Below are 50,522 nucleotides of genomic sequence, written 5' to 3' on the forward strand. Positions count from 1 at the left end.
AGTCTTCATGGGCATGTTCCGAAGGGTGCGCGACGCGCGCAATCTCTGCTCGCATCACCGCGAGGTGAAGGACCGCGCGGGTATTCTCAGCAATATCGAGCAGCTCGTCGATCTCGTGAACGTACACCTCGAAATGGCGTTGGCCGCCGTCCACACGGCCGCCGTCAGGCCATATCCGTTCCAGGTGCTGGCAGTCGAAAAACATTCGATAGGCCTGCCGGAGCGCCAGATCTTCGAGACTGTCTTTACGATCGACACCGTCATCAGGACGTCGGATCTGAAGGCGTTCTCGCTCGGCGAGGCGCTGATCATGGCGCTTGAGCCGCTGTCGGCAGACGACAGGCTGAAACTGACCAGCATCTCGGTCCGGGCGAAGTGACGCTCACCGCGCCATGAATGACCCGGCTCCCGGCGGAGATTTATTCGCCGGGAGCCGGGCCACTTTCAGCCGGGCTATGGCGAGGGGAGGATCAGCAGGCGTTCGCCGCATCCGGCTGGACCGAATTCGTCGAAGGGGTCGGCGCCGGGTTGCCTGTGCCGCTGTTGGTCGTGCGCTGGCAGTCGTTCGGGTCGCCGCCCGAAGAGCCGGAATTGGTGGTGTTGCTGGAGGGATTGCCGGCGTTGTTGGTCGAGCCGGTCGTGCTCTTGTCCGTCGCGCCGCCGTTGGTGCCGCTGCCGTTCATGTTGCTGCCGGTGCCGTTGCTGTTGCCATTGGTGCCGGAGGTGCTGCTGCCGCTGCCGGATGTGCCGCCCGAGGTGCCGCCTGAACTGCCGGAAGACTGTGCCATGACCGGGGCCGCCAGGGTGAGGGCGAGGGCGGAAGTTGCAAGGATTCTCAGAAACATCGGTATTGCCTCTTCAATTGGAGCTTTGTGACAGAGGCTCAACCTGACGCGGCTCTCAATGTTCCGTCTTTTGCAGCCCGGACGGGGAAAGGGTGCGTTGCCGTACCAAGGAGCAGGGCTGAGGGAACTTTGGCCGCTCCAGTTCGTTCTATTCCGCTTCCGAACTGCAATCCGAAAAGGCCGATATGTCCAACCGAGACGGCACGCGTGTGCTTTTCGACCGCATCTGGTCCGCCGGCGTCCAGGCGGCGCGGGAGGGGCGGCACAGGGAACTCGACTATCTCGTCCACATGCGCCCCAGCCTCGAGGAGTATCAGGCCGGCCGGGGGCTGCGAATGACGCATATGATCAAGGTCGTGCAGCTCGGCATGTCGAGACTGCGGGCAGCCGGCGACCTGCCGGGAGAGTGACCTGCTGACTGAGGCGAGGACGGGGCCTCGCCGTCGATCACCACGAGTTGAGGCCGAGATCGCGCTTGCCGTTCATGACACGCACGGAGTTCGGGCCGGCCTTGTTCCAGGTCTCGCAGATTTCCTTTCCGGCGTCCCGGCCGCCCTTCCAGGTTCGGCAAAACTTGTTGCCGGCAATGTGCCATTTGCCTTCGATCAGGATCACGTCGCCGTTGTCGAGCTTGACCTGACCCTTGGCGGTCCCGTCCTTCGATATGGACAGCATGCCGGCATACCCCTCCTTCGGTCCGCCCAGAGTGAGTTCCTTGCCGTTTGACAACAGGGCCGTCAGTTCCTTGCCCGTCATCGCCGTCGCGGCGATTGCGGGGAATGCGCCGAAGACAAGGACCACTGCCAAAGCTGCGATGCGCTTCATGTTTCCGTCCTCCACCTGGATGCCGATGATCTCCCGCCGGTCTTCCCAACCAGCCGGCGAAATGATGCACCAGGGATCGCGATAACAACAATTAGCCATTGCGGATTATCCCGTCAGAGATCATTGGTGCCCGGGAAATGTTCTAACAGATGTTGCGCTACCTCGAGTTGCGCAGCCCTGTGAATCCCGCGAGGGTATAGGCCGTTTCAAGACGAGATCGCGCCGAGAGCGATGAGGCTGACGAAGACGCTCAGCGGCGGAAGGTGCTGCATGTCCCGGTGGCGCAGAACAGTCACGATCGCGGCTGCGATGATGACCGTGGCGAGCACCAGGCCGAAGCTTCGACTGGCTGGAAACGCAATCAGGGCAGCCGCCGATATCTCAAGTCCGCCTGTCAGGATGCCCCACCAGCGCGGATAGCCCCAGCGGGCAAAATCGCTTCGTGTCCCTGACGTGCCGATGGCGTTGACGAGGCCGGCGCCCGATAATGCGGCACAGAGGAACCAGAGTGAGAGAACATGAACCATCTCAGTGCGCACCTGCAATCATGGGAACGGCCGCCAGGATCATGATCGCGGCCGTCAGGCCATGAATGCCGAAGGCGCTTTTCGTGGAGCCTTTCGCCGCGATAATGACCAGCATGTCGCCGAGAGGGATGATGGCCTCGATCAAGAGCACGATGCCGATCTCGCGCTGGACGCCCCACACCATGAAGGCAAGGACCAGGAATCCGGCCACGATATCGCGAACGCCCTTGAGGCGGAGCCACGCGGGGATGTTGGGGGCATCACCCGGCAGCGGCAAGCCGAAGCTGCGCACCATGGTCGTCGGGCTCGCAATATAGCCGGTGCCGATCGCGATAATTGCAAGGGCCACAAGCAGCCCGATCCCATTCAGAAGCCAATCCATCACGCCATCCTTCTAGCGGTTTGAAATAATCTAGCAGTGCTAACATTTATGCTAGCGTTGCTAGATATTCAAGCCGTGATATGATCTCTTCATACAGGCGGCAGGGCATGGAGGTTGGGAATGGGTATCGCAGAGCGAAAAAGCCGGGAGCGCGCCGATCGCGAAGATCGTATTGTCGCGGCAGCCCGTGGCATCGCGGAGAGCGAGGGATGGGAGGCCGTCACGATCCGCCGCCTGGCCAAGGAGATCGAATACAGCCAGCCGGTCCTCTATTCGCATTTCGAGAACAGGGATGCGATCGTGGCAGCCGTCGCAATCGAGGGATTCAGTGAGCTTGCGGCCGCTCTTTGCGCAGCTGCGGAAAGGGCGAAGGGCAGGCGGGAGGCCCTGACCGATCTTTCCGTGGCCTATTTCGACTTCGCGCAAAGCCGCCCGTCGCTCTACGAGGCCATGTTTGTCCTCCCGACCCAGCTGCGCTTCGCCGACGCCGAGACGCGGCCGGAGCTTCGGGCCGGTTTCGAGGCATTGGCCGCGGCGGTATCTCCGTTCTGCGCCGATGCGGAGATCGTGACCGAGACCTTCTGGGCAGCCCTTCACGGGCTTGTCGCGCTCGAGCGGGCAGGGCGCATCAGGCCCGGCATGCGGGACGAGCGCGTCGCGCTGGTCGTTCGGGCGATCGTGGATGCGGGAGGTCATTCGCGCAGCCGTGGCTGACATTGCCCGGTCGACGATTGCCCGTTCGATCTCCGGGCAGTTGCTGCCCACCACCATCGAACGAGGACGAGCAATGTGTTAATCGTCCTGGAAGGCACGGGATTAGAACGGACGCATCAATGGCCGGGTCGGGCGGTGAACGCCTATCTCTCAAGCTCGCCGCGCATCCGGCCAAACTCCGCTGAGGCCGGCAGGCTGTCAAATGGAACTGCACAAAAATCGAGAATACTCACCGGGGGATGAGCCAATGGACGAAGATCATACGAAACGCATGATCCTTGAATTCCTGAGGAGGCACACCCTGGCGGTCATTGCGACCTGCCATGGTAATGGAACGCCGGAGGCTGCTACGATCGACCTCTCGGTGCGCGACAATCTTGAGATCGTGTTCAGCACTTTCACGCACACGCGAAAGTTCGACAATCTCGCCGAGCGTCCCGGCGTCGCGTTCGTTGTCGGATGGGACGACAATATCACGGTTCAATACGAGGGTGAGGCGACAAGAGTTCCTGCCGCGGATATCGAACAATACCAGGACGCTTATCTCAACAGCCTTCCGGCCGCCAGGGAGTTCATCGAGAGAGGGGCCGTGTTGTTCAAAGCGGTGCCGCGGTGGATTCGATATTCCGATTTCAACAAGGAGCCTCCCGAGCTGATCGTGGTTCAATTCTGAGAGGCGCAACGGTTTCGGGTCGCCGTCGGGGGCGTCCGACCCCTGCAGCCCGGCAAGGCAGAGGGGGTGCCCCAAGGCGCGCCATCACGCTCCCGCCCGCAATTCCCCTTTCAGATGGTCCGCCAGCCTGAGCGCCAGCGCCACTGCCGGCAAGGTCGGGTTGGCCTGTCCTGACACCGGAAACACCGAGCTGCCGGCGACATAGAGGTTTTCGAGGTCGTGGCAGCGGCAGTTGCCGTCCACCACGCTCGAGCGGGGCGAGGCGCCCATGCGGGTCAGGCCGATCTGGTGGTAGCCGTCGAGCGCCTGGCGGCGGACGGCGGTTTGCAGGCCGTCTTCGGGGTGAAGCCATTCGAAGGTGCCGATCTGCCTTGTGCCGATCCATTCCGCCAGCGCATGGTGGCACCTGATCAGCGAGGCGAGATCCTCTTCGTCGAAATCGAAACTGACGGCGAGCCGCTTCAGGCCGGTTTCATCGACCTCGGAGCTCAGCCGTACGCGGTTGGACGCGACCGGCCGCTGTTCGCCGTGGTAGGCGAGCCAGTAGAGATGCTCGCCGTTCTTGACGAAGAAATTCGGCTGCCGTTCGGATTTGAGCGCTGATGTCGTCAGCTGCAGGGCGGCGTTGAAGCTTTGCACCGGGTTTGTGACGAGATCGGACAGCGAGGCAGTGTCGGATACTTTCGACTTGAAGGACATGCGGCGCATCTTGCGCCTTCCGGTGATCGCCTTGAACAGGTTCAGCGTCGCACGCGCGCCTGCCGTTGCGTAGACCTCTTCCAGCGGTGGACTGCGCAGCCAGAAGACGCTGTTCAGGAGGTCGCGCTCGTTCTGCAGGGCGATGCTCGGTATCAGCCGCGCGCGGAACCAGGCGCCGGTGCCGTTGCGGCGGAAGAACATCTTTTCCATGAAGCTGCGATCGGTAAAGCGGATGCGGGCGAGCTCGCCGGCCAGATGCCCCATGTAATAACGCCCGAGCGGGCCATCGACGCCGCCGAAGAGCCGCGGCGCGATCTCCTGTGCGGCCAGCAGCAGCCTGGCATTTTCGCGCCCGCCGCAGGCCAGAACGAAGATCGTGGCGCCGAGCGAATGCAGCTTGCCCCGATGCCACACCATCAGCCGTTTCGTGCGGGCGCCTTCGCGGTCGAGATCGAGGCCGATCACGGTCGCCTGGGTGACGAGGTGCAGGTTCGGCAGGCTCTCGATCAGCGCTCCGTGCGCTTTTGCCATATCCGGCTCGCGGGCCCAGCTCTCGATCGAGGGTTCGAATTCGCCGTCCATGTCGGGCATATCGACTGCCGGCAGCTCTGCGCCGAGAAAGGCGCGGGCATCGTCGTAATAGGCCCTGAAGGCGCTGTGTTCAATCGGCCAGCGGGCATCGCCGCGCGCCGGCCTGCCATCGAAATCGCTGTCGTCGAATTCGACGCAGCGGCCGCCCCAGGCTTTCGAGGTGCCGCCGACCGCGCGGCGGATCGTCAGGCTCGCTTCGGCATGGTGGTCGGTGCTGATGGAGGCGGCTGCCGCCAGCCGGTTCGTCTTCTCGGATATGGTCTTGCCGCCGGATTCAAGCAGCGCGACAGAGAGACCGGAGCGGGCAAGCGCGATGCCCAGCGCCAGGCCGACAGGCCCCGAGCCGACGACGCAAACGTCGACACGTCCCGCAAGCAGGTTTTGAAGCGACGAAATCATTTCACCACCCCGGCTTATGATGGCGGGATCATAGCCGCATTTTTCGGCGCGTGTAATGTATTTTGTGAGGCTTCAGCCCTTGGTTGTCTTGGGCGATATCTTTGGGGCGCTGTCTGGGGTGGGGCGCGGGGAAAGCTGCTCCCGGCGCGGTGGCACCGGGAGCAGGATCGTCACTTCGCAAGCGCGGCCTTTTCAATGACAGCGGCAACCTCGTCCGCGTGGACGACGAGGGAGGCATGGCTGCCGGCCACCTCGGTGGTCTTGGCCTTGATCCTGGCCGCGAACAGCTTCTGGGCCTCCGGCGCGATCACCCTGTCCTTCGTGGTGATCACATAGAAAGTCGGCTTGTCGTGCCAGGCCGCGATATCGACCGGAGCCTCGTAGGCCGTGTGGTTCAGCGGAAGCTGCGAGTTTGCCAGGGACTCGGCGACCTTCAGGGGAAGGTCGGCGGCGACCGCCGTCGGAAACACCTTGGGATCGATATAGAGGTTGCCCTTGTCGTCGGGATGAATGGCATTGGTGCCTTCGGTTGCCGGGCCGTGCGCGGCCAGGGACGCCAGGGATTCTCCAACGTCAGGCGCGAAGGCGGAGACGTAGACGAGCGCCGAGACCTCGGGTTCGTCGCCGGCTTGCGTGATAACCACGCCGGCCCAGGAGTGACCAACGAGGACGGTCTTGCCATCCTGCTTTGCCAGTGCCTGCTTGGTGGCATCGACATCCGCAGCCAGCGACGTGAGCGGATTTTCGACCAGCGTTACATTGTAGCCCTTCTTCGTGAGAATGTCGGCAACGGGCTTCCAGCTTGACTGGTCGACGAAAGCGCCATGGACGAGCACGATATTGTGCGCCGCGCCCTCGGGTAGTTTGGCCGAATGGGCGGGTGCGGCAAACGCTGCTCCGGCGGCGAGAACGGTGGCGGCTAAGAGTAGTCTATTTCGCATTGCTTGCTCCTGTTGGGATGCCGACAACCCCGCCCCATGGAAAAGGGCGGGCGCTTGGGTACGTGTTGCGGCAGTTTTCCAGATTGCTTGCTGGGTGGCCTGTCGGCTCACGTCGACACGAAATAATACGAAGAGTTCCGGGAGGTTAGGCCCCGATCGTCCGGATATTGTGTCCGACCGTACGGCGGATTAACATCAGACATGGACATCCTCGCCGAAGTGCTCGATCGCGTTCGCCTTAGCGGAACCCTGCTCTTTCACTTCGAGCTCGGTCATCCCTGGAACCTGGCCATGCCGCAGCGCCCCTACGCCCTGTTCCACTATCTCAGTCGCGGCTCAGCCACGCTTGCGCTCGAACACGGGCAAGAACTCCTGATGGCGGAGGGCGATCTCGTCGTCATCACACGCGGCGAGCCCCATCTGATCTACTCGGACAGCGGGACGACGCCTTTCCTGGTGACGGACCTCGACCGACCCGCGCATCTTGGCGTCGTTCATCACGGAGGCAGCACGAAGCCGCTCTCGACGATGATCTGCGGCAATTTCATCCTGTCGTGGCCGGCGCGCGGCAGCGTGATGGAACTGCTTCCGCCCGTCCTTCTCCTGAAGCCGGCGATGGATGGTGACTGGCTCGAGGCTATCCTGCGCCGCATGGTGAGCGAGTCGGCGCTTGCACGTCCCGGTCAACGCGTCGCGCTGTCGCGAATGACGGAGGTGCTCTTCGTCGAGGTGTTGCGAAGCTGGATCAAATCCCTTCGGCCGGGAGAAGGCGGATGGCTTGGGGCGATGGCGGACCCCTATATTGGGCGAGCGCTCGAGCTGATCCACGAGCAACCGGATCGGCCCTGGACACTTCGCGACCTCGCACATCGCGTAGGGCTCGGCCGCTCGGTGTTTTCGGCTCGCTTCACCAAACTCGTCGGCCAGTCCATGCAGCGCTACCTGATCGCACGGCGGATGTCGGAGGCTGCGTTCCTGCTGGAATCAAGCGATGAGGGGATTGCCCGGATCGCAAGCCGCGTCGGCTACGAAACCGTCGCGGCGTTCTCCAAGTTGTTCCATCGCCACCACGGCCTGTCGCCCGGCCGCTATCGGGCAGCTCGCCGCGTCGAAGGCGGCCCAAGGCCCGGGGAACGTCCTGATCAGACCTCGCTGACTGATCTCGACGAGGCTGACGTCGAAGCCGTCCTGTCGTGATCGCCGGCTGGGCGAGGCATTGAGGCTCCTGTCTGCTGTCGCAGAAGTGATGACCCGTCGAGCCCGTTTTCCTGTTTTGCATGCGACTTGGCCGGCAGCAGATGCTAAACTTTTCCAAAGCCCTCCAAGCGGCAAAGGACCAGGGAACCATGACCAGCGCACTCCTCATCATCGATATGCAGATGGTCATGCAGGAGCGGCTCGATGCCGGGCGCGAGCGCGTGAACGGCGAGGCGGGAGATAATATCGCAGCCCTTGCCGGCGCCTTTCGCGCCGCCCGAAAGCCTGTCATCCATGTCCGTCACCGCGATAGCGCGGAAGGGTCGGCGCTTAACGAAAAGGCGCCTGGATACCAGCCGATGCCCTGCGCGAAGGCGCGGGAGAACGAGCCCGTCTTCATCAAGTCCACGTCGTCGGCCTTTGCCTCCACCGAGCTCGAGGGCTATCTGCACGAGGTCGGCATCACGCATCTGGTCGTGACGGGGGCGGTCGCCGGCTTTTGCGTCAACACGACCGTGCGCGCCGGCAGTGACCTCGGCTTCAAGATGAGCGTCGTCAGCGACGCGGTGCTCGGCTTCGACCTGCCGGATGCCGATCTCTCGGCGCGGGAAATCTTCGACGTGACGATGGCGCACCTGAAATCGGATTTCGCCGAGATCGTCGAGACGCGGCAGCTGATGGCCATGCAGCCTGCCTGATTGGGGGCGGCCTGAGGGCCACCGCTTAATCCGGTTTGCCGCCCACCAGCGCGACGATCGGCCCATAGCCGCCGTGCCAGGATGTGTCGTTGCGGCCGAGCGCCGGATTGTAGAGGCCGGTGCCGTTTCCGCCGTCGAGGAAGAGCGCATCGGGGCATTTCAGCTCGTCGCGGAAGAACCTTGCGAAATCGTGGAAATTCACGTTGCCCTCGCTGATGACGAAGCGGAGCGTGCCATCGGCTGCAAGGCCGACGCCGTTGCGCCGCGTGCGGTCGGTCGAGCCGGGTATGAAGATCGGGTTGACCTTGCCGGCGACGAGCAGCATCGGGCCGGATTGCGTGGCGAGGCGCGTTTTTGGCTTCTGCTTCAGGAAATCGGCGGTCGGGATGATATGGGCGCCGGTCTCATCGAGATAGAAGATGCCGTTCGGCTGCTTGAAGAAGTTCGGCACCGGGCCGGACACTTTGGGCGGCGCTTCGACATTGGCCGCTATCAGCTCCCTGCCATCCTCGACATAAAGCCCCAGTGGCGTGAAATCCTCGCGGTACATGCCGGCATTCATGGCAAAGAGAAGCCGCTGTCCTTTGCCGGCAACCGCATCGGCGACGCCTGAAAACCTGCGATAGGGCTTGCCCCCGGCATCCTTCCAGAACAGGCGCAGATCCGCCTTTGCGGGATCGACGCTGCAGACGATATAGCTGCCGCCCTCGAAATTCTGGCGCGTGCAGGGATCGGCAGGCGTCGGCGCGCCAGCCGCATCGGGCGCCTCGGCCTTCGCGGCAAACGCACCGGCAAGGAGCATGGCAAAGGCGATTATGGTGCGAAGCATGGCATCTCCCGACTCGTGGCTGATAACTCGTAGCCAATGACTCGTAGCTGATGACCGGGAAAGAAGGCGAGAGCGGGGAGCAATTTAATCCCTGCCTGCGAAGCTTGCCGCAGGTCCGCCGTGCTGACCTAAGGTAAGGCGATGGCGCTCCGGGCCGCGGGGTTCACGTAAGGTAAATCACCGTTGAATCCGTTCAGTTTTCTCGAAAATCTTCGCGTATCTCACCCGATTGGGGGTGGCGGTTGCCTGGCTAAGGGCTAGAGTGGAAGCCGGCCTTGTGGAGCTGGGCCGACTTGACGCAACCTTGGAGGCCGTCTCTCCCGACGAGCCTCTTTTTTTATGCCATGCGCTTCCGCTGCGAGCGCCGCCAACTCGGCTGTCGTTGCGCGGAGGCCTAAACCCTCTATTCTGGGCTCATCAGGTGCAGGCGCTCGCATTCGCTGTCGGGCATCCCTTTCCGCAATAGCCGGGACATCAGCCATGACGATCGAGATTGCCGATTGGTCGCCGCTCTGGTCGGAGAAATTCCAGGCGAAGGCGGTGGATATTCGCCGGGCGCTTGGAAATGTTGCGCTGCGGATCGATCATATCGGCTCTACCGCCATAGCGGGCATGGCCGCCAAGCCTGTCATCGATATGCAGATTTCGGTGGCCGGATTCGAACCCTTCGAGCGGCTGCTGATGCCGCTCAATGCCATCGGTTATGTGTGGCGGCACGACAATCCGGATCGCGCCAAACGTTATTTCCGTGAAAGTCCCGATCAGGAGCGCATGCATATCCATATCAGGCGTTCCGGCAGCTGGCACGAACAATGGGCGTTGCTGTTTCGCGATTACATGCGCGCCCATGCAGCAGAACACCCTGCCTATATCGCGCTGAAGCACGCGCTCGTCGCTGCCCATGGGGGCGATCGGAAGGCCTATACGGACGGCAAGGCCGATCATCTCTGGGCGGTGATCCGCCGGGCGGACCGCTGGGCGGCCGAGACGGGCTGGGCGCCGGCACAGTCGGACGCGTAGATGGCGCTGCGCGGGTGAGCCAGACTATTTGGCGTGAATACCCAGCAATTCGAACTCGTCGATCAGGCCGACCACCTTTTCGCCGTCAAACGTCTCGGCGCCGATGATGCTCTTGCCGTCGTATTTCTCGGCCTGCAGGATGATGACGTATTTGTCTTCCTGGCGAAAATAGCCGTATTGCGGGATTTCGATGTCGATCGGCTTTCCGTAGTTCCTGGCATCCTCGCCGGTGGCAAAGATCGCCGTTCCGTTGTCGACATCTTCGGGGGCGGCACTGCGGCCGATCAGGAAGCCCGAGCTCGGCAAGTCCGGCCATTTGGCCGCGCCGCTGAAAAGCAGGGAGGCGCAAAGCGCGATCGCAAGCGCTCGGATGGTCTTCAAATCAGTTGCCTTTGCCATGGTCCACTCCTGCCGTGCAAGGAAGGGCGAGGGGAGCGTCATCTAAGGAATCCTCCCTGCAGCCGGAAGTTCCCAAAAACCGTCAACGGAAGGCGAGGGCAAGCCGGGAGAGCAGCACTGCACAATTTTATTCGCAATGGCGCATATAGGCGAGAGGTCCGGATGCCGCAGGCAGGTAGCCGGGTACCGGTGAACGCTTCGAGGGCCTATTCCTGTCGCGGGGTCGGCGCTTTCATGTACTCGCAGATGTTCGTGAAATACAATGTCTGCCCGTTATGTTCGGCTTTCGACAGGGCAAACTCCCAGACGGCGAATTTGTCGTCATTGTAATAGAAGGCCGCGCTCAGGAAAGCTTCGAGGCGGCCGCAATCGCCCACGCCGGCGCCCGTGTAGATGGACAGGGTCTTCTCCTTGAGCTTACCCTTCAGCACCTTGTCGATCTCGAAATCGCCGCGCGTCAGGGGGGGCGGCTCATCGCCCTGCGAAAGCGGCAGGCCAACGCCGAAGGTCACCAGCTTCATGCGGCCTCGGACCACGAGGTCGGCTTTGGAAAACTGCTCCTTCTGGGAGATTTTCCCGCAGCTGCAGGCGGCGGCCTGCGAGGCTGTCAACCCGAGAAAAAGCGATGCGAAGACTGCGGCTGCGGCATGACATGACTTCATCGACATCCCCATTGAAAGAACGCACCCCTAGCGCCCGACCGCTTCTAGGCATGATTGCAGAAAATGGCGGGTCGATGGCGGAGCAGGACAGTCTGTGTGATCTTCCTGAAAGGGGCATGCAGCGGGCTTTGCGCCGCCCTGGCAGCTGTTTGTTTTCTTTCGCCGAGCCAGTCTCTCAGGCGTCGCCGGCGGCCGGATTCCGCAATTCAGAATTGACTTTCTCCGGCCGCCCTAGGGACGGTTCGGCGCAACTGTGCTGGAGCAGGTCTTGGCCTGGCCGTTCAGCCGGCGTCCGCCTCGCGCGTCATCTCGACCATCGTCGGGCGGAAGCCCATCGCGCTAAAGAGGCTGCGGGCGACGTCGTTGCGGTGGGCGGTCGAGAGCACGAAGCGTTCGGCGCCGAGGGATTTCAAGCGGGCCATCGCCGCTTCCAGCAGCATCCGGCCGACACCTTCGCGGCGGCGGCCCGGATCGACGAAGAGATCGTGGATGACGCCCGCCGGTCCGCGAAGCGACATGTAGTCGAAGCCTTCCGATGCGGCATAGGCATATCCGAGGAGGCCGCTGTCGTCTTCGGCGACGATCACGATGACATCGGGCTCGGCGAGCTGGCTTTTCAGGAACTGCCCGTATCTGAGCGGGGTGCTCTTGGCGGCTTCGATGAAGCGCCTGGGGTCCAGTTCGTGATGGAGGGCAACGAGCAGGGCGCCGAAGCCGCCGAGAATATCCATGTCGGCCGATGTGGCGGGGCGGATCCTGACTGCATGTTCAACCGGCTTTTTCGCCATAGGGGTTCCAGTGGTCTTGCAAATGGAGGCGCGGGAGCGGCGCCTGGATCCTTCCTACATCGCGGCCGGTTCCGAGGCCATATGTTGCGTGGGTGATGAGCCCGCCCTGTGCGGTCAGCCGCTCTTGCGAACAGTTGATAGCCAGCGGGTCACCAACCGTTCCAGGAGGACGCCGAGCAAGGTTGAATGGTGTCGGAAAGCCGGAGGCGAATCGCGGCAAGGAGGCTGGCGGACAGGGCGGTCGCACCGCAGCACGCCTGCCAACGGTCGCTAAACGAATAATATTCCATAGAAAAATCAGTATATTACAACAGAAACTTGCAGGTGATTCGAAGTTTTTGTGCCTAAATCTGTTGCCAAATTTAAAATTGACCTTATATTGCCGTTATCGACCATTGCTTGTGACGTCGTTGCGGAGCTATTTGCTCTCGTCAGATTTCCTTCCAAATAATCGACCCAAGCCCGCAGGGTATCGCGGGAAGTTTCAACGGTTGCTTTGAAAGGAGATCGTTATGAATACAGGTACAGTCAAGTGGTTCAACGCCACCAAGGGTTTCGGTTTTATCCAGCCGGATAACGGCGGCACCGACGTTTTCGTCCATATTTCTGCAGTTGAACGCGCTGGCCTGCGCTCGCTCGCAGACGGACAGAAGATCAGCTACGAAATCGTGCAGGACCGCCGTTCGGGCAAGAGCTCTGCCGACAACCTCCGCGCTGAATAAGAACTTGTCACGACTTCGCGCGACCACGGATGTACTGGCGCGCGGAGACGTTGACCGAGGCCAGGGCCTGGCCTGAAAAAAGTCAGGATCTGGGAAGGTCGGGAGCAGTCCCGGCCTTTCATTTTTTATTGCATGAGGGTAGAACGGCATGGCATATCGTCGTTACAGTCCGGGTGACACCATCATGCTCAAGCATGGTGTTCTCGGCGGCGCGCAGCCCTCGGGCTCCGGCGACATTCTGTCCATTCTGCCGGCCGCGCAGGGCTTCGTCCACTATCGCGTTCGGTTTCAGAACGAGAATTTCGAGCGCAGCATCCGCCAGGATGACATCGACGTCCAGGCATCACCTTCGTCGCCTTCGCTTCCAGAAGCAGAGGCGGCGCCCGAAAAGCCGAAATCGAGCTGGATCAATTCGAACGTGATCCGCATCAGGAAGTAACAGCAGCTACGCTGATTAAGGAGAAAACTTGCAGGTACTCGTCCGAGACAACAATGTCGATCAGGCCCTCCGCGTGCTCAAGAAGAAGCTGCAGCGCGAAGGTGTGTTCCGCGAAATGAAGGAACGCAGCGCCTATGAAAAGCCGTCGGAAAAGCGCGCCCGCGAAAAGGGTGAAGCGATCCGCCGCGCCCGCAAGCTCGCCCGCAAGCAGGCGCAGCGCGAAGGCCTGCTGCCGGCACCGAAGAAGAAGGTGATTGCTCGCGGCCGCTGACGCCTTCCCGGTCTCCCGTTCCATCGACAAGGAGGAAACATGACCGAGACGAAAGACACTTTCTTCAAGCCCGAAAAGCTTTCGCCGCAGGCGAAGGCCGAGCAGACGACATCTGTCGCCAAGGGTATCCTCGAAAGCGAAGCTGTCGCTAGGCAGAAGAAGACCGAAAAGCTGCGCGCGCTGAGGCTCGCGCAGGAGGCGGTCCCGGCGCCGCCGAAAAAGCCGAGAGCGGGCAAGAAGGCTTAGGGCCTCTGTGCCTCGCCTTGCCATGGCATGATAAAGCGGTGCTCTCTGGAGCGCCGTTTTTTGTGTTTGGTGATGGCGCCGGGCCTCATGGAGGCCGCCATCTTAGGTGAGGCCACATTTCCAGAGCAGTCACGAAAAGGCCGGGGTTTCGAAGCCCGGCCTTCTGAATTATGGCGATCGGTTGCGGATTTCAATGCAAGGTGACGGCTCGCTCCGGCACGGCGATTTCTTCCTCTGCGAGGCCGCTGAGTGCGACAATGACCTCGTCGATGGACCAGCCGACGCTCAGAGCATGGTCGATCAGCTGGTGGAAGTCGGTTCCGAGGTATTCCTTGCAATCATCAAGACGATCTGCCGAAATAATGATTGTGCGTGAATTCAGGACCCTGGTCATGGCCTTATCCTTTGCTGCGAATATAACCGGCGCAATCGGTTATAGTTCCCGCTTCACAGCATGTTGTTGAATGAATACTTAAGAGCTTGCGAACTAGTTCCGGTCCCGGGAGCGGGCAACCTACCCGCGCCGGAAGTCCGAACGCAGGTGGCTGTAAAGTCGCAGCGCGAATCCAATGCCCGGAGCGCACCAGAAGACAGCGATTAGATAGGCGATCACCGTTACGCCGAGGCATTCGCTTTCACCGGTCGCGCAGGTCGGGGCGACCATAATCGAATGAAGGCAGAGCGTGCCTGCGGCCAGTGAAGCAACTGCAACCGCGATTGGCAGCCAGAGGCTTTTCGCACGCCCGATGGCCAGGGCGGCAATGAAGACCGCCATGAAGGGAAGGGATGCAATCCAGAAGAGGGTCATCAGGCTCTCGGGGCAAGGTTCTTCGCATGGAGCCTATTCTGATTTGGCAGAACGGCAAATGACCAACATGCACGAGCCCAGGCCCTGACATGCTCGCTGTCAGGGCCTGCACCCGCATCTCACCCAGATCCGTTCAGTTCCTGACCTCGAAGATCATGTTGAACGGCGTCTCGCTGGCGCGGCGGAAGTGGTGGTATCCGGCGTCCAGCGCCACCTTGCGCAGCTTCATCTCGCCCGCCTGCGCGCCAAGCCCGAGGCCGACTTCCTGGGCCATGGAGGCGGGCGTGCAGATCATCGTCGAGGCGCCGTAATAGACGCGGCCGACGGGGTTGAGGTTGTCCTTCAGCCCGTCATGGGCGAAGGGCTCGACGATCATCCAGGTGCCGTCCTTTTTCATCGTCTCGCGGATATGGCGGCCGGCCCCGACAGGGTCGCCCATGTCGTGCAGGCAGTCGAACATGGCCACCAGATCATAGTCGCCGGCCGGGAAATCCTTGGCCGATGCCTTGCTGAAGGTCACGCGGTCGGCAACACCGGCGTCCTTTGCGGCGCGCTTTGCCCGCTCGATCGACGGACCGTGATAATCGAAGCCGTGGAAATGCGATTTCGGGAATGCCTGGGCCATCAGGATCGTCGAGGCGCCGTGGCCGCAGCCGACATCGGCGACTTCCGCCCCGCTTTCCAGCTTTTCCTTCATGCCCTTCAGCGCCGGGATCCACTCGGTGACGAGATGGCTGTTATAGCCCGGCCGGAAGAAGCGCTCGGTGCCGCGGAAAAGGCAGGTGCTGTGCTCATGCCAGCCGAGGCCCTTGCCGGTGCGGAAGGCATCCTCCACCTTCGGCTCGTCCATCCACATGGACTGCACGATCTCGAAGGCGCCGCCGAAGAAGGCAGGGCTTTCCTCATTGGCGAAGACCAGCGCCTGCTCGGGCGTCATGGCGAATTTGTTCGAGGCCTCGTGATAGGTGATGTAATCGGCAGCCGCCATGGCGGCGAGCCATTCGCGCACATTGCGCTCCGTGAGACTGGTCGTTTCCGCAAGCTCCATCGACGAGCGCGGCCGCCCGTCCATCATCGCCCGGAACAGCCCGAGATGATCGCCGAGCACGACGAGAACGCCCGATACACTGGCGCCGAGATCGCCCACGAGGCGACCGACGAGTGCATCGACTTTCTGCATGTCAGGTTGCTGCATATCGGTTTTCTGCTTATCGGTTTTCTGCATGGCACCCTCCTCAAGATGCGCCAGCCCCAGTCCGACAGTTCGACCCGCTGATGATTCTAGGCCGGAGCGGCAGGCAGTCAATGCTGCATTCGGGTTAGGGGACCGGCGGGTTAGGGAACCGGGTGAAGATGCTCCGCATTGAAACGTCACGTCATGCGTTCCGGAAACTGCGGCCGGTCTTCGGGCCGATGCTGTCGGGACGGGAAATGCCGACTGAAGTCACCCCTCCAGCAACACCAGACAGGCCCGGAAATTAAGTGCCACGCCGTCCTTTCCGCGGTATAATGACGCGCGGCGGATGCAGACGGAGGTGAAGCCAATGAAGAGGCTCTCAATCATTGCCCTGTCGCTGGCAACGGCGCTGGCGAGCGCACTGCCGGCCGAGGCGTTTCCCACCATGGCCGCCGCCCCTGATGTCGAGGCACAGCAGGCGCAACTGGTACGCTACCGCGGTTACTATGGCGGCTATCACGGCGGCTACTATGGCGGTCACGGCGGATACTACCACCACCATGGCGGCGACGGCTGGGGCTGGGCGCTCGGCGGCCTGGCCGCAGGCGCGATCATCGGCGGAATGCTGGCGCAGCCCGGATATTACGGCTCCGGATATTATGGCTCCGGCTATTATGATCCCGGCTACTACGGCGGCTATTCCGGTCCGTACTATTACGGCTCGACGCGATATTATGCACGACGCTACTATTATCCCCGGACCTACTATTATCCCCGGGCCTACTATGGCGGCAACGGCCATGTAAGCTGGTGCTTTGCGCGTTACCGGTCCTACAGGGCTTACGACAACACGTTCCAGCCCTATCACGGCCCAAGGCAGGCGTGCGTCTCGCCGCAATATTGATAGCCGCTGACAGCGTGGAGATCGCGACAGGCTTCAGGGAAGTTCGATTTCGCCTGCTACCACGTGGTTGAGGCCGGTGCCTTCCGCCGTCAGCGTCATGCGGACCTTCAGCTTCTTGCCGCCGATCTGCGCGTCGCGCACGGTCTCCTCGATCTTGCGCTGCGAGGTCACGCCGACTTCCTTCAGGAACTTGCGGATGGACATGTTGAAGGCGTCTTCGCTCATGATGATATCCCCCATGTGAGGAAGGGATTGTACGGGAAGGCGGCCGGTCGCGAAAGCTGGATGGGAGGCGCGGTGGCGATATTCAGCGCGAGCCGGCAAATCGAGAGGCCCGCAGTTGATGGCTGGTGTGGATGGATCGGGTTTGCACTGCCGAGTGTCTGCTCTCCAATGACAGACAGCCTCCGGCGATGCGTTCATGCGCGGTCGATCATTTTTCTTATTCGCTCTTGCGCACGTTCCGCCGCTTCTCTCGATTGCCAGGACACCTGCCCGTGCCTCTCCAATTCATATCTTTTATGTTCACTGAGGGAAGTTTTGCGGCCGGATAGACGATCTATCAATGTGTCGGTTTCCACGGACAGCTCGAGCGCTTCGATTTGTGCTATGGTTGCGATGAGTTTCTGCTCAGCGGCCTGGAGATAGGACTTGATCGCTTCTTCCACGGGATACGACTGCAGCAGAAGCTTAGCGTCTGTCTCGCGTCCCTTAAGGAATAGCTGAGTGACGTCGTCAAACCTCGCTTTCGAAGTTAGCTGGAGCAGGTCGTGCGGAAAAATGCGCTTTCTGTTGCCGATCGGCAATGTTGCCGGAAGGCATAGACTATACACCTTCGCAACCAATTCAGAGCAATAGCGAGCTCGGTTTGCTGAAATGGGAGAGAAGCCAACAGAAAGATCGTAGGCTTGGCTATGGAAATAAAACAAGTTGGCTAACCAAAGGTCGGCAGTTGCTATCTCAGCTCGCACCTTAGCAAACGCATATTCAAAAGGCGTTCGATCGCCACGCTCGATCTCAGGCAGATGGGGGCGAACGACGAAAATCTCCTCAAATCTTCCTTGGTCGAAATACTGCGATTCCGAACATACGGCGACGCCGGTCTCAGGAGTCGCATGTGCCCAAATTTGATTGGCGACGCAAACCAACACGTGTGAGAATCGTGCTCCACGTCGACCGAGAGCTTTCTGCCCGAGTATGATTGATTTGCTAAGCCAGTCACTCTCCCGAACGAATGCGATGTCACCAGGATTCGAGAAAATATATTCGTCGCTCATTTGGTGTCCCCACGCCAATAGGACCGACTAATATATGTAAATGCGGCTGACGCCAGGAACGAAACCAAGGCGACGGTTACATAGATGGCTACAGTTGGGGTAGCTGTTTTGGGATCTATAAGACTTCCAATGATCGGGTCTATCTTGCTGAAAGCATATCCGCTCAAGAAGCCATAAACGAGCTTCCCGATGCTAGCGAAGGCCTCCCTCTCAGTGATGCTATAAGGTGAAATGATGATGCCGACTGTCCAACCAAGCGCCGCACCTAGCACTCCACTCAGAAGGCATAGGTTGAAGTGAGTTCCGTTCTCATAGCTCCAGGCAAAGAATATTAAACTGCCAAACATCATGAAAACGACAATCGCTCCGACCCATAGGTCGGATATATCGCCCGATGTTGCAAAGCGCGAAATGCCCGGTGCTGACTCCTTTGGCTCTTCGGTAGATGCAGCGTTAGTCGTTGTAGTTGATTGTCCCGATTCAACTGCCATGCTACGGTTCCTAATAGGCGCCTAGGCCTGCTCTCATCGTCTCACCAACTCGTAAAGCGCATAATCCTCACAATTTCTCCGAAGAAATTATTTAATAAATAATAACTGGTATTTCTTCTTTGAGTTTCTTTTAGAGCGGGATTAAATCGGAAAAAGTTCCGCGATCTCTTTCCTTATCACTTAACTTTTTGGGGTATGGGTTGTAAATTTATTTATTAATGTAGTGTATTTATATATTAGTTTACCGCAGCTTCAAAATAAATCTTGAATTGGTCCGGCGTTTTTCGGAAATTATATTCAATTTATAGCCACTGATCTGGGCCGTAAATAGCTGTAATTGGTTGCAACATTCCTCTGCATTTGGTCCGATCATAGAATCATCACCTCTTTGTGCAGCCAATAATTTCGGTTCTGATGGAATGGGATGAACCTTTTAGAGCCGGTCCTCTTCACCGCGCGGGGCCGCTGCGGGGCCGTCGCCCTGCAAGCGAGGCGGTCGCGGGCACATCGGGAAGCACAGCCTGAAGCGGCCCACCCATCCCTGGTCTCAGAAGGGCGGGCCGCCATCGGCTCGCGCTATTTCAGCGGCAGGAACAATTCCACGACGACCTCATGGACAGGGACATCAGGGAAGAAGGAGAAATGCCGCTGGCAATAGATCGGGAAATCGCGGGCTTCCTCGCCGCTTGCCGGAAGCCAGTCCCGGTAGAGATAGAGGGATGCGGGTTCCAGGTTGTGGGTATCGTGAACGACGCGGATGACCGCGCAGCGGCCGGCCGGGATCACGCCTGATTTCATCACCTCGTCGTCGGCATCGATCGGCCGGTCGGTGCCGACACAGATGTCCATGCTGTAATCGGCCGGATTGGCGGGGATTCTCGGGGAACGGAAGATGTTGAAGGTGGGGCTTGTCTCGGGTGACAGGCCGGCGGCCTTGCGCCAGGCGATGAACCGCTCGATGCTGGTGCCGAGATTTGCCCGGTCGCCCCGGTGTTCCAGGATCGCCACCGGGGTTGGCGGTACTTCGCGGATCGTCACGTCGTCTTCTTCATAGGTTATCTGCATGAGCTTGCTCCTTGCGTTTTCGAGGGGCCCGAAGGCGGCAAGCCACGGAGCCCAGTCGGGCGATCTCCGGAACGAGGAAGGCGATTGCCCGAACCGTTGCCGAAAGGCGCGGGCAAAGGCATCCGGTGCACCGTAACCGGCATCCATTGCTATGTCGGTGACGCTCTGGTCGCCGTTTGACGCCAGGTGGTGCGAAGCGCGCTTCAAACGGGCGAGCTGGACATAGCGATGCACCGACAGACCGAAGGTTGCCGAGAACTGCCGGTGAAAATGAAACTTCGAAAAGGCTGCGATAGCGCTCAGCGCGTCCAGGTCCAGATCGTCATCCAGATGCCGGTCTATGTGATCGAGCACCCGCTGCATCCGGGCATGGTAGTTTCGAAGCGCCGCCTTCATCATTCCGTCCTCCGTGGCGGCTCCAACTAAACGCGGGCAGGGGCGATCCGCTCGACCGATCTTGCGGTTTTGGCGGCACCTGCGGAACAGGCAGGTCGGTTCATGCGTGATCGGCGTCGTAGCGCAGGCGGTTGTCCTCGATGCTGCCCCTGTTTTCAGCCGCCCAGTCGGCCAGGTGGCGGACGGTTTCCGACAGGGAGTGCCCGAGCGGGGTCAAGGTGTATTCGACCTGCGGCGGGGTGCTGGGGTGGACGGTTCTGGCGATCATGCCGTCTCGTTCCAGCGTCTTCAGCGTTCGCGTCAGCATCTGCTGCGAAATGCCGCCGATCTGGCGCTTAAGCCCGTTGAAGCGGAGAGCACCCAGCCGAAGTGCGACGACGACCTGGATCGTCCATTTATCGCCGACCCGGCTGAGGATCTCGCTGACACCCCGGCAGTCGGCGCCTGCCGGCCTTGCAGTCACATCCATCTGACCAGCTCCCAAAGATATGCTTTTGACGGATAATTTTAGGTCCCATAAATGGCCGTGGTCAACATCTGAGACCTTGTCTCGCGGCGAAGCCGGCGGGCGGGTCACCACCAGGAGACCACCATGAACCTCTTCTACTATCCCGGCGCCTGCAGCCTTGCCGATCATATCGCGCTCATCGAGGCGGGGCTTGCCTACAGGCTCACCAGCATCCGGCATGACAAGACGACGGAGGACGGGCGCGATTTCCTGTCGATCAACCCCAAGGGCTACATTCCCACGCTCGAACTCGAGGACGGAGCGATCCTGACGGAGAACCAGGTCATCCTGGCCTATATCGCCGAGACGAGCGGCAAGCTCCTGCCCGGGGACGGCATCATACGCTGGCGCGCGCTCGAGGCGCTCGCCTTCATGTCGTCGGAGATCCACTCACGGTACCAGCCCTTCTTCCGGAATTTCCCCGAGCCGGAGAAGGAGCGCGCCCGCGAAAAGCTCGCGCAGGCCTTCGCCATCCTTGCCGGCCAGATGGGCGACAAGACGTTCCTGGTCAGCGACGAGATGACGATTGCCGATTGCTACCTGTTCTGGGTGCTGACGGTCGCGCCGAGGAGCGGCGTCGAACTGCCGGAGGCGCTCGGCAGGTTCCTCGCGCATATGCGAACGCTGCCTTCCGTGACGCAGGCCCTTGCCGAGGAAGGGCTCGGCTGATCAGGCGGTCCGGCTGGCCGGCGAAGGTACTCAGCCGGCCAGCCGTTCTTCGCGCGGGCCGCCGCTCAATCCAGGAGGACGACAGCCTCGACCTCGAAGAGCATGGGGTCGATCGCGAGTCTCGGCACCGGGACCAGCGTCTGTGCCGGCAGCCTGTTCCCGAACATGCGCGTGACGGTCTCCGTCAGTATGCCGAGCTTCGACATATCGTGGCCGACCACGTAGACGGTCAGTTTCACGACCTGGTCGGGGCGGGCGCCAAGTGCTGCGATGACGGCGGCGAGGTTCGCATAAGCCTGTTCCACCTGGGCAGCGAAGTCCGGCGAAAGAGCGCCGTTCCGGTCGTACGCGCCCTGGCCCGAGATGAAGGCCAGCCGGCCGGCGGCTGGGGCGATGACCGCCGTGCTGTAGCCGTGCGGTGTCGGGTCGTGCAGATGGGAGGGGTTCACGATAACAGGCGTTGCGGCGAGGGTTTGATGGGATGTCATGGTCTGTCTCCTTGTCGGGTTGCCATGACACGCCTAAGGTGAATCGGTGCCAGATTTTGGCACCGAATATCGGGAAAGCTCCAGGGTGCGCAAATGAACATCCGCCTCAGACACGACGCCATCGTGCGCATCCTCAGGCGCAACGGAAGCTCGACAGTCGATGATTTGGCAGAGGAGGTTGGTGCTTCCAGGCGAACGGTACTGCGCGACATCGGGGCGCTGCGCGAGCAGGGTTTTCTCATCCATTCCGAATCCGGCCGGGGTGGCGGGCTGCAGCTCGACCCGGAATCGGTGCAGACCACGGCCCGGCTCTCGGTCACCGAGGTGTTTGCGCTCCTGATCAGCGTGGCGGCCATGCGCGCGGCACGCTCCCTTCCTTTCTCCGATCTCGCCGATGCCGGGCTTGCGAAGATCGAAAAGGCGCTTTCGGCCGACAAGGTGCGGGACCTGCGCCGGCTTCTCGACTGCCTCTATGTCGGGCAATTGTCGCCCAGGCAGGATATTTCGGACATTGGCTCGATCGATTCCGGGCTGCTGCCGGCCTTCGAGACGGGGTTTCTGCAGCGGCTGCATCTGCGGTTCCGCTACCGTGACGCCAGGGGAATGGAAACGCTGCGCGAGGCCGAACCGCAGGCCATGCTCATCCTGCCGCCACTTTGGTATCTCGTCGGCTGGGATACCGCGCGCGGGGATTTCCGGCATTTTCGTATGGATCGGATCAGCGCGCCGGAGATCGTGGAAGGCACGCAGTTTCGTCGAAGGCACGTGCCCTTCGAGGATGATGTCTGTCCGTTCAGCGAAATGGCGCGCTGAGCATCGGCGAAGGGCCAGGGCAGACGCCGAATATCTGAGATGCGGGACGCCGGAAGGCTGGCTCGACGACAACCCGGCCCTTGATACAGCAACGGCGGCCGTGTGCGTTTCCATGGTGCCCGCATTGCGGTCGGCCCTAGCTTGAAGTTGCCCGTCAAACCTTTAGTTTCGACTAAAATAGTCGCAGGGACATGCAGGCAATGACTGGCAAAGCCGTTCACTCGTTCGAGATCGTCGAAGAAGTGGCCTCGGATGCGGGGATCTATACCTGGGATATCGTCAGGAACCTCGTCTTCGCAGACAGCGCGCTCGCCGAGCTTTTCGGCATGGATGCCGACGCCACGGTGCGCGGCCTGCCGCTGGAAGACTATCTTGAGCGAGTCCATCCCGATGACAAGCCGGATCTCGCAAAGACGATCTCGCAGGCGATCGTCGCCGAAATTGCCCAGCAGAACATCTATCGCGTCCAGGGCAGCGATGGCCGCTACCGGACGGTCGCGGCCTTCGGCCGGGCCTTTCGCGACCAGAGCGGTTCGCCCGTGCTCTATTCCGGCATCGTCGTGCCGGTGACCGACTGCGAGAATGCCAAACCGGTGGCGCATTAGACGGCTGTTGCCGTCGATTCGCGCCGGTCGCTTGCGATGCTGATGTCACCGCATGGCTTCTGCTATCCGTAACAAGGCTGCATAGATGACCTCCGGATCGCCGGGTGCAACGGCGTCTCGGGTCAGGGCTTCCGCCTTGGCGACAATCTCGTGGGCCGCGCGCAATGCCGACCGGCCGTCCGGCGTGAGTTCGGTCGTCAGGACCCGGCCATGCACCGGGTGGGCGGTTCGTTTCACGAGGCCGTCCCGTTCGAGTGTGGCGATGATGGACTGCATCGTTTGCGCTGTCACGAAGGCGCGCCGCGCCAGCTCCGCGCTTGACAGGCCCGCGTTGAACTCGAGCCCCGCCAGCACCGAATATTGCGGGGTCGTCAATCCGATGTTTCGAAGTTCATTGTCGAGATGGCCCCGCAGCGCCTGCTGGGCCCGTTTCAGCGCATATCCGAGCGAACGGTAGGTGTCATCCACCGGGGGATCAATCAGGCTGGACATATCAGGGTCCTTATATTATATCAGGCCCCTGACGATACTGCGTTAGGTATAAAAAGGGAAGACAGCTCATGGCTCGCCTCATTGGACCGGATTTCATCGGGATACAGACAAGGGATCTGGACGCCGCACGGACCTTCTACCAGGATATTGTCGGGCTCACGCCTTCGGCAAAAGCCCCTCCAGGTGCGGTTGTTTTCGAAACGCAGCCCATCCCCTTCGCCGTCCGCACGCCGATCGGGGACTTTGACGACACGGACAAGCTCGGGGTCGGCATCGCGATCTGGTTCGGCTGCGACGATGCCGACGAACTGCATGCGCATCTCTTAGAGCGCGACGTTCCCATAGCCTTCCCGCCGAAGGACGGTCCGTTCGGGCGCTATTTCGCCTTCGTCGATCCGTTCGGCTATACGATCACGGCGCATACCGTCCTGGCGAGGCAGTAGAAGCCGCGGCCGCACGGACGATGTTGCCCTGATGGCCGCACGGGCCTGGGGGAGGCAGGCGCAATCTTACAATCGATTGCGCCCATCGACATGGACGTTTGTCATTGCGATAGGATCAAGCCGAAAAAGGTGCTAAGCGCGCCAGCCAGACAATGACAGGAGTGCAATTGTGAGCGAACTGACCGTAGCGGATGCGACAAACCGCATCTATGAATCGCTGCATGCCGATAATGCCGACCTCGACACACACATCGCTGCTCTCAAGGCGGCATTGGCTCGGGCGGGTGTGAAAGAAGCGGTATTCGATCCGGCCAGGCTCGTGCAGAACAACCGTCAAGGCAGGAAGCTGATGCAGGCATATTTTCGCCAGCGCGGCGTGACGGTGAAATACTCGGCCTAATGAGGCCGGCTGACCGGCTCAACCGGGCAGAGCGGCAAATAAAGCTTACGAGAGCCCACTTTACGGCGGCCTCTCTGGCGTCGTTGGAGATCTGACGGGCGCTTTGAACTGCGGCGGCGGCTTTGCGGATCACGTCGATCACGAGGTCGCCGCTGATCGGTTCCGACCTCCTTCTCGGACGCGCGGACGGTATGTTTCAGGAGGATGTCAGGCTCCTGCTTGCCGCTGACGACGGCGGTCTGGTCCTGATGACCTGTCGCGGCGTGAGGCGCTCCTCCCAGAGCGTCGATGAGCGTCTCGCTGATGGTGTCGAATACGATGTGTTCGAGATTCTATGAATTCGCTGCGCGACGGCGGCGATGTGGTCGAATTGCCCGTTTCCCGACCTTGCCGGCGGCCCGATGATGGATTTGGCTGGCGACCATAGCCATCAATGGGAGCCAGCATGACCAGCCTCGACCGATGGACCGCCCACACGCCGATGTCGGACCCCGGCCAACAGGCGGAGGCTATCGCAGCTTTGCCTGACGAGGTCGGGCATCTCGCCGGCATCGTCCAGGGCCTGCTGGTGCATTCCAGCTGGCTCGGGGACTATGGTCTCGACGCCTCGAGGCTCGGGCCGGGTGCGCGCCAGACCCTGCCGATCGCCGAACGGCTTGCCGACATCATGCAGCGCGACGACCGTCCTCTCGCCCAGGCGCGGCCGGCCGACAGGCGATCCGTTGGAACATGCCGGGATTTCGCGCTGATGCTTTGTGCATTTCTCCGCAGCAAGGGCGTTCCCGCGCGTGTGCGATGCGGCTTCGCATCCTATTTTTCGACGGAGTGGGAAGATCACTGGATCTGCGAATATCGGGATGGCGGGACGGGCGAGTGGCGGCTTGCCGATGCACAGATTGACGCGATGTTGAGAAGCAGGAAACACATTGAATTCGACGCTGCCGACATGCCCCGCAGCGCTTTCCTCATGGCAGGGGAAGCCTGGCTGACATGCCGCCGCGGAGAGGCCGAGCCGGCAAGCTTCGGCCATGGCGGCACAACCGGCCTCTGGTTCCTGAAGATCAATGTCCTGCGCGACCACCTTGTCCTGAACGATCGCGAGACCTCCAAATGGGATCGCTGGCGCGAGGCACCGGAGGCAAGCCGGCAGGTGCCACCCGATGAGTTGGCATGGCTGGATGATCTCGCGGCCTGCCCGGATCAGTCGCTCGTCGCCCACAAACCGGACTGGCTAGCCTAAGTTGGGTTGCGTGGCTGGAGAGGCCGGCTGTGCTGGACGATCAAAAAACGAAAACCTAAAAGAGATCGACCACAAGCCCGCGTTTTGAAGGAGGAGAAAAAATGGAGCGGATCGAGAGGGAAGTGAGCGGCGGCTGCCAGTGCGGGGCCGTGCGCTATCACGCAACCGCGATGCACGACAATTCGCATCTCTGCCATTGCCGCATGTGCCAGAAAGCCTCGGGCAACGTCTTTGCCGCGCTCGTCGCCGCGCCCGACGATGCGCTCACCTGGACACGCGGCAGGCCTCAAGTCTGGAAGAGCTCGGAGCTTGTGGAGCGCGGCTTCTGCGCCAATTGCGGCACACCCTTGTTTTTCCACCACCTCGAAAACGGCCGCACCAATCTGATGATCGGTTCGCTCGACGATCCGCACGCCTTTCCGCCGCATGCCAGTACCTGCACCGAGAACATGGTGGGGTGGTTCGATACGATCACGGGCATAGAGAATACCGGTGCGACCGAAACCAACGGTGCCGACTGGGCTGCGGCGATCAAGGAGAGCAGCAACCAGCACCCTGACCACGATACGAGTTCATGGATGGTCAAGGGGGCGTGATGGCTAGCTCCTATTCCCCCGGTCACGAGGGGATGGGCTGCGGCTCGATGCCGACATCGAGCAGATCGATCGAGACGGCGACCCGATCGAGGATCGGCCGGTTGTCCGGGCCGGTTGCGTAAACCCTGCGCTTCGTCGGGATTATCAAACCAGCGAAACTCCTGTGGTCGCTTGCATAGTTGGCACTCCTGGTGCCGCCCATGATGTCGACGCTGTAGTCATGGCGCCGCAACAGGCCGTCCGCATTGAAATAGAAGGTCTGCACGGTGGAATGGCTCGGGACGGTTGAGGGGAAGGTTACCTTCAGCCGGCGCCAGGTTTCATCCTCTTCCTGCCACGGCTCGATCTCCTCCGTCCTGAAACCGGGAAGCGTGAAGAGAAACGGCGTCGTCAGATAGGTCCACATGGCATAGCCGGTGAAATAGATCAGGTGCTGCCGGTCCCAGGGTGTGGTGATCGTATGTCCTTCAAATAGGGAACGCGGTGCGGCACGATGTTCGATGACGTCGCCGCTGTCAGCAACGATAGATGTTTGCTCCGGTTCCCAGACGCAATGCTGCCCTTTCTCCAGGAAGGGGGTGAATTCGGTGTGCGGACGATGGGCGGAGACCGACGTGTGGATGTCGGCATAGACATCCGGCCAGCCCTTCACATGCCAGACCGCGCCGCCAACTTTGATATGTGCATGCAATTGCTCGATCTGCTGCCAGCGTTGCAGGCCGCCATGCGCTTCCATTGCGAGATCCAATAGGTCGGTCACTTCGAGAGCCTCCGGTTCGTGATGATCATAAAGGTTTAACTTTGAAACCTATCGACATCTATTCCGATATGGTTTAACTTTGCAACCGTAATTCGGATGAAAGGCGGAAAAATGAAGGGCAAGCGAACTGACATGGGGGATGCCCAGTGCGGGATCGCGCGGTCTCTGCAAGCCGTCGGCGATTGGTGGTCGCTCCTCATCATCAGGGAGGCTTTCAAGGGGCTTCGACGGTTTTCCGAGTTTCAGAAGAGCCTCGGGCTCGCAAAGAACATCCTGTCGGTGCGCCTGCGAAAGCTCGTGGAGGAGGGCATCTTCACGGTGGAGCCGGACCCTGACTCCGCACTCAGCCATCTCTATCTCCTGACGCCGAAAGGGCGCCAGCTGAGCGTGGTCCTCGTCGCTCTCTGGCAATGGGGGGAGGAGCATTGCTTTGCAGAGGGTGAACTGAACTATGCGATCGTGGACAGCCTGAACCGGCAACCCTTGCAGAAGCTTCAGCTTGCAGCCCGCGACGGCCGGCCTCTGGACTCTCAACAGTTTCGCATTGATCCCCGGGATCGTTGAGCCCAGCCCTGGGCCCTCATAAGGGGGCAGCGGCAACACCGCTGCCCCCCGCTCAAGATGGCCCTTGTTCCACGCATCGGCCATTGCGATCTCCTCGCATCACGACACAGAGAGAGAGCGGGACCAATCACCGGACAAGGAACCCGAGCACTGCTGCGTTTGCAAGATCGATGAAGAATGCGGAGACGAGCGGCAGGATGATGAACGCGATGGTCGCTGCTCCGTGGATCTTGGTGACGGCCGTCATGTTGGCTATTGCCGTGGGGGTGGCTCCGAGCGAAATCCCGCAAAAGCCGGCGGAAATGACTGCCGCATTGTAGTTGCGCCCCATGGCCGGGAACACGATGAAGATGATGTAGATAATGGCCGCAAGCGTCTGCACCGCCAGCACGATCGCGAGCGAAAGGCCCAGTCCGCTCAAGGCCCACAACTGCATGCTCATCAGAGACATCGCCAGGAATACGTTCAGAGAGAGATCGGATATGAGCGCCAGACCGCGGGTGTGTGCCGGCCAGGGCAAATTCGGAGCCAGGATCGGAATGCTGTTCGTCATCACGATGGCGACCAGCAGACAGACGACGAACAGCGGAAGATTGATCCCGGCTTCAAGGATAAGCTCGTGCAGGGCGTAGCCGATGATGATGGCAACATTTGTCACCAGCAATGTGCGCAACAGGCCGATGTAGCTGACATCGTCTTCCTGGCCGGCAACGGCATCCCGCGACACGCCGATCGTCAGCTCCTCGTCCTTGGGGCCACTCAGACCATTCCGGGCGATCAGATACTGCGCGATTGGTCCCCCGATCAGACTGGCGACGACCAGGCCGAGCGTTGCGCTGGCAATGCCGATTTCGAGAGCATTGGTGAGGCCGAAACGGCTCGACACGATAGGTGCCCAGGCAATCGCCGTGCCGTGCCCTCCGATCAGTGAGATCGAACCGAGAAGGATTGCCATGCCTTGGGGAAGACCGAGCACTTCGCTCGCCCCCATGGAAAGGAGGTTCTGGATGACAAGAAACGCAAGCGTGAGGGCCAGCAGGATGAGAAACGGCTTGCCTCCGGCAAAGAGATCGGAGACCCGCGCGTTCAGGCCGACGCCAGTGAAAAAGTAAAGCAGCAGCATGTCGCGTGCGGCAAGCTCGAAGCTGATCTCGATATCGAAGAACTCGTAGGCGACGAGCGTCACGAGCGCTGCCAGCAGCCCGCCCGTGACGGCTTCCGGGATGCTCCAGCGGGTGAGGACGGGGATGAGCCGATTGAGGTTCGCGCCGGCGAAGAACACGAGGATCGCTATGGTGAACGACAGCAGTCCCGGGACCTGTATTGTCGACATGTGCCACCTTCACCGTCAGACGTATCGGTTGCAAAACACTGACACACGCGCTTTGACTGAACCAGTGAAAATATTGTTTCGCCCCCTCGCTGCTCCCGGGGACATCGTGCGGCATCCGGCTCCTGCTGCCCGTTACTGGTTTCGAAGCACGCCGACGAGAGCCTTTCCGTCGGTGAAATAGGGATCGCCGCCGCCGTTGCGACCGTCTTTGGTCGGTCCGATGCCATTGATCTCATAGCTCGACAAAAGTTGCCCGGCCTTGAGAAGGTCGCTGATGACAAGGTCGCGCTCTGCATCGACATCAGGGCCGATATGATGCGTGATTTGACCGGTATCGTGGCTGAAGCCGACGCCCCGATCAAAACTTGCCGAGCCCAGCCAGTGCGGGCGGCCATTTGGGCCGGTTTGTTCGGTCAGCCAGAAACGAACATGGTTGCGTTCGTCGGCGCTTTTGCCGACGGGCTTTTCGAAAGCCAGATCCTGTTTTCTGCCCTCAAAAAGCAGTGGGCTGACCGGCGCATCCAGATCAGGCCGATCAAGCACCACACTCAGTCCGATATCGATCGATGTGCGCAAGGTAATCTTGTCGGCAGGATCCCATCCGGCCGCCGCGAACGCCCGGATGACCTCTTCCTTCGAACCGACAAGACCGACATTGATGGGGTCGCCGGGAATACCCTGCTCGGTGGTCGTGACCATGTTGCCAACTTTGGCAACGCGGTCGGCATCGTGAAAAATCCAGATTTCGGGAATGACGAAATAGGCAAGCAGCAAATATGTGAACAGCAGGGCAGCCACAGTGCTGGTCGCCATGCGGATTCTCGTGCGATGACGCATTGGAAATCCCCCCAGATTGCCAGGGAGGATCATACGCCGAACATGCGGCGGCGACATTCATAATTTGCAGTTGTCCGCTCGATCTCGATCGAAGCAAAAAGCAAACGCACAGGACGTCGACTGTCGCGCCGACGATAGCGTTCATTAGAAACTGCTTGAATTCTGATACGCATGTTGTATACAAGTTGTTTATCAGCTCGTGGAGCAGGTGCATGTCGCTTTCATTCTCTTCGCAGCCGGATGCCGCCCAGGACATGGTCTATGCCTGGTTGAAGCAGCACGTGCTGACCTTGCCCCGCCATGAGACGACTTTCCTGACGGAGTCGCAGGTCTGCCGGGAGACCGGAGTTTCCCGAACGCCCGTGCGGGAAGCCTTCCTGCGGCTGGAAGCCGACGGCTTGCTCAAGATCATGCCGAAGAAGGGGGCCTACATCGCGCCGATCACCGAGGCCGAGATCGACGATATCATGCAGGCACGGCGCCTCGTCGAAGAATGGTGCGCGCAGCAGGCGAGCAGTTTCGGCAGCAGCGTCGCCGATGGATTGGACGACATGATCGCGCGGCAGGAACAGGTTCGCAACGATCCCGTCGCCTTCATCGAAAGCGATCGGGAATTCCACCGGACAATCGTGCGGGCAGCGGGCAACGCGGTTCTCGCAACATTCTACGAGAGCCTGCGGGATCGGCAGGTCAGGATGGGCGTGCATGCCATCTCCGTCGGCAGCCGGATCGACGAGGTCCTGGTCGAACATCGCGCAATTGTCGATGCGATCCGGGCCGGCCAGCCGGGACGGGCGGTGGCGGCGGTCGGCGAGCATCTGGCGAGGACGCTGACGGCATTGCGGGCACCGGCTTTCGGCGGCCGGGCTGCCGTCTCTCGGGCTGCGGAATAGCCGCTGCGCGGACGCAAACTTGAGGCTGACAGGAAAGCAGGAATGGCAATCGGATAATTCAGATCAGCACCGGGGGGCCGGACATGGAACCAGTTTTCGACGTGAATGCATTCAGGCAGGCGTTGGGGCAGTTTCCGACCGGTGTGTGCGTGGTCACCAGTGTCGTCGGCGCAGAGACGCTCGGTGTGACGATCAGTTCGTTCAATTCTCTCTCGCTCGACCCGCCGCTGGTCCTGTTCAGCATCGATCGCCGTGCGGCCAGCCTGCCGCTTTGGCAGCAGGCAACTGCTTACACGATCAACGTTCTCTCGGAAAACCAGGCGGATCTTTCGGGCCGCTTCTCGCGGTCGCTGACCGACAAATGGGAAGGGATCGCCTGCGAGACCGGGGTAGGGCACGGTCCCACATTGCCGGGTGCTGCGGCGGTGTTTCACTGCGCGCATTGGGCCGTCCATCAGGGCGGCGACCATCTTCTTTTCATAGGCAAAGTCATCTCGTTCCGCACGTTCCGAGACCGCCATCCGCTGGTCTTTTCCAAGGGCCGCTACGCCGCCCTGGAAAATGAAGGATTCGCCGATCAATCGTGGCCGTTGGCCTCGCACTATTGAAGGGGGTAGTGATGTTGAAGACAGGTGCACAGCATATCGAAGCCCTGCGCGACGGCAGGCAGGTGTTCATCAACGGCGCTGTTGCGGGCGATGTCACCGCGCATCCGGCCTTTCGCGAAACGGTACGGTCCGTGGCGCGGCTCTATGACTTCCAGAGCGAGGAGCGGAACCGGTCGCTCATGACCTGCGAGACGGAGAGCGGGGACCGCGCAAGCCGGATCTGGCAGATGCCGGCGAGCTACGCGGAACTCGTGGAGCGACGCAAGGCGCTGGAGACATGGGCCACACTGCATTGCGGTTTCCTTGGCCGCGCTCCCGATCATGTCGCCTCCTGCCTGTCCGGCATGATGATGGGGATCGATGTGTTCCGGGATCATGATCCGAAGCGCGCCGATGCGCTGGCCGACTATTATCGCCATGCCCGCGACAGCGATCTCTACCTGACATACGTGATCATCAATCCGCAGGCGGACCGGTCGAAGACGGCAAGCCAGCAACAGGACCGCACGCTGACTGCCGGTGTCGTCGATCAGGATGCGGAGGGCCTGACGATCCGCGGCGCAAAGATGCTGGCGACGGGTGCGATCATGGCCAACGAGGTCCTCGTGACCTGCATCCAGCCGCTGTCGGAGGGAGACGAGCCCTATGCCGTCTCCTTCGCCGTCCCGATGAATGCGCGCGGCATGAAAATCATGTCCCGCAAATCCTACGAGGAACATGCGGTGAGCGTGTTCGACAACCCGCTCGCCAGTCGCTTCGACGAGAACGATGCGGTCCTCTATTTCGATGACGTCAAGGTGCCCTGGGACAGGGTATTCATCAACCAGGATATCAAGATGTGCCAGCGGCAGTTTCATGGCACGCCGGCGCATGTCCTGCAGAACTATCAGGCGCAGATCCGCCTGATGGTGAAGATGCGCTTCCTGTCGGGGCTGGCGCATCGCATTGCCGAAACCAATGGCATCGTCAATTTCCCGCAGGTGCGTGAGATCCTCGGCTCGTTGGCAGCCCAGAACGCCATGGTCGATGCCTTTGTTCACGCCATGGAGGTCAAGGGGCAGATGCGCGGCCGCTATTTCATCCCGGATGCGCACATGCTCTATTCGGCGCAGGTGCTGACCCAGAAACTTTATCCCACCGTGATCTCGACCCTGCGCGAACTGGCGGGCGGCGGATTGATCATGCTGCCTTCGAGCGTCGCCGATTTCGCCGACCCGCAGCTGAAGGAACTGATCGAGAGGACGCAGCAATCACCGGCAACGAGCGCCGAAGGACGGGTGAAGCTGTTCAAGCTGGCCTGGGATGCGATCGGCTCGGAATTCGCCTCGCGCCATACACAATACGAAATGTTCTATGCTGGGGCGAATTTCGTCACCACCGGCCACAGCTTCCGCACCTTCGACTGGCATTCCGGCACAAGGCTCGTCGACCAGATGCTGGATTCCTATTCGCTCGAGGGCGAGCGTCCGGCCGATGCCGCGGTGGCGGCATGAGCTTCCCGATTTCGGCCTTCCGGGAGCACAAGGAGTTCCACCGCGTCGACATGGATACCGGCTGGCATGGTCCTTCCGGCTATCCGCCCGGCATCGAACAGAAGATACTGGCGGGACGCCTGGACGAGACCGGGGGCAAAGGCAGCCGCACCCGCTTGCTCCGCTTCAGCCCGGGTGCGCGGACCGACCGGCCGTTTGTCCACGATTACTGGGAGGAGGTCTATCTGCTCGAGGGCGACCTGATCGTCGGCGATGGAACAGAACTGGCGACGACCTTCTCCATCCATACCTATGCCTGCCGTCCGCCCGGTGTCTTTCACGGACCATTCAGATCGGAGACGGGATGTCTGCTGCTGGAGGTCCACTACTATGACGCACCATAGATTTTGACGCGGGGTGGCCGCCTCCTGCAGCCTCAGCAGCCAATGACCATCTCGTCTTATACGGCTCCGCTTCCGGAAGCAGGAGCCGCTTAGTTGAGTTGTGTCACTGTGTAAGCGGTGGCGCCGTGCGTAGCCTTCTTCAGGCTCGTTTATTTCCTCCGAGGGGTGTCGGCGCCGACCACATGCTCCTCTTCGGCCGGAAGACGTGCTCCTGCGATCTTGACGGCCGCGATATCGCCGTTGAGCTCCTTGAGTTCGTCCGGGGTGAAGTTCACCGAAGCCGCGCCGATGTTCTGCTGCATGTGCGCGATCTTCGTGGTGCCGGGAATAGGAACGATCCATGGCTTCTGCGCCAGCAGCCAGCCGAGCGCGATTTGCGAAGGGGCCGCTTCCTTGCGCTGCGCCCATTTCAAGACCACGGCGTAGAGCGCCAAGTTGGCCTTCAGGTTTTCCGGGGAGTAACGCGGTACGAGCGCGCGGAAATCAAACGCACCGCCGCCGGCCTGAAGATCGAACGTCGCGCCAGCGCCAAAACGGGTGTCGGCGTTCATCTTCCCGGAGAGAAAGCCCATACCGAGGGGACTCCAGCAGACGAAGCCGATCCCGAGCTCCTCGCAAAGGGGCAGGACTTCTGCCTCCGGGCCGCGCCAGATCATCGAATACTCGTTCTGGATGGCGGCGAGGGGGAGTTCCGCGTGGGCGCGGCGGATGGTCTGGATACCGGGTTCCGAGAGACCCCAGTTGAGCACCTTGCCCTCGGCCATCATATCCCGGACGACGCCAGCCACGTCTTCGATGGGGACAGTGGGGTCGACCCGATGCTGATAGAGCAAGTCGATGTGATCCGTCCTCAGACGCTTGAGCGAACCCTCGACCGCGCGACGAACATGCTCCGGTCTGCTGTTCATGCCACGGTCCCCCATCTTGCCGGTGTCAGGGTCGATGTCGCCGCCGAACTTGGTCTCGATATAGACCTGATTTCGGACACTCTGCAGCGCCTCTCCAACGATGTCCTCGGAGACGAAAGGTCCGTACATCTCGGCCGTGTCGATCAGGGTCACGCCGCTGTCCACCGCGCTTCGAATGAGGCGGATCGCTTCACCACGCTCGAGCGTACTGGTGTAGAAGTCGGTGACGACGCCCTCCTTCGGCCCGGGGAGCCACTGGCAACCTAGGCCGACGGGAGATACGTTGAGACTTCCCAACTTTCGTGGACCAGACACGGCGGAGGCTCCCGATATCGTGGCATTTGCCGCCGCGGGTTGCGCCCCAAGACCGCACATCAATGCGACGCCACCGAGCATTGCTCCAGATAGCAGAACATTGCGGCGGCTCATGACCACTGAGCCGGTAGCGGCGAGGTTACTTTCATTATTGTCAGGCATGGAGCGCTCCTTGCGTCTTGATCTGAAAAGGTTTCACGTCGCGGTTGGCTATTGTGGGAGCAGGCGCGGACATGAGGATTCGCTCCCTTCGCGAATGAGGATCAGCCGTTTGTCAGCTTGAGATGCTCTTCATTGAGCCGCGCCCCGTGGATTTCGATCCGGGCCAGCGCGTCATCGATGTCCCTGATGTCATCGGAGGAAAAGACGACATCGGCAGCGCCGATATTTTCCCGGATGCGCTCCAGCTTCCTGGTGCCGGGGATCGGTACGATGAAAGGCTTGCGGTAAAGCAGCCACGCGAGTGCGATCTGGGCAGGCGTGCAACCCCTGGCAACAGCCACCCGGTGCAAGAGATCGATCAGAGCCTGATTGGCGAGGCGGGCCTCCTCGGTGTATCGTGGCTGATAAGAGCGGAAGTCGTTCTCCCCAATTGCCGTGGCGGCGCTGATCGTTCCTGTCAGAAATCCTTGTCCAAGGGGAGACCACGGCACGAAACCGATGCCGAGCTCCTCGCAAACTGCCAGAACTTCGGCTTCCGGATCACGCGTCCAGAGGGAATATTCGCTTTGGAGAGCCGCCACGGGCTGGACTTCGTGAGCGCGACGGATGGTTGCCGCGCTCGCTTCGGACAGACCGAAGTGACCAACCTTCCCGGCGGCCACGAGGTCCTTCACGGTGCCGGCAACGTCTTCGATAGGGACATTGGGATCGACACGGTGCTGATAGAGCAGGTCGATACGATCGGTCCTGAGCCGGGTGAGCATGGCATCGACCACCGAGCGAATTCGCTCCGGCCTGCTGTTCGTGCCCGGCCCGGTCGCGCCAAACCGGCCTTCGAGATCGAAGCCGAACTTGGATGCGATGATCACCTCGTCCCTGATCGGAGCGAGCGCTTCACCGACAAGCTCCTCGTTCGTCCACGGGCCATAGGCCTCGGCGGTGTCGAAAAGGGTAATGCCGAGATCATGAGCGCCACGGATGATGCGGATGGATTCCGCCTTATCGGGAGACTGCCCGTAGATCGAGGTGAAACTCATCGTTCCATAGCCGATTTCTGAAACGGCCAATTCTCCAAGCATGCGCGTTTTCATTGATTTTCAGCCTGTTCACAGGGTTCGAGTTCGGCCCGCATGTGCGGCGGGCGGCCTGAAAACAAACATACTCTGGTGACGAATGATGCATTAGATGCTTAATTGTGCTTGGGCTTATAAGATGAGATAATAAATGCGGCGAAACGATTTGGGTGATCTGAACGTGTTCCTGGCCGTCGCCGAGGAACAGAGTTTTACGAAGGCCGCAGCCCGCCTGGGGCAATCCCAGTCCTCGCTCAGTCAGACGATCCGCAGGTTGGAGGAACGTCTGGGCATGCGGCTGCTGACGCGCACGACACGTTCAGTGGCCACGACCGAAGCAGGGGAGCAGCTGATCGAGACCCTGAAGCCGGCGCTTTCCGACGTCGAGGCGCGACTGGCGATGTTGAGCGAGCTGAAGGACAAGCCATCGGGCATCATCCGGCTGACCGCTGAGCGCCACGCGGCCGAGACGATACTGTGGCCTGCGATCTCGCGCCTCGTCCAAGACTATCCGGAAGTCAAAGTCGAAGTCGCCATCGACGCATCCTTCACCGACATCGTCTCCGGGCGCTTCGATGCCGGCATCCGCCTTGGCGAACATGTCGAGAAGGACATGATCGCTGTTCGGATCGGGCCGGATCTACGCCTCGTCGTCGTCGCGTCTCCAACATACCTCGCCCGGTGCGGGTTTCCGCAGACGCCTCACGATTTGACGCGGCACCGGTGCATGAACGTGCGCCTTCCAACCACCGGCGGGCTTTATGCCTGGGAATTCGAGAAGGACGGTCACGAACTGAACGTCCGGGTCGACGGGCCTTTTATCTTCACGGACGAGTCCCTTGCAATGCAGGCGGCGATCGAAGGACACGGCCTGGCCATGGTGTGGGATGACGTGGCGCTTCCTGCAATATCCGAAGGCAAGCTTGTCCATGTCCTTGAGGATTGGTGCCAGCCCTTCTCGGGCTATCATCTCTACTATGCCGACAGACGGCATCCGTCGGCCGCGTTCACCGCCTTGCTGCGCGAGCTTCGGGCGCGAGCCCTTCAAAGAAGACCTGTGTAAGCATGCGGACGTCGAACAAGCTGCGATGTTCGCGGCGCCGAGGCTTCCGCCACCCATCCCCAACCGGACTTACCGCCCGCCGGCCGATACGGCAAGGAACACCGCCTTCTGTGCCTCGAAGGCGCGCTTGAATGGGGGCCGCGCCTGTCCGCGTGCGATATAGGCGCAGAGGTTGGGATATTCCCCGAGCAGGGACGATCCCTCCAGCCGCAGCAGCACCGAGATCATCTGCAGGTCGCCGGCGCTGAAATCTCCGTCCAGCCAGTCGGCATCGCCGAGCCGGGCGGAGAGTTCGCCGAGCCGCTTGCGGATGCGTCTTTCGACATGGGCCTGCCGCTCCGGGTACCAGCTCTCCTTGCCCTCTTCAAATCTGGCGGTCTCGCGGTCGACGATGACGGGTTCCATCGTGGAGATTGCGGCAAAGATCCAGGTGATCGCGCGCGCCCGGGCGTTGGCATCATCGGGCAGCAGGCCGCGATGATTGAGGGCGATATGCAGGATTATCGCGCCGGATTCGAAGAGCGCGAGATCGCCTTCCTCATAGGTCGGGATCTGCCCGAAGGGCTGAAGCGCAAGATGGGCGTGCTCCTTCATCGTCTTGAAGGAGACGAGGCGGACATCATAGGGCTGGCCTGCTTCCTCAAGCGCCCAGCGCACGCGCATATCGCGCGCAAGGCCCTTGCCGCGATCGGGTGAGCGTTCGAAGGCGGTAATGGTGATCGTCATTTCTGTCCTCCGTGATCTGTCCGTCTGGAAGACGGGCAGGCGGCCCTGAATCCGACAGCGGGATGTTAGTTCTTGGCTATCCGTCATGCCTGCGCGACATCCCTCACCGGGTCCAATATCACGGGATCACGGCGGAAATCGTCGGAACTTGGTAGCAATGCGGCCGCTTGATCTCCGTAAATTCCGGGCTTGCTCGCGGCGGCCATTATCGGCCGAGCAAACTTAAACAGGCGCTCCGGCGGAGCCGGGCACTTCGCCAAACCGGTTGGCAGTTTTCGAGCCAGGAGTGAGGATGATTGCAAGATGGAGCGCCAGCAGAAAAATGCCGGTGAGAATTGCCCCGATCAGGGAGCCAACCGCCTCGTAATAGCCATAGACCAAATGAAGCAAGAGGACTGAAGGGCTCCACCAGCCGCTCTGATCGAAGTCATGCAGACGCGTCACCATCAAGCAAAGGCTGGCGATGATAGCCAGCACATAGGTCAGGGCGACTAACGCCTCGACCATAGGAATCGTCTGCCGAGTTCCGACCGGCGTCAGTAGGCGAGTGAGCGCGAATATCGCGGCCGCGGCGAAAGCGATGACTGCCATGTTGGACAGGAAATAGCGAAGACGACCAAGCCTACCGTGTAACGAGAATGCTCTGAGCATTGAATCCCCTTGCCGCTGATCGAGAAAAACACTCTCGCGCTCATAGTTAGACGATTGCTTCGAAGCAGCGCGGTCGGCCGCTCCGTGGATTAAATCTCAGTGGCTGCCCCCTTGATCTCTGTCAAGGACTGCCGGGCGGGCCTGCGATACACCTTCTCATGTACCCGATTCCTGGACGTGCAGCGCCTGCGATGGCGCGACAGGAGATGGTGATTGGCCTGACACGCCTAAAGTGTCATAATGGTTGCGTCGGCAACTCTGGGGAGGCGTTGTGGCTCAAATCACGGATTCTGTCGCAGAGTTCAAGAGGAAGCGCAGGCGGGAGCTTTTGACCTTCGCCGTGCTTGCTTTCGGGATTTGGCCCGTGGTCGCCGTCGGCGTCGTCGGCGGTTACGGCTTCATGGTCTGGATGTACCAGATCGTCTACGGGCCGCCGGGGCCGCATGAGGTCAAGGCCGCACCTCCCGGCTCGGCAGAGTGAGGGTCTCCAATGGTTCTCTCAACACGCACGCGACGTGGTTTTCTGACCGGCAGGTCATCGGCAGATCCGGCGACGAATTTTCCTCCCGGGGTGATACTTCCCCCCGGAGCGACTGAAACATCCGTTCGGAGCTGTTCGGGCTGCGGTGCATGCGTCGACGCCTGTCCCACGAAGATCATTTCGATCCGTTCGGGCATTCCCACCGTGGATTTCCGACTCGGGGAATGCACCTTCTGCGGCCAGTGCGCGGAACGATGTCCCGAGAGCGTTTTTCCGGCCGGTCCCGCCAGCAGCTTTGCCCATCATGCTGTTATCGATGACGGGTGCCTCGCCAACAATTACGTCGACTGTCAGGCCTGCCGCGACAGCTGTCCTGAAGGCGCCATCCGGTTCTGGCCGCGGCTCGGCGGGCCGTTCGTTCCCGAGCTCGATGCGCATGCCTGTACGGGATGCGGCGCCTGCATTTCGGTCTGTCCGGCGGATGCAATCGTGATGAAACCCCGCCATCGGGAGGCAACCCATGCCTGACAGCCGCCATCACGTCTCCAGCGCCGTCGTCATCACCCGCCCGGAACTGACCGGCGATGTCGCGGTGCGTCTGGCCGCGATCGAAGGGGTGGAGGTTCACGCGACGGTGCCGGGCAAGATCGTCGTCGTGATCGAGGGGCCGCATTCCGGCGTGCTCGGGGAGAGGCTCATCGGCATTTCGGGGATGGACGGCGTGCTCGCCGCCCACATGGTTTTTGAACAGGCATTGGAAATCGAGGAGACAATCGATGACGACCGAACTCACGCGGCGTGATCTCCTGAAGGCGCAGGCGGCGGCGATCGCCGCGACGGCTGCCGGCATCGCTGCGCCCGCTGCGGCGCAATCGGTGCCGGGCGGAGTGGCGGCGCTGGAGATCAAATGGTCGAAGGCGCCGTGCCGCTTCTGCGGCACCGGCTGCGGCGTCATGGTCGGCGTGAAGGAGAACCAGGTCGTTGCCACCCATGGCGACATGGAGGCGGAGGTCAATCGCGGCCTCAACTGCGTCAAGGGCTACTTCCTCTCCAAGATCATGTACGGCAAGGACCGGCTGACGAGCCCGCTACTGCGCAAGCGGGACGGCGTCTACGCCAAGGACGGCGAGTTCGAACCCGTCACCTGGGAAGAAGCCTTCGACGTGATGGCGGCGCAGGCAAAGCGCGTGCTCAAGGAAAAGGGGCCGACGGCGCTCGGCATGTTCGGGTCCGGCCAGTGGACCATCTTCGAAGGTTACGCCGCGACAAAGCTGATGCGGGCGGGCTTCCGCTCCAACAACCTCGATCCCAATGCGCGCCACTGCATGGCTTCGGCTGCGGTCGCCTTCATGCGCACCTTCGGCATGGACGAGCCGATGGGATGCTACGACGATTTCGAAAACGCCGATGCCTTCGTGCTCTGGGGCTCGAACATGGCCGAGATGCATCCGATCCTCTGGACGCGGGTGGCCGACAGGCGGCTCGGGCACGAGCATGTCAAGGTCGCGGTGCTCTCCACCTTCACGCATCGCAGCATGGACCTTGCCGACATACCGCTGATCTTCAAGCCGGGTTCGGACCTTGCTATCCTCAATTACATCGCCAACCACATCATCCAGACCGGCCGCGTCAACCAGGATTTCGTCGACAAGCATACGAAGTTCATGAAGGGCACGACCGATATCGGCTACGGGCTGCGCCCCGACAATCCGCTGGAATTGAAGGCCAAGGGTGTCGCCGACGCCGCCAAGATGGATCCGATCGACTTCGAGGCCTTCAAGGCGATGGTCTCGGAATACACGCTCGAAAAGGCGGTCGAGCTCTCCGGCGTCGACAGCGCCTTCCTGGAGCAGCTCGCGGAACTCTATGCCGATCCCAAGACCAAGGTCATGTCGCTCTGGACAATGGGCTTCAACCAGCATGTGCGCGGCGTCTGGGCCAACCAGATGGTCTATAACCTGCATCTGCTCACGGGAAAGATTTCCGAGCCGGGCAACAGCCCGTTCTCGCTGACGGGACAGCCGTCGGCCTGCGGCACGGCCCGCGAGGTCGGCACGTTTGCGCACCGCCTGCCGGCCGATATGGTCGTCACCAATCCGGAGCATCGCAAGCATGCCGAGGAAATCTGGAAGGTGCCGGAGGGGCTGCTGCCGGACAAGCCCGGTTATCACGCCGTCGAGCAGGACCGCATGCTGCATGACGGGAAGCTGAATTTCTACTGGGTGCAGGTCAACAACAACGTCCAGGCCGCGCCGAACACCAGCAACGAGACCTATAAGGGATATCGCAATCCGGACAATTTCATCGTCGTCTCGGACGCCTATCCGACAGTGACAGCCATGAGCGCCGATTTGATTCTGCCGGCGGCCATGTGGGTGGAGAAGGAGGGGGCCTACGGCAATGCCGAGCGGCGCACGCATGTCTGGCACCAGCTGGTCAATGCGCCGGGCGATGCCCGCTCCGATCTCTGGCAGCTGGTAGAATTTTCCAAGCGCTTCACCACCGACGAGGTCTGGCCCGCCGACATCCTCGACAAGAACCCGGACTACAAGGGCAAGACGCTCTACCAGGTGCTCTACCAGAACGGAAATGTGGACGAATTCCCCCTGACGGACGTCTCGCCAGACTATGAGAACCGCGAGGCCAAGGCATTCGGCTTCTACATCCAGAAGGGGCTGTTCGAGGAATATGCCCATTTCGGCCGCGGGCACGGACATGATCTGGCGCCCTACGACATGTACCATCAGGTGCGCGGCATGCGCTGGCCCGTCGTCGACGGCAAGGAGACGCGGTGGCGCTACCGCGAAGGTTACGACCCCTACGTCAAGCCGGGCGAGGGGCTGAAATTCTACGGGCAGAAGGACGGCCGCGCGGTCATCCTGGCGGTGCCTTACGAGCCGCCCGCCGAGTCGCCCGATGACGAGTTCAATTTCTGGCTCGTGACGGGCCGTGTCCTTGAACATTGGCATTCCGGCTCGATGACGATGCGTGTTCCCGAGCTCTACCGGGCCTTTCCCGGTGCGCGCTGTTTCATGAACGGAGACGACGCCAGGAAGCTGGGCTTCAACCAGGGTGCGGAAGTGCGCATCCAGTCGCGGCGCGGCGAGATCATCAGCCGGGTGGAAATCCGCGGGCGCAATCGCATGCCGCATGGCGTGATCTTCGTGCCGTGGTTCGACGCCAGCCAGCTGATCAACAAGGTCACGCTCGACGCCACCGACCCCATCTCCAAGCAGACGGATTTCAAAAAATGCGCAGTCAAGCTTCTTCCGGTCGCCTAATCTCCAGGCGCGCTCGGGCGATCGCGGCCGTCGCCCTTCTCCTGCTCACCGGCACCGTCACGCTCGCGCAGATGGTGCCCTCGTTGTCCGGCAACGAGAATCCGATGGAGAGCAAGGAGGCGAAGCCGGTTCCCAAATGGGTGATCGATGACCTGAGGAAGATGCGGAACTATCCGGACCAGCCTCCGATCATCCCGCATTCGATCGAGGGCTACCAGCTGACGGTGAACGCCAATCGCTGTCTTTCCTGCCATCGGCGCGAGCTGACGGAAGGCTCCGGTGCGCCGATGATCAGCGTCACCCATTACATGACCCGGGAAGGGCAGATGCTCGCCGATGTCTCACCGCGGCGATATTTCTGCACCGCCTGCCACGTGCCGCAGGCGGATGCAAAGCCGCTGGTGCCGAACACCTTCAAGGATATGAGCGAGCTGGGCTTCAAGCCTGCGGGAAGCGAGCAATGATCGGGAGGATCAAAACGATAGTCCTGTGGTGCTGGCGCCTGTTGCGCTCGCCGGCAACGACACTCAGCCTGGCATTCCTGACGCTCGGCGGCTTTGTCGGCGGGGTCATGTTCTGGGGTGCCTTCAATACCGCGCTCGAAGTGACCAATACCGAGGCCTTCTGCACCGGCTGCCATGAAATGAAAACGAACGTCTATGAGGAGCTGAGCCGCACCGTTCACTTCTCGAACCGCTCGGGCGTTCGCGCCACGTGCCCGGACTGCCATGTGCCGCACCAGTGGACCGACAAGATCGCGCGCAAGATGCAGGCGTCGAAGGAAGTCTGGGGCAAGATATTCGGGACGATCAACACGCGCGAAAAATTCCTCGACAAGCGGCTGGAACTCGCCGAGCACGAATGGGCGCGGCTGAAGGCCAATGACAGCCTGGAATGCCGGAACTGCCACTCGATGGGGGCCATGGACCTGACGAAACAGACCGTGCGCGCCGCCGAGATCCACACGCGATACCTGTTGCCGGGCAAGGCGACCTGCATCGATTGCCACAAGGGCATCGCGCATGAGCTTCCGAACATGGAAGGCGTCGATCCGGGCTGGAAGGTTCCGGCGGAGCTGATGGGCAGGAATGCCGATCCCGGCTGGCATGAGCGTGCCAAGCTCGCGGCCTATCTCGGCACGGCCGATGCGGTGGCCATCGACAACTGACGGCTGCGGCGCCTTTGCCTGGTGTCGCAAGAAGGGCAGGGCATGTTTGTGAAGGTCCGCAGCTCCAAGCCTCTGAAAGCGGCAGGCTTTCCGGGGCTTGGAACGTTTGCCGGGGCATCCGCGTTTTCGCCGTCATGATGTACGTGCAGCCCGTTCCTTCGCCGCTTATCTCCCCGCGGGTCGGCAAGATCGTTCAGACCGGCCGCGAGCAGATCCATATGCTCGAAAGCGGCAGCGCGGGTGCGGATCCCGTCGTGCTGCTGCATGGCTGCGGCAGCATTGCCGAGGAGGTGATGATGCCGTTTTCGGGCAGCGGCCTCCACATTATCGCGCCCGACAGGCCGGGTTATGGTTTCAGCGCGGCACTGCCTGTCGGCGAGCGCGGGCCGCTTGGCCAGTCCTTCTGGCTGGAGCGTTTGCTGGAGGCGCTGGCGTTTGAGCGTGTGGTGCTCGCTGCCCACTCGATCGGCTGCGCGGCAGCCCTGCATCTGGCCGCCCGCCGGCCGGATCTGCTGAAAGGCCTGTTTCTCATCTCGCCCTGCTGCCGGCCCGTTCCCTTCAAGCCGCTGATCGTGCTGCGCAGCGCCGTCGCTCCCTTCGTCGGCCCCGTCATCCGCCAGCATGTGATTGCCCGCTGGTCGTCCTACTTCCTCGAGCGCGGCCTGCGCACCTCGTCCCATCCCAATCCCGTCGCCGCAGGGCTTTTCGCGCTGCCGGCCGTGCATGTGGTCAATGCCGCCTCGATCGCCACCATGGCCGAGGAACTCTGGGCCTTCAACGGCGACATGCAGCCGCTTCGGAGCCTTCCGGCGGATCTGCCGGTTTCCGTTCTCTTCGGCCGTGAGGACCGGATCATCGGACCGCGCTGGCATCTCGACTGGCTGCACGAGAGGCATCCGGCGGCCCGGGTCGAACTGCTTGATGGCATCGGCCACATGCCGCATCATGTCGCCTCCGATCTGGCGGTGACGATGCTGGGCGATCTTGCCGGCAAGACGCCGGGCGATCCTGCAGGCAAGACGCCGGGCGATCTTGCGGACAAGACGTCCGGCGATCCTGCAGGCAAGACGCTGGGCGAAACCGGTGAGGCGAGCCAGTCCACAATCGCGGTCGCCTAAGGGCGTCGCGCAAAAAAAAGCCCGCCTGGCTAAGGCGAGCCGAAAGTTGCTGCCCTTGTCGGGCATGGGGAAGTCAGGCGGTGGTAAGGGCCTCGCTGGATCGGGCCTCCGGAACTGCGGGCCGCGGAGCAACGTTCTCGCCGGCGCGGCGGGCCAGCTGCCGGCTGGCGGTATCGAGCAGGGTTGCGAAGGCGGCAAGGCTGATCCTGTCGGCGCGCAGCATCTGGCGGATCAGCGGATCCCTCAGCATATCCGATGCGGTCATCTCAATCATAGCTGGTCCTCCTTGTCCGAACCTATGGTAGGCGTTGTTTGTAAAGAATACATGTCAAGGTGGTGACAAAAGCAAGGCGGAGTCGGCGAGCGTTCGAAGGCGGTCGTGGTCATCGTCATCGCTGTTCTCCCTGACCTCCCTGGCAAGATGACGCGCGAGCAGGCGCGAATTCGACATCCGGTGCCAATTTTCGCCATCGGTCATGCTGCAGAATGGGCGTCAGTGCGCGGCGCCAAGCCGGCTCGCGGTGCCCACGGCTCTGGCCGGATGGGCGTTTTGACGGTGGCGAGCCTGTCGCGGTATAGAAGGCCGGGTCTTCCGAAAATCCCTTCGGGGTTTTCGTTCCGCCGGCAAGGCCGCGGCCGCCATCTGCCGTCGGCCTCGCAGAATTTCCAACCGAGGAGACGGGCATGAGCAGGTTGAACAGCAGTGCGTTTGCCTTGTCAGGTGCAGTGCTTGTGATGAGCCTTGCGCCGGCATTTGCCGAGGACAAGGCGGCGGTAATCTATCGCTGCGATGACGGCGAGGGCGCCACCGCAAGCTTCGTGACCGAGCCGAGCGCGGTGCTGCTGACCACGGGCGGGAAGAGCTTCCGTCTGCCGCAGGGCATGTCCGGTTCCGGCGCGCGTTACACCGACGGCACCGTGCTGTTCTGGATCAAGGGCAACGATGCGCAGCTGGAGGCGCCCGGGCGATCCACTAGCTGCCACGTGCAGTAAGCCGGCGCCTTCGGGCCGGTTGCGTCGAGAGGCCTGATTTCGCGACAAGCGGAACTTTTGCGGCTGCGCATTGTTCGTTTCGTGGCGCCTCAATCAGGAGAAACAATCATGAAGCCTTTTCTCATCGCCGGTCTTGCCATGCTCATCGCATCGCCCGTGCTTGCGCAGACAGCCGCAGAGAAAACCGGTGTCAATTCCGCTCTCGGGGTTGCACCGAAGACAGAGGATTTCGTTGCGGAGGCGGCGACATCGGACATGTTCGAGATCGATTCCAGCAAGCTTGCCATCGCGCGTTCGGACGCTGCGACCAAGGCTTTCGCCGAGCAGATGGTGAAGGATCATCAGAAGACGTCGCAGGAGCTGAAGGCGCTGGTCTCCGGCGGCAAGGTGCAGGCGAAGATCCCGCAGACGATGACATCGGCCCAGAAGGAGATGCTCGACAAGCTCAGCGGCCTGCAGGGCGAGGATTTCACCAAGCAGTATCATGCCGACCAGGAGGAGGCGCATGAGGATGCCGTCGATCTCTTCAAGCGCTACGGCGATGAGGGCGACAACCCGGACCTGAAGGCCTGGGCCGCGAAGACCCGGCCGGCGCTCGAGCATCACCTGCAGATGGCAAAGGACCTGAACAAGTAGGCCATTCGGTCGCCGGCAGGGCGCTGCGGTGCTTTTCAGGTCAGGGACCCGGGCATCGCAGCCAGCGGCACCACGTCAAAACGCGCTCTTCAGCGCCTCCATCACCACTCTCACGGCCGGCACGTCCCTGATCTCGGCGTGGACCACCAGCCAGATTTCCCGCGTCAGTGCGTTTTCGTCCCCGATGCGCCGAAGGCCGTCCGCATCCGTGACCGCGAAATCCGGCAGCAGCACCACGCCGCCGCCGAGCCGTGCGGCGGCGGCCTGAAATTCCAGCACCGAAGAGCGGATTGCGATCGGACGGCCGGCGGCGAGCTCGGTCAGGCGCAATTGCTGCGGCGAGGCGTTCATGCCCTCGTCATAGCCGATGAAGGTCCATTGCGCTTCCGGCACGCTTTCGAGATAGGTCTTCGCTGCATAGAGGTGGAAGGCCATGTCGCCGAGCCTGGTGATGGCATAATCGCCATCTTCGGGGCGTGACATGCGCACGGCAATATCGGCCTCGCGGCGGTTCAGCGAGGCGAGGCGTTTTTCGCCGACAAGCGTGATCTCGACACCCGGATGCTCGCGCCTGAGGGCGGCGACGGGTTTTGCCAGCAGCACGCTCGAGAGCGCCGGCGGGGCGCTGATCCGCACATGGCCGCGCGTCTCCGTGGCGCTTGCGCGGCCGAGCTGCTCGATGACAGCCATCTGCTGGGCCACGAGGGCCGCATGTTTCGCAACCTGCTCGCCATCGCCGGTCAGGATGATGCGCCGCCCGCGGCGGTCGACGAGCTTGCGGCCGAGATTTTTCTCGAGCGCGGCGATGCGCCGGCTGATCGTGGCGTGCTCGACGCCGATCTGCCTTGCCGCGCCGAGAAAGGTTCCCGCCTGCGCCAGCGCCAGGAAATGCCTGAGGTCGTCCCAGTCTATATGTGTGAATTCCTTCCCAATCATTGTGCGACGATAGGGAATTTTCACACACATGGCCAGCGGCTAGTTTGCCCCCATCCGCAAACCCCATGAAGGAGAATGACCGATGCCCGACCAGATCGTCCTGCTCGACGCCCCCGGCGATGTCACGCGGTTCCGGCTGCAGGACCAGCCGCCACAAAGCCCCGGCGCCGGCGAGATCAGGATCCGCCATCAGGCCGTCGGCACCAATTTTCTCGATGTCTATCACCGCAAGGGGATCTATGCGCTGCCTTCCTATCCCGCCGTCATCGGCGTGGAGGCGGCCGGCGTGGTCGAGGAGATCGGCCCCGATGTCTCCGGCTTCCGGCCGGGTGAGCGCGTCGCCTATGCCGGCCCGCCCGCCGGCGCCTATGCCAGCACCCGCATCATCGCGGCCGAGAGGGTGATGGCGCTTCCCGACGCCGTCTCCGCCAAGGTCGCCGCAAGCTCGCTGCTCAAGGGTATGACGGCCTATATGCTCCTGAGGAAAGTCACCGATGTCGGGCAGGGCAGCACCGTGCTCATCCACGCCGCTGCCGGCGGGCTCGGCAGCATCCTGGTGCGGTGGGCGAAATCGCTCGGCGCCACCGTCATCGGCACCGTCAGCTCGCCGGAAAAGGCGGCCCTTGCAACCTCCTATGGAGCCGATCACCTGATCGTCGGGCGAGGGGCCGATATCGTGGCAGAGGTCAAGCGGCTGACCGGCGGGAACGGCGTCGATGCCGCCTATGATGGCATCGGCGGCGACATGCTGCTGCAGACCATCCGCGCCGTGCGCCCCTTCGGTACCGCCGTTACCATCGGACAGGCCGCAGGTCCCATCCCGCCCGTTGCGGTCGAGGAGCTGCGTCCCGGCAAATCGCTCTCGCATCCGAGCATCATGGCCTGGTGCGCCGATCCCGGCCGATATCGCGAGGCTGCGGAAGCTGCGATCGCCGCCATGGGACGGGGCATCGTCTGCGAGATATCAGCCGAATATGCGCTGGCGGAGGTGGCCCGCGCGCATGAGGAGATGGAAAGCGGGCGGTCGGCCGGGAGTATTCTTCTGCTGCCGTGATCGGGCCGGGGCAGGAGGCTGCTGCAGTTGATGGCCGTGTTTTGATACGATGAAAAACCCCTCCCCAACCCCTCCCCACAAGGGGGAGGGGCTTAACGCGTCGCAGCTGCTTCTCCACATGCAAGGTTGCGGAAGAGGCGAGGCGGTCCGTCCGGGCTTAGCCCCTCCCACCTGTGGGGAGGGGTTGGGGAGGGGTCTTTTCGCCGACGGCCCCGCACCGCGCCTTGCGCGCCGCCGATCCATACGCTATATACTGAACCACATGGTTCAGTATTCACAAACCCGTCTCGATACCTCGTTTGCCGCGCTTTCGGACGTCACCCGGCGCGGCATTCTGGAGCAGCTCGGGCGTGCAGACGCGTCGATCACGGACCTTGCCGAGACGTTCCGCATGACGCTGACCGGCATGAAGAAGCATGTCGGTGTGCTGGAGCGGGCGGGGCTCGTCATCACACAGAAGGTCGGGCGCGTGCGCACCTGCAAGCTCGGTGTGCGCCGTCTGGAGGAAGAGGCGGCATGGCTCGAGAGCTACCGCCAGCTCTGGGACGCACGCTTCGATGCATTGGACAAGCTTGTCGAGGAACTGAAACAGAAGGAGAAGGACGATGGAGAGTAAGCCTACCCCTATGAAGAACCCCACGACGGTGGAACGGACGTCCGAGCGTGAACTCGTCGTGCGGCGAACCTTCAACGGCCCGGCACATATCGTGTTTCAAGCGTGGACCAAGCCCGAGCTGTTCATGCGGTGGTGGGCGCCGAAGTCGATGGGCGTGCCCATGCTTTCCTGCGAGATGGATGTGCGCGTCGGAGGCGGCTACCGTATAGCGTTTGGACACGATGCCGCGAGCGCGATGGAATTCTTCGGCAAATATCTCGACGTGATACCGAACGCGCGTCTGGTCTGGACGAATGAGGAAAGCGATGACGCTGCCGTGACCACGGTGACCTTCGAGGAAAAAGACGGCAAGACGCTGCTGGTCCTGCGCGAGCTCTATCCCTCGAAGGAAGCCTTCGAGGCCAATTCCGGGGCGGAGGGCGGGTTGCCCGAACAGTTCGAACAGCTGGACGAGCTGCTTCTTACCCTCGGTGCGGAAGGGGCGTAAATCGCCGGTTTCCCAGACCGGCCGCCTGGCGCGGCCGGTCCCGGTGCCGCAAGGCGCGGCCATGCCGGCGAGCCGGGCTAGAGGCGGCTTGCGAAATTTCCCAGGAGCGCCAGACCTTCCGGCCACTCGCGAAGTTCGCTTTGGCCGTTGATATGGCCCGCCGCTCCGATCACCTTCAGTTCGCTTCCCCATTGCTCTGCCCGCCTCTCGGCATAGGGGAGCGAACCATAGGGATCGTCGGTACTTGCCACGATGAGGGACGGAAATCGAAACCGCTTGCCGGGCACCTCCGCAAAGCCTGCCGCCTGTGACGGAAAGGCCGGAGAGGCCGGATCCGGCACGGCTACCAGCATTGCGCCCTTTACCGGAAGATCGGACACGTCATGCCAATGAGCGACGAGCAGGCAGGCGAGGCTGTGAGCCACGAGAACGGGTGGCGTTGGCGCCGCACGCACGGCCTCTTCCAGCGCCGCAATCCAGTCGGAAAGATCAGGCTCGTCCCAGCTCGCAGGTTGGAAGCGGCGGATGGAGGGATCGGTATTCTCCCAATGGCTCTGCCAATGGGTCTTTCCGGAATTGCCGATGCCCGGCAGATGGATGATTGCGGTCATGCTTCGCCTCTCGTGGTTATCGCGCAAACATGACCGTTTACTAGGATCGGATAAATTGGCATTCATCGGAAAAACCCGCGTCAAACCGATGGATTCAAAGTCGATGGCGAAATATTTCGATAGTCGTGCCGAGCTCGATCCAACCGATATTGCCATGATCGAAATTCTGCAGGGCGACGGGCGCATCAGCGTTTCCGAACTTGGAAGAAAAGTCGGCCTCTCGCAGCCGGCGACATCGGAGCGTCTGAAGCGGCTTGAAGAACGCGGCATCATCAGCGGCTACAGGGCTGTCGTCGATCCGGCTTCGGTCGGGCTTGGAATGATGGCGATCATTCGCCTGCGCACCACGCACGAACATATCAAGACCTGCCTGAAGCAGTTTTCCGAAATGCCCGAGGTCATAGAGGTTCTCAGGCTGACGGGCGAGGACTGCTTCCATCTGAAGGTTATCGTGCCGTCGCCGGCCGAGCTCGAAGGCATCGTCGATGCCGTTGCCCGCTATGGCTCGGTCAACACTGCGATCGTGTTACGCAGCGAGCCTCCCAAACGGATCGGGCGCGAGCTCATCATGAAGGGCTGATTTCGCGATCATCGCGACAGGGGTGCCATGGGGTTTTCTCCCTGGCTCAAACAGCGGCGTCGTATCGCAGCGCGATACGACCAACTCGCCGTTCGTCTCTTTGTTCTCATCACGCTCGAAAGCATGATGATCCGGCTTGCATGACGAATGCGTCACGACAGCCTAATTGGATCGCACCGTCTTGCTCGCGATCAGCATCACAAGCTCTTCGGAGGCATCGGCAAGGGCCAGTGCCAATTCAGCTGCCGACCATCCGTGTTTCTGCAGATTGCCGAGCATTGCCATCATTGCGATTTCGACTTCCTTGCGGCAGTTCGAAGTCACTTTCAATTCGACGTAGTTCTGGTTTTCCGTAGTGATCATCTTAGCCTCCGTTTGCCCATGACCGGGCAGCTCGCATCAGAATTCTCAAGGTTCGATAGAATGGGGTTGCGCGTCAGCATCAGGCTCATACGCATAGACTCAAGCGCCTGAACTTGCGCGCAACCCCTCACTTCGCCTCACATGGCCTTGCCAGCGATCGCCTCGATCCTCCCCCAGTCGAGTGATCAAG

70 protein-coding genes (1 of these 70 only partly in view) are annotated in these 50,522 nt (G+C 61.5%); 39 read left to right on the top strand and 31 right to left on the bottom strand.

Features of this window, described 5'->3' with window-relative positions; genetic code table 11:
• A protein-coding gene (locus tag FHX06_RS06075; protein WP_183878474.1) for a hypothetical protein crosses the window boundary here: on the top strand, window positions 1-379 show its final stretch. It extends 644 nt beyond the left edge of the window; 379 of the gene's 1,023 nt are visible here — the last part of the coding sequence; its start codon lies off the left edge, out of view; its stop codon occupies window positions 377-379.
• 91 nt (window positions 380-470) lie between these two features.
• Here FHX06_RS06075 and FHX06_RS06080 read toward each other — a convergent pair whose 3' ends face one another.
• Window positions 471-845, bottom strand: a complete 375-nt coding sequence (locus tag FHX06_RS06080) for an oxidoreductase (RefSeq protein ID WP_183846394.1) — start codon at window positions 843-845, stop codon at window positions 471-473.
• A 185-nt stretch (window positions 846-1,030) separates the two neighbouring features.
• On the opposite strand from FHX06_RS06080, the gene FHX06_RS06085 reads away from it, so the two are divergent.
• Window positions 1,031-1,255: a hypothetical protein gene (locus FHX06_RS06085; RefSeq protein WP_112546509.1), complete on the top strand. Its 225-nt coding sequence runs from the start codon at window positions 1,031-1,033 to the stop codon at window positions 1,253-1,255.
• Window positions 1,256-1,292: 37 nt separating this feature from the next.
• Here FHX06_RS06085 and FHX06_RS06090 read toward each other — a convergent pair whose 3' ends face one another.
• The 3 genes from FHX06_RS06090 to FHX06_RS06100 form a co-directional block, all read right to left on the bottom strand.
• Window positions 1,293-1,670: a hypothetical protein gene (locus FHX06_RS06090; protein WP_183879177.1), complete on the bottom strand. Its 378-nt coding sequence runs from the start codon at window positions 1,668-1,670 to the stop codon at window positions 1,293-1,295.
• A gap of 206 nt (window positions 1,671-1,876) precedes the next feature.
• Entirely contained in the window at window positions 1,877-2,197 is a 321-nt protein-coding gene (locus FHX06_RS06095) for a DoxX family protein (protein WP_183878476.1), read from the bottom strand.
• A 1-nt stretch (window position 2,198) separates the two neighbouring features.
• Window positions 2,199-2,579, bottom strand: coding sequence for a DUF4267 domain-containing protein (locus tag FHX06_RS06100; protein WP_183878478.1), 381 nt, complete (start codon window positions 2,577-2,579; stop codon window positions 2,199-2,201).
• 120 nt (window positions 2,580-2,699) lie between these two features.
• On the opposite strand from FHX06_RS06100, the gene FHX06_RS06105 reads away from it, so the two are divergent.
• Window positions 2,700-3,293, top strand: a complete 594-nt coding sequence (locus FHX06_RS06105; RefSeq protein ID WP_183878480.1) for a TetR/AcrR family transcriptional regulator — start codon at window positions 2,700-2,702, stop codon at window positions 3,291-3,293.
• Window positions 3,294-3,540: 247 nt separating this feature from the next.
• On the top strand, window positions 3,541-3,966 hold the full coding sequence (locus FHX06_RS06110; RefSeq protein ID WP_183878482.1) for a pyridoxamine 5'-phosphate oxidase family protein: 426 nt from the start codon (window positions 3,541-3,543) through the stop codon (window positions 3,964-3,966).
• An 84-nt stretch (window positions 3,967-4,050) separates the two neighbouring features.
• Here FHX06_RS06110 and FHX06_RS06115 read toward each other — a convergent pair whose 3' ends face one another.
• Window positions 4,051-5,655 carry a GMC oxidoreductase gene (locus tag FHX06_RS06115; RefSeq protein WP_183878483.1) on the bottom strand — a complete coding sequence of 535 codons (1,605 nt, stop codon included), beginning with the start codon at window positions 5,653-5,655 and terminating at the stop codon, window positions 4,051-4,053.
• Between the two features lie 170 nt (window positions 5,656-5,825).
• Complete coding sequence (locus FHX06_RS06120; protein WP_112971848.1) at window positions 5,826-6,596, bottom strand: alpha/beta fold hydrolase; 771 nt, start codon at window positions 6,594-6,596, stop codon at window positions 5,826-5,828.
• A 201-nt stretch (window positions 6,597-6,797) separates the two neighbouring features.
• Between FHX06_RS06120 and FHX06_RS06125 the strand changes: the two genes are divergently transcribed.
• Together FHX06_RS06125 and FHX06_RS06130 are read left to right on the top strand one after the other, a co-directional pair.
• Complete coding sequence (locus FHX06_RS06125) at window positions 6,798-7,793, top strand: AraC family transcriptional regulator (protein ID WP_183878485.1); 996 nt, start codon at window positions 6,798-6,800, stop codon at window positions 7,791-7,793.
• Between the two features lie 149 nt (window positions 7,794-7,942).
• Window positions 7,943-8,491 carry an isochorismatase family protein gene (locus tag FHX06_RS06130; protein WP_183878487.1) on the top strand — a complete coding sequence of 183 codons (549 nt, stop codon included), beginning with the start codon at window positions 7,943-7,945 and terminating at the stop codon, window positions 8,489-8,491.
• Window positions 8,492-8,516: 25 nt separating this feature from the next.
• Here the strand turns inward: FHX06_RS06130 and FHX06_RS06135 are convergent, their stop codons facing one another.
• Window positions 8,517-9,320, bottom strand: coding sequence for a phosphodiester glycosidase family protein (locus FHX06_RS06135; RefSeq protein ID WP_183846383.1), 804 nt, complete (start codon window positions 9,318-9,320; stop codon window positions 8,517-8,519).
• 480 nt (window positions 9,321-9,800) lie between these two features.
• Here FHX06_RS06135 and FHX06_RS06140 point away from each other — a divergent pair, with 480 nt between their 5' ends.
• Window positions 9,801-10,340 (top strand): GrpB family protein, encoded by a 540-nt coding sequence (locus FHX06_RS06140; RefSeq protein ID WP_183878489.1) that lies wholly within the window; start codon window positions 9,801-9,803, stop codon window positions 10,338-10,340.
• A 24-nt stretch (window positions 10,341-10,364) separates the two neighbouring features.
• On the opposite strand, the gene FHX06_RS06145 is transcribed toward FHX06_RS06140, so the two are convergent.
• From FHX06_RS06145 to FHX06_RS06155, 3 genes are all read right to left on the bottom strand, one after another.
• Window positions 10,365-10,739 (bottom strand): hypothetical protein, encoded by a 375-nt coding sequence (locus FHX06_RS06145; RefSeq protein WP_162728585.1) that lies wholly within the window; start codon window positions 10,737-10,739, stop codon window positions 10,365-10,367.
• Between the two features lie 206 nt (window positions 10,740-10,945).
• A complete protein-coding gene (locus tag FHX06_RS06150; protein ID WP_113116350.1) occupies window positions 10,946-11,401 on the bottom strand; it encodes a hypothetical protein in 456 nt (151 codons plus the stop codon).
• 281 nt (window positions 11,402-11,682) lie between these two features.
• Entirely contained in the window at window positions 11,683-12,189 is a 507-nt protein-coding gene (locus tag FHX06_RS06155) for a GNAT family N-acetyltransferase (RefSeq protein ID WP_113116351.1), read from the bottom strand.
• Between the two features lie 512 nt (window positions 12,190-12,701).
• Here FHX06_RS06155 and FHX06_RS06160 point away from each other — a divergent pair.
• The 4 genes from FHX06_RS06160 (at window position 12,702) to FHX06_RS06175 (ending at window position 13,867) form a co-directional block, all read left to right on the top strand.
• Window positions 12,702-12,911, top strand: a complete 210-nt coding sequence (locus FHX06_RS06160) for a cold-shock protein (RefSeq protein ID WP_112546522.1) — start codon at window positions 12,702-12,704, stop codon at window positions 12,909-12,911.
• 148 nt (window positions 12,912-13,059) lie between these two features.
• Window positions 13,060-13,350 (top strand): cold-shock protein, encoded by a 291-nt coding sequence (locus FHX06_RS06165; protein WP_112546523.1) that lies wholly within the window; start codon window positions 13,060-13,062, stop codon window positions 13,348-13,350.
• 28 nt (window positions 13,351-13,378) lie between these two features.
• Window positions 13,379-13,621, top strand: a complete 243-nt coding sequence (rpsU, locus tag FHX06_RS06170; protein WP_112546524.1) for a 30S ribosomal protein S21 — start codon at window positions 13,379-13,381, stop codon at window positions 13,619-13,621.
• A 39-nt stretch (window positions 13,622-13,660) separates the two neighbouring features.
• The gene (locus tag FHX06_RS06175) at window positions 13,661-13,867 is read left to right on the top strand and encodes a hypothetical protein (protein ID WP_183878491.1); all 207 of its coding nucleotides are present in this window, start codon (window positions 13,661-13,663) and stop codon (window positions 13,865-13,867) included.
• Window positions 13,868-14,057: 190 nt separating this feature from the next.
• On the opposite strand, the gene FHX06_RS06180 is transcribed toward FHX06_RS06175, so the two are convergent.
• From FHX06_RS06180 to FHX06_RS06190, 3 genes are all read right to left on the bottom strand, one after another.
• Entirely contained in the window at window positions 14,058-14,261 is a 204-nt protein-coding gene (locus tag FHX06_RS06180) for a hypothetical protein (protein WP_112546526.1), read from the bottom strand.
• 120 nt (window positions 14,262-14,381) lie between these two features.
• On the bottom strand, window positions 14,382-14,675 hold the full coding sequence (locus FHX06_RS06185; RefSeq protein ID WP_183878493.1) for a hypothetical protein: 294 nt from the start codon (window positions 14,673-14,675) through the stop codon (window positions 14,382-14,384).
• 133 nt (window positions 14,676-14,808) lie between these two features.
• Window positions 14,809-15,870: a class I SAM-dependent methyltransferase gene (locus tag FHX06_RS06190; RefSeq protein ID WP_112546684.1), complete on the bottom strand. Its 1,062-nt coding sequence runs from the start codon at window positions 15,868-15,870 to the stop codon at window positions 14,809-14,811.
• 349 nt (window positions 15,871-16,219) lie between these two features.
• Here FHX06_RS06190 and FHX06_RS06195 point away from each other — a divergent pair, with 349 nt between their 5' ends.
• The gene (locus FHX06_RS06195; protein WP_113016094.1) at window positions 16,220-16,756 is read left to right on the top strand and encodes a BA14K family protein; all 537 of its coding nucleotides are present in this window, start codon (window positions 16,220-16,222) and stop codon (window positions 16,754-16,756) included.
• A gap of 33 nt (window positions 16,757-16,789) precedes the next feature.
• On the opposite strand, the gene FHX06_RS06200 is transcribed toward FHX06_RS06195, so the two are convergent.
• From FHX06_RS06200 to FHX06_RS06220, 5 genes are all read right to left on the bottom strand, one after another.
• Complete coding sequence (locus FHX06_RS06200) at window positions 16,790-16,981, bottom strand: DUF6494 family protein (RefSeq protein WP_112546528.1); 192 nt, start codon at window positions 16,979-16,981, stop codon at window positions 16,790-16,792.
• 194 nt (window positions 16,982-17,175) lie between these two features.
• Window positions 17,176-18,033, bottom strand: coding sequence for a hypothetical protein (locus FHX06_RS06205; protein ID WP_183878495.1), 858 nt, complete (start codon window positions 18,031-18,033; stop codon window positions 17,176-17,178).
• A complete protein-coding gene (locus FHX06_RS06210; RefSeq protein ID WP_183878497.1) occupies window positions 18,030-18,524 on the bottom strand; it encodes a hypothetical protein in 495 nt (164 codons plus the stop codon). The genes FHX06_RS06205 and FHX06_RS06210 overlap by 4 nt, the downstream gene beginning before the upstream one ends.
• Window positions 18,525-19,100: 576 nt before the next feature.
• On the bottom strand, window positions 19,101-19,985 hold the full coding sequence (locus FHX06_RS06215; RefSeq protein ID WP_183879179.1) for a GyrI-like domain-containing protein: 885 nt from the start codon (window positions 19,983-19,985) through the stop codon (window positions 19,101-19,103).
• 100 nt (window positions 19,986-20,085) lie between these two features.
• Entirely contained in the window at window positions 20,086-20,454 is a 369-nt protein-coding gene (locus FHX06_RS06220) for a winged helix-turn-helix transcriptional regulator (RefSeq protein ID WP_113211799.1), read from the bottom strand.
• A gap of 123 nt (window positions 20,455-20,577) precedes the next feature.
• Here FHX06_RS06220 and FHX06_RS06225 point away from each other — a divergent pair, with 123 nt between their 5' ends.
• On the top strand, window positions 20,578-21,162 hold the full coding sequence (locus FHX06_RS06225; RefSeq protein WP_113016092.1) for a glutathione binding-like protein: 585 nt from the start codon (window positions 20,578-20,580) through the stop codon (window positions 21,160-21,162).
• A gap of 65 nt (window positions 21,163-21,227) precedes the next feature.
• Here the strand turns inward: FHX06_RS06225 and FHX06_RS06230 are convergent, their stop codons facing one another.
• Entirely contained in the window at window positions 21,228-21,650 is a 423-nt protein-coding gene (locus FHX06_RS06230) for a RidA family protein (RefSeq protein ID WP_183878499.1), read from the bottom strand.
• Between the two features lie 93 nt (window positions 21,651-21,743).
• Here FHX06_RS06230 and FHX06_RS06235 point away from each other — a divergent pair, with 93 nt between their 5' ends.
• On the top strand, window positions 21,744-22,463 hold the full coding sequence (locus tag FHX06_RS06235) for a helix-turn-helix transcriptional regulator (RefSeq protein ID WP_183878502.1): 720 nt from the start codon (window positions 21,744-21,746) through the stop codon (window positions 22,461-22,463).
• 200 nt (window positions 22,464-22,663) lie between these two features.
• The gene (locus FHX06_RS06240; RefSeq protein ID WP_112546687.1) at window positions 22,664-23,068 is read left to right on the top strand and encodes a PAS domain-containing protein; all 405 of its coding nucleotides are present in this window, start codon (window positions 22,664-22,666) and stop codon (window positions 23,066-23,068) included.
• A gap of 45 nt (window positions 23,069-23,113) precedes the next feature.
• Here FHX06_RS06240 and FHX06_RS06245 read toward each other — a convergent pair whose 3' ends face one another.
• A complete protein-coding gene (locus FHX06_RS06245) occupies window positions 23,114-23,560 on the bottom strand; it encodes a MarR family winged helix-turn-helix transcriptional regulator (RefSeq protein ID WP_112971862.1) in 447 nt (148 codons plus the stop codon).
• Window positions 23,561-23,628: 68 nt separating this feature from the next.
• Between FHX06_RS06245 and FHX06_RS06250 the strand changes: the two genes are divergently transcribed.
• The 5 genes from FHX06_RS06250 (at window position 23,629) to FHX06_RS06270 (ending at window position 26,239) form a co-directional block, all read left to right on the top strand.
• Complete coding sequence (locus FHX06_RS06250) at window positions 23,629-24,003, top strand: VOC family protein (protein ID WP_183878504.1); 375 nt, start codon at window positions 23,629-23,631, stop codon at window positions 24,001-24,003.
• Between the two features lie 166 nt (window positions 24,004-24,169).
• On the top strand, window positions 24,170-24,403 hold the full coding sequence (locus FHX06_RS06255; RefSeq protein ID WP_112546535.1) for a hypothetical protein: 234 nt from the start codon (window positions 24,170-24,172) through the stop codon (window positions 24,401-24,403).
• A gap of 122 nt (window positions 24,404-24,525) precedes the next feature.
• Entirely contained in the window at window positions 24,526-24,741 is a 216-nt protein-coding gene (locus FHX06_RS06260; protein ID WP_409564337.1) for a DUF3237 family protein, read from the top strand.
• Between the two features lie 107 nt (window positions 24,742-24,848).
• Window positions 24,849-25,643 carry a transglutaminase domain-containing protein gene (locus FHX06_RS06265; RefSeq protein ID WP_183878506.1) on the top strand — a complete coding sequence of 265 codons (795 nt, stop codon included), beginning with the start codon at window positions 24,849-24,851 and terminating at the stop codon, window positions 25,641-25,643.
• 101 nt (window positions 25,644-25,744) lie between these two features.
• Complete coding sequence (locus FHX06_RS06270; RefSeq protein ID WP_113016087.1) at window positions 25,745-26,239, top strand: GFA family protein; 495 nt, start codon at window positions 25,745-25,747, stop codon at window positions 26,237-26,239.
• Between the two features lie 22 nt (window positions 26,240-26,261).
• Here FHX06_RS06270 and FHX06_RS06275 read toward each other — a convergent pair whose 3' ends face one another.
• Window positions 26,262-26,999, bottom strand: coding sequence for a hypothetical protein (locus FHX06_RS06275; protein WP_183878508.1), 738 nt, complete (start codon window positions 26,997-26,999; stop codon window positions 26,262-26,264).
• 111 nt (window positions 27,000-27,110) lie between these two features.
• Here FHX06_RS06275 and FHX06_RS06280 point away from each other — a divergent pair, with 111 nt between their 5' ends.
• Window positions 27,111-27,563, top strand: a complete 453-nt coding sequence (locus tag FHX06_RS06280) for a winged helix-turn-helix transcriptional regulator (protein WP_112546539.1) — start codon at window positions 27,111-27,113, stop codon at window positions 27,561-27,563.
• 127 nt (window positions 27,564-27,690) lie between these two features.
• Here FHX06_RS06280 and gltS read toward each other — a convergent pair whose 3' ends face one another.
• Window positions 27,691-28,896 (bottom strand): sodium/glutamate symporter, encoded by a 1,206-nt coding sequence (gene gltS / locus FHX06_RS06285; protein WP_183878510.1) that lies wholly within the window; start codon window positions 28,894-28,896, stop codon window positions 27,691-27,693.
• Between the two features lie 132 nt (window positions 28,897-29,028).
• Window positions 29,029-29,709 (bottom strand): LssY C-terminal domain-containing protein, encoded by a 681-nt coding sequence (locus FHX06_RS06290; RefSeq protein ID WP_409564338.1) that lies wholly within the window; start codon window positions 29,707-29,709, stop codon window positions 29,029-29,031.
• Window positions 29,710-29,945: 236 nt separating this feature from the next.
• Between FHX06_RS06290 and FHX06_RS06295 the strand changes: the two genes are divergently transcribed.
• From FHX06_RS06295 to FHX06_RS06310, 4 genes are all read left to right on the top strand, one after another.
• Entirely contained in the window at window positions 29,946-30,626 is a 681-nt protein-coding gene (locus FHX06_RS06295; RefSeq protein ID WP_183878512.1) for a GntR family transcriptional regulator, read from the top strand.
• 83 nt (window positions 30,627-30,709) lie between these two features.
• Window positions 30,710-31,234 (top strand): flavin reductase family protein, encoded by a 525-nt coding sequence (locus tag FHX06_RS06300; protein WP_183878514.1) that lies wholly within the window; start codon window positions 30,710-30,712, stop codon window positions 31,232-31,234.
• An 11-nt stretch (window positions 31,235-31,245) separates the two neighbouring features.
• Window positions 31,246-32,727, top strand: coding sequence for a 4-hydroxyphenylacetate 3-hydroxylase family protein (locus tag FHX06_RS06305; protein WP_183878516.1), 1,482 nt, complete (start codon window positions 31,246-31,248; stop codon window positions 32,725-32,727).
• Complete coding sequence (locus FHX06_RS06310) at window positions 32,724-33,110, top strand: cupin domain-containing protein (RefSeq protein WP_183878518.1); 387 nt, start codon at window positions 32,724-32,726, stop codon at window positions 33,108-33,110. The genes FHX06_RS06305 and FHX06_RS06310 overlap by 4 nt, the downstream gene beginning before the upstream one ends.
• A 149-nt stretch (window positions 33,111-33,259) precedes the next feature.
• Here the strand turns inward: FHX06_RS06310 and FHX06_RS06315 are convergent, their stop codons facing one another.
• A complete protein-coding gene (locus tag FHX06_RS06315) occupies window positions 33,260-34,495 on the bottom strand; it encodes an aldo/keto reductase (RefSeq protein ID WP_112546548.1) in 1,236 nt (411 codons plus the stop codon).
• A gap of 101 nt (window positions 34,496-34,596) precedes the next feature.
• On the bottom strand, window positions 34,597-35,586 hold the full coding sequence (locus FHX06_RS06320) for an aldo/keto reductase (RefSeq protein ID WP_112546549.1): 990 nt from the start codon (window positions 35,584-35,586) through the stop codon (window positions 34,597-34,599).
• Window positions 35,587-35,719: 133 nt separating this feature from the next.
• Between FHX06_RS06320 and FHX06_RS06325 the strand changes: the two genes are divergently transcribed.
• Complete coding sequence (locus FHX06_RS06325) at window positions 35,720-36,631, top strand: LysR family transcriptional regulator (RefSeq protein ID WP_183878519.1); 912 nt, start codon at window positions 35,720-35,722, stop codon at window positions 36,629-36,631.
• Between the two features lie 69 nt (window positions 36,632-36,700).
• Here FHX06_RS06325 and FHX06_RS06330 read toward each other — a convergent pair whose 3' ends face one another.
• Window positions 36,701-37,357, bottom strand: coding sequence for a glutathione S-transferase family protein (locus FHX06_RS06330; RefSeq protein ID WP_183878521.1), 657 nt, complete (start codon window positions 37,355-37,357; stop codon window positions 36,701-36,703).
• A 222-nt stretch (window positions 37,358-37,579) separates the two neighbouring features.
• Window positions 37,580-38,008 (bottom strand): DUF805 domain-containing protein, encoded by a 429-nt coding sequence (locus FHX06_RS06335; protein WP_183878523.1) that lies wholly within the window; start codon window positions 38,006-38,008, stop codon window positions 37,580-37,582.
• A gap of 271 nt (window positions 38,009-38,279) precedes the next feature.
• On the opposite strand from FHX06_RS06335, the gene napE reads away from it, so the two are divergent.
• The 7 genes from napE to FHX06_RS06370 all read left to right on the top strand — a co-directional run bounded on the left by napE (window position 38,280) and on the right by FHX06_RS06370 (window position 44,056).
• A complete protein-coding gene (gene napE / locus FHX06_RS06340; protein WP_112546552.1) occupies window positions 38,280-38,489 on the top strand; it encodes a periplasmic nitrate reductase, NapE protein in 210 nt (69 codons plus the stop codon).
• Window positions 38,490-38,498: 9 nt separating this feature from the next.
• Window positions 38,499-39,017, top strand: coding sequence for a ferredoxin-type protein NapF (locus tag FHX06_RS06345; RefSeq protein WP_183878525.1), 519 nt, complete (start codon window positions 38,499-38,501; stop codon window positions 39,015-39,017).
• A complete protein-coding gene (locus FHX06_RS06350) occupies window positions 39,010-39,291 on the top strand; it encodes a chaperone NapD (RefSeq protein ID WP_112971876.1) in 282 nt (93 codons plus the stop codon). Before FHX06_RS06345 ends, FHX06_RS06350 begins: the two co-directional genes overlap by 8 nt.
• Complete coding sequence (gene napA / locus FHX06_RS06355; protein WP_183878527.1) at window positions 39,266-41,770, top strand: periplasmic nitrate reductase subunit alpha; 2,505 nt, start codon at window positions 39,266-39,268, stop codon at window positions 41,768-41,770. Before FHX06_RS06350 ends, napA begins: the two co-directional genes overlap by 26 nt.
• Window positions 41,740-42,234 (top strand): nitrate reductase cytochrome c-type subunit, encoded by a 495-nt coding sequence (locus tag FHX06_RS06360; RefSeq protein ID WP_183846332.1) that lies wholly within the window; start codon window positions 41,740-41,742, stop codon window positions 42,232-42,234. The genes napA and FHX06_RS06360 overlap by 31 nt, the downstream gene beginning before the upstream one ends.
• Window positions 42,231-42,938 carry a NapC/NirT family cytochrome c gene (locus FHX06_RS06365; protein WP_112546556.1) on the top strand — a complete coding sequence of 236 codons (708 nt, stop codon included), beginning with the start codon at window positions 42,231-42,233 and terminating at the stop codon, window positions 42,936-42,938. Before FHX06_RS06360 ends, FHX06_RS06365 begins: the two co-directional genes overlap by 4 nt.
• A gap of 134 nt (window positions 42,939-43,072) precedes the next feature.
• The gene (locus tag FHX06_RS06370) at window positions 43,073-44,056 is read left to right on the top strand and encodes an alpha/beta fold hydrolase (protein ID WP_183878530.1); all 984 of its coding nucleotides are present in this window, start codon (window positions 43,073-43,075) and stop codon (window positions 44,054-44,056) included.
• Window positions 44,057-44,129: 73 nt separating this feature from the next.
• On the opposite strand, the gene FHX06_RS06375 is transcribed toward FHX06_RS06370, so the two are convergent.
• Window positions 44,130-44,330: a hypothetical protein gene (locus FHX06_RS06375; protein WP_183878531.1), complete on the bottom strand. Its 201-nt coding sequence runs from the start codon at window positions 44,328-44,330 to the stop codon at window positions 44,130-44,132.
• Window positions 44,331-44,740: 410 nt separating this feature from the next.
• Here FHX06_RS06375 and FHX06_RS06380 point away from each other — a divergent pair, with 410 nt between their 5' ends.
• Complete coding sequence (locus FHX06_RS06380; protein ID WP_210300466.1) at window positions 44,741-45,049, top strand: MliC family protein; 309 nt, start codon at window positions 44,741-44,743, stop codon at window positions 45,047-45,049.
• Window positions 45,050-45,157: 108 nt separating this feature from the next.
• Window positions 45,158-45,685, top strand: coding sequence for a DUF4142 domain-containing protein (locus tag FHX06_RS06385; RefSeq protein ID WP_183878533.1), 528 nt, complete (start codon window positions 45,158-45,160; stop codon window positions 45,683-45,685).
• A gap of 75 nt (window positions 45,686-45,760) precedes the next feature.
• Here the strand turns inward: FHX06_RS06385 and FHX06_RS06390 are convergent, their stop codons facing one another.
• Window positions 45,761-46,645 (bottom strand): LysR family transcriptional regulator, encoded by an 885-nt coding sequence (locus FHX06_RS06390; protein ID WP_312866504.1) that lies wholly within the window; start codon window positions 46,643-46,645, stop codon window positions 45,761-45,763.
• A 58-nt stretch (window positions 46,646-46,703) separates the two neighbouring features.
• On the opposite strand from FHX06_RS06390, the gene FHX06_RS06395 reads away from it, so the two are divergent.
• From FHX06_RS06395 to FHX06_RS06405, 3 genes are all read left to right on the top strand, one after another.
• Complete coding sequence (locus tag FHX06_RS06395) at window positions 46,704-47,675, top strand: quinone oxidoreductase family protein (RefSeq protein WP_183878535.1); 972 nt, start codon at window positions 46,704-46,706, stop codon at window positions 47,673-47,675.
• 262 nt (window positions 47,676-47,937) lie between these two features.
• Entirely contained in the window at window positions 47,938-48,291 is a 354-nt protein-coding gene (locus FHX06_RS06400; RefSeq protein ID WP_183878537.1) for an ArsR/SmtB family transcription factor, read from the top strand.
• On the top strand, window positions 48,281-48,778 hold the full coding sequence (locus tag FHX06_RS06405; protein WP_183878539.1) for an SRPBCC family protein: 498 nt from the start codon (window positions 48,281-48,283) through the stop codon (window positions 48,776-48,778). The genes FHX06_RS06400 and FHX06_RS06405 overlap by 11 nt, the downstream gene beginning before the upstream one ends.
• A gap of 77 nt (window positions 48,779-48,855) precedes the next feature.
• Here FHX06_RS06405 and FHX06_RS06410 read toward each other — a convergent pair whose 3' ends face one another.
• The gene (locus FHX06_RS06410; RefSeq protein ID WP_183878541.1) at window positions 48,856-49,389 is read right to left on the bottom strand and encodes an RBBP9/YdeN family alpha/beta hydrolase; all 534 of its coding nucleotides are present in this window, start codon (window positions 49,387-49,389) and stop codon (window positions 48,856-48,858) included.
• Between the two features lie 103 nt (window positions 49,390-49,492).
• On the opposite strand from FHX06_RS06410, the gene FHX06_RS06415 reads away from it, so the two are divergent.
• Window positions 49,493-49,969, top strand: coding sequence for an Lrp/AsnC family transcriptional regulator (locus FHX06_RS06415; protein ID WP_113016143.1), 477 nt, complete (start codon window positions 49,493-49,495; stop codon window positions 49,967-49,969).
• A gap of 162 nt (window positions 49,970-50,131) precedes the next feature.
• Here the strand turns inward: FHX06_RS06415 and FHX06_RS06420 are convergent, their stop codons facing one another.
• Complete coding sequence (locus tag FHX06_RS06420) at window positions 50,132-50,332, bottom strand: hypothetical protein (protein WP_112546565.1); 201 nt, start codon at window positions 50,330-50,332, stop codon at window positions 50,132-50,134.
• Window positions 50,333-50,522: the final 190 nt, after the last annotated feature.

The sequence above is a fragment of the Rhizobium sp. BK512 genome, assembly GCF_014194915.1.
GTDB lineage: Bacteria > Pseudomonadota > Alphaproteobacteria > Rhizobiales > Rhizobiaceae > Rhizobium.

Excerpts from the sequence above, each read along its gene's own strand:
- FHX06_RS06155 (WP_113116351.1), bottom strand. The coding sequence starts at position 12,189 with ATGGCGAAAAAGCCGGTTGAACATGCAGTCAGGATCCGCCCCGCCACA.
- FHX06_RS06375 (WP_183878531.1), bottom strand. The coding sequence starts at position 44,330 with ATGATTGAGATGACCGCATCGGATATGCTGAGGGATCCGCTGATCCGC.
- FHX06_RS06385 (WP_183878533.1), top strand. The coding sequence starts at position 45,158 with ATGAAGCCTTTTCTCATCGCCGGTCTTGCCATGCTCATCGCATCGCCC.
- FHX06_RS06140 (WP_183878489.1), top strand. The coding sequence starts at position 9,801 with ATGACGATCGAGATTGCCGATTGGTCGCCGCTCTGGTCGGAGAAATTC.
- FHX06_RS06110 (WP_183878482.1), top strand. The coding sequence starts at position 3,541 with ATGGACGAAGATCATACGAAACGCATGATCCTTGAATTCCTGAGGAGG.
- FHX06_RS06325 (WP_183878519.1), top strand. The coding sequence starts at position 35,720 with ATGCGGCGAAACGATTTGGGTGATCTGAACGTGTTCCTGGCCGTCGCC.
- FHX06_RS06360 (WP_183846332.1), top strand. The coding sequence starts at position 41,740 with ATGCGCAGTCAAGCTTCTTCCGGTCGCCTAATCTCCAGGCGCGCTCGG.
- FHX06_RS06135 (WP_183846383.1), bottom strand. The coding sequence starts at position 9,320 with ATGCTTCGCACCATAATCGCCTTTGCCATGCTCCTTGCCGGTGCGTTT.
- FHX06_RS06090 (WP_183879177.1), bottom strand. The coding sequence starts at position 1,670 with ATGAAGCGCATCGCAGCTTTGGCAGTGGTCCTTGTCTTCGGCGCATTC.
- FHX06_RS06305 (WP_183878516.1), top strand. The coding sequence starts at position 31,246 with ATGTTGAAGACAGGTGCACAGCATATCGAAGCCCTGCGCGACGGCAGG.
- FHX06_RS06415 (WP_113016143.1), top strand. The coding sequence starts at position 49,493 with ATGGCGAAATATTTCGATAGTCGTGCCGAGCTCGATCCAACCGATATT.
- FHX06_RS06175 (WP_183878491.1), top strand. The coding sequence starts at position 13,661 with ATGACCGAGACGAAAGACACTTTCTTCAAGCCCGAAAAGCTTTCGCCG.
- FHX06_RS06395 (WP_183878535.1), top strand. The coding sequence starts at position 46,704 with ATGCCCGACCAGATCGTCCTGCTCGACGCCCCCGGCGATGTCACGCGG.
- FHX06_RS06295 (WP_183878512.1), top strand. The coding sequence starts at position 29,946 with ATGTCGCTTTCATTCTCTTCGCAGCCGGATGCCGCCCAGGACATGGTC.
- FHX06_RS06240 (WP_112546687.1), top strand. The coding sequence starts at position 22,664 with ATGACTGGCAAAGCCGTTCACTCGTTCGAGATCGTCGAAGAAGTGGCC.
- FHX06_RS06195 (WP_113016094.1), top strand. The coding sequence starts at position 16,220 with ATGAAGAGGCTCTCAATCATTGCCCTGTCGCTGGCAACGGCGCTGGCG.
- FHX06_RS06150 (WP_113116350.1), bottom strand. The coding sequence starts at position 11,401 with ATGAAGTCATGTCATGCCGCAGCCGCAGTCTTCGCATCGCTTTTTCTC.
- FHX06_RS06310 (WP_183878518.1), top strand. The coding sequence starts at position 32,724 with ATGAGCTTCCCGATTTCGGCCTTCCGGGAGCACAAGGAGTTCCACCGC.
- FHX06_RS06380 (WP_210300466.1), top strand. The coding sequence starts at position 44,741 with ATGAGCAGGTTGAACAGCAGTGCGTTTGCCTTGTCAGGTGCAGTGCTT.
- FHX06_RS06125 (WP_183878485.1), top strand. The coding sequence starts at position 6,798 with ATGGACATCCTCGCCGAAGTGCTCGATCGCGTTCGCCTTAGCGGAACC.
- FHX06_RS06120 (WP_112971848.1), bottom strand. The coding sequence starts at position 6,596 with ATGCGAAATAGACTACTCTTAGCCGCCACCGTTCTCGCCGCCGGAGCA.
- FHX06_RS06100 (WP_183878478.1), bottom strand. The coding sequence starts at position 2,579 with ATGGATTGGCTTCTGAATGGGATCGGGCTGCTTGTGGCCCTTGCAATT.
- FHX06_RS06165 (WP_112546523.1), top strand. The coding sequence starts at position 13,060 with ATGGCATATCGTCGTTACAGTCCGGGTGACACCATCATGCTCAAGCAT.
- FHX06_RS06265 (WP_183878506.1), top strand. The coding sequence starts at position 24,849 with ATGACCAGCCTCGACCGATGGACCGCCCACACGCCGATGTCGGACCCC.
- FHX06_RS06235 (WP_183878502.1), top strand. The coding sequence starts at position 21,744 with ATGAACATCCGCCTCAGACACGACGCCATCGTGCGCATCCTCAGGCGC.
- FHX06_RS06320 (WP_112546549.1), bottom strand. The coding sequence starts at position 35,586 with ATGAAAACGCGCATGCTTGGAGAATTGGCCGTTTCAGAAATCGGCTAT.
- FHX06_RS06370 (WP_183878530.1), top strand. The coding sequence starts at position 43,073 with ATGATGTACGTGCAGCCCGTTCCTTCGCCGCTTATCTCCCCGCGGGTC.
- FHX06_RS06420 (WP_112546565.1), bottom strand. The coding sequence starts at position 50,332 with ATGATCACTACGGAAAACCAGAACTACGTCGAATTGAAAGTGACTTCG.
- FHX06_RS06210 (WP_183878497.1), bottom strand. The coding sequence starts at position 18,524 with ATGGCAGTTGAATCGGGACAATCAACTACAACGACTAACGCTGCATCT.
- FHX06_RS06350 (WP_112971876.1), top strand. The coding sequence starts at position 39,010 with ATGCCTGACAGCCGCCATCACGTCTCCAGCGCCGTCGTCATCACCCGC.
- napA (WP_183878527.1), top strand. The coding sequence starts at position 39,266 with ATGACGACCGAACTCACGCGGCGTGATCTCCTGAAGGCGCAGGCGGCG.
- FHX06_RS06270 (WP_113016087.1), top strand. The coding sequence starts at position 25,745 with ATGGAGCGGATCGAGAGGGAAGTGAGCGGCGGCTGCCAGTGCGGGGCC.
- FHX06_RS06180 (WP_112546526.1), bottom strand. The coding sequence starts at position 14,261 with ATGACCAGGGTCCTGAATTCACGCACAATCATTATTTCGGCAGATCGT.
- FHX06_RS06205 (WP_183878495.1), bottom strand. The coding sequence starts at position 18,033 with ATGAGCGACGAATATATTTTCTCGAATCCTGGTGACATCGCATTCGTT.
- FHX06_RS06105 (WP_183878480.1), top strand. The coding sequence starts at position 2,700 with ATGGGTATCGCAGAGCGAAAAAGCCGGGAGCGCGCCGATCGCGAAGAT.
- FHX06_RS06160 (WP_112546522.1), top strand. The coding sequence starts at position 12,702 with ATGAATACAGGTACAGTCAAGTGGTTCAACGCCACCAAGGGTTTCGGT.
- FHX06_RS06080 (WP_183846394.1), bottom strand. The coding sequence starts at position 845 with ATGTTTCTGAGAATCCTTGCAACTTCCGCCCTCGCCCTCACCCTGGCG.
- FHX06_RS06405 (WP_183878539.1), top strand. The coding sequence starts at position 48,281 with ATGGAGAGTAAGCCTACCCCTATGAAGAACCCCACGACGGTGGAACGG.
- FHX06_RS06225 (WP_113016092.1), top strand. The coding sequence starts at position 20,578 with ATGAACCTCTTCTACTATCCCGGCGCCTGCAGCCTTGCCGATCATATC.
- FHX06_RS06215 (WP_183879179.1), bottom strand. The coding sequence starts at position 19,985 with ATGAAGGCGGCGCTTCGAAACTACCATGCCCGGATGCAGCGGGTGCTC.
- FHX06_RS06410 (WP_183878541.1), bottom strand. The coding sequence starts at position 49,389 with ATGACCGCAATCATCCATCTGCCGGGCATCGGCAATTCCGGAAAGACC.
- FHX06_RS06335 (WP_183878523.1), bottom strand. The coding sequence starts at position 38,008 with ATGCTCAGAGCATTCTCGTTACACGGTAGGCTTGGTCGTCTTCGCTAT.
- FHX06_RS06130 (WP_183878487.1), top strand. The coding sequence starts at position 7,943 with ATGACCAGCGCACTCCTCATCATCGATATGCAGATGGTCATGCAGGAG.
- FHX06_RS06115 (WP_183878483.1), bottom strand. The coding sequence starts at position 5,655 with ATGATTTCGTCGCTTCAAAACCTGCTTGCGGGACGTGTCGACGTTTGC.
- FHX06_RS06250 (WP_183878504.1), top strand. The coding sequence starts at position 23,629 with ATGGCTCGCCTCATTGGACCGGATTTCATCGGGATACAGACAAGGGAT.
- FHX06_RS06185 (WP_183878493.1), bottom strand. The coding sequence starts at position 14,675 with ATGACCCTCTTCTGGATTGCATCCCTTCCCTTCATGGCGGTCTTCATT.
- FHX06_RS06230 (WP_183878499.1), bottom strand. The coding sequence starts at position 21,650 with ATGACATCCCATCAAACCCTCGCCGCAACGCCTGTTATCGTGAACCCC.
- FHX06_RS06095 (WP_183878476.1), bottom strand. The coding sequence starts at position 2,197 with ATGGTTCATGTTCTCTCACTCTGGTTCCTCTGTGCCGCATTATCGGGC.
- FHX06_RS06200 (WP_112546528.1), bottom strand. The coding sequence starts at position 16,981 with ATGAGCGAAGACGCCTTCAACATGTCCATCCGCAAGTTCCTGAAGGAA.
- FHX06_RS06400 (WP_183878537.1), top strand. The coding sequence starts at position 47,938 with ATGGTTCAGTATTCACAAACCCGTCTCGATACCTCGTTTGCCGCGCTT.
- FHX06_RS06220 (WP_113211799.1), bottom strand. The coding sequence starts at position 20,454 with ATGGATGTGACTGCAAGGCCGGCAGGCGCCGACTGCCGGGGTGTCAGC.
- FHX06_RS06290 (WP_409564338.1), bottom strand. The coding sequence starts at position 29,709 with ATGGCGACCAGCACTGTGGCTGCCCTGCTGTTCACATATTTGCTGCTT.
- FHX06_RS06315 (WP_112546548.1), bottom strand. The coding sequence starts at position 34,495 with ATGCCTGACAATAATGAAAGTAACCTCGCCGCTACCGGCTCAGTGGTC.
- FHX06_RS06190 (WP_112546684.1), bottom strand. The coding sequence starts at position 15,870 with ATGCAGCAACCTGACATGCAGAAAGTCGATGCACTCGTCGGTCGCCTC.
- FHX06_RS06330 (WP_183878521.1), bottom strand. The coding sequence starts at position 37,357 with ATGACGATCACCATTACCGCCTTCGAACGCTCACCCGATCGCGGCAAG.
- gltS (WP_183878510.1), bottom strand. The coding sequence starts at position 28,896 with ATGTCGACAATACAGGTCCCGGGACTGCTGTCGTTCACCATAGCGATC.
- FHX06_RS06365 (WP_112546556.1), top strand. The coding sequence starts at position 42,231 with ATGATCGGGAGGATCAAAACGATAGTCCTGTGGTGCTGGCGCCTGTTG.
- FHX06_RS06085 (WP_112546509.1), top strand. The coding sequence starts at position 1,031 with ATGTCCAACCGAGACGGCACGCGTGTGCTTTTCGACCGCATCTGGTCC.
- FHX06_RS06280 (WP_112546539.1), top strand. The coding sequence starts at position 27,111 with ATGAAGGGCAAGCGAACTGACATGGGGGATGCCCAGTGCGGGATCGCG.
- FHX06_RS06145 (WP_162728585.1), bottom strand. The coding sequence starts at position 10,739 with ATGGCAAAGGCAACTGATTTGAAGACCATCCGAGCGCTTGCGATCGCG.
- FHX06_RS06300 (WP_183878514.1), top strand. The coding sequence starts at position 30,710 with ATGGAACCAGTTTTCGACGTGAATGCATTCAGGCAGGCGTTGGGGCAG.
- FHX06_RS06345 (WP_183878525.1), top strand. The coding sequence starts at position 38,499 with ATGGTTCTCTCAACACGCACGCGACGTGGTTTTCTGACCGGCAGGTCA.
- FHX06_RS06245 (WP_112971862.1), bottom strand. The coding sequence starts at position 23,560 with ATGTCCAGCCTGATTGATCCCCCGGTGGATGACACCTACCGTTCGCTC.